The 57,671-nt window shown below is 57.2% G+C and carries 50 protein-coding genes and 5 pseudogenes (2 of these 55 running past the window's edge); 35 read left to right on the top strand and 20 right to left on the bottom strand.

Annotation, left to right across the window (positions count from 1 at the left end):
* A protein-coding gene (locus tag HX866_RS27000) for an MFS transporter (protein ID WP_177097198.1) crosses the window boundary here: on the top strand, positions 1-233 show its 3' portion. It extends 1,123 nt beyond the left edge of the window; the window shows 233 of its 1,356 coding nt (coding positions 1,124-1,356); the start codon falls outside the window, past its left edge; its stop codon occupies positions 231-233.
* A 28-nt stretch (positions 234-261) separates the two neighbouring features.
* Entirely contained in the window at positions 262-1,620 is a 1,359-nt protein-coding gene (locus tag HX866_RS26995) for a carbohydrate porin (protein WP_177097199.1), read from the top strand.
* Positions 1,621-2,018: 398 nt separating this feature from the next.
* Here the strand turns inward: HX866_RS26995 and HX866_RS26990 are convergent, their stop codons facing one another.
* The 3 genes from HX866_RS26990 to HX866_RS26980 form a co-directional block, all read right to left on the bottom strand.
* Positions 2,019-4,682, bottom strand: a complete 2,664-nt coding sequence (locus HX866_RS26990) for a hypothetical protein (protein ID WP_177140756.1) — start codon at positions 4,680-4,682, stop codon at positions 2,019-2,021.
* Between the two features lie 373 nt (positions 4,683-5,055).
* Entirely contained in the window at positions 5,056-5,442 is a 387-nt protein-coding gene (locus HX866_RS26985; protein WP_177140755.1) for a hypothetical protein, read from the bottom strand.
* A 279-nt stretch (positions 5,443-5,721) separates the two neighbouring features.
* A complete protein-coding gene (locus HX866_RS26980) occupies positions 5,722-6,504 on the bottom strand; it encodes a hypothetical protein (RefSeq protein WP_256345014.1) in 783 nt (260 codons plus the stop codon).
* Between the two features lie 266 nt (positions 6,505-6,770).
* Between HX866_RS26980 and HX866_RS26975 the strand changes: the two genes are divergently transcribed.
* The 3 genes from HX866_RS26975 (at position 6,771) to HX866_RS26965 (ending at position 8,109) form a co-directional block, all read left to right on the top strand.
* Positions 6,771-7,226 carry a GNAT family N-acetyltransferase gene (locus HX866_RS26975; RefSeq protein ID WP_177140754.1) on the top strand — a complete coding sequence of 152 codons (456 nt, stop codon included), beginning with the start codon at positions 6,771-6,773 and terminating at the stop codon, positions 7,224-7,226.
* Between the two features lie 65 nt (positions 7,227-7,291).
* Positions 7,292-7,759 carry a hypothetical protein gene (locus tag HX866_RS26970; protein ID WP_177140753.1) on the top strand — a complete coding sequence of 156 codons (468 nt, stop codon included), beginning with the start codon at positions 7,292-7,294 and terminating at the stop codon, positions 7,757-7,759.
* A gap of 95 nt (positions 7,760-7,854) precedes the next feature.
* Positions 7,855-8,109, top strand: a complete 255-nt coding sequence (locus HX866_RS26965) for a hypothetical protein (RefSeq protein WP_177140752.1) — start codon at positions 7,855-7,857, stop codon at positions 8,107-8,109.
* A 432-nt stretch (positions 8,110-8,541) separates the two neighbouring features.
* Here the strand turns inward: HX866_RS26965 and HX866_RS26960 are convergent, their stop codons facing one another.
* From HX866_RS26960 to HX866_RS26940, 5 genes are all read right to left on the bottom strand, one after another.
* Positions 8,542-9,267: a transporter substrate-binding domain-containing protein gene (locus tag HX866_RS26960; RefSeq protein WP_177140751.1), complete on the bottom strand. Its 726-nt coding sequence runs from the start codon at positions 9,265-9,267 to the stop codon at positions 8,542-8,544.
* Positions 9,268-9,322: 55 nt separating this feature from the next.
* The gene (locus HX866_RS26955; RefSeq protein WP_177140750.1) at positions 9,323-10,648 is read right to left on the bottom strand and encodes an MFS transporter; all 1,326 of its coding nucleotides are present in this window, start codon (positions 10,646-10,648) and stop codon (positions 9,323-9,325) included.
* A 58-nt stretch (positions 10,649-10,706) separates the two neighbouring features.
* A complete protein-coding gene (locus tag HX866_RS26950; protein WP_177140830.1) occupies positions 10,707-11,759 on the bottom strand; it encodes a lactonase family protein in 1,053 nt (350 codons plus the stop codon).
* 272 nt (positions 11,760-12,031) lie between these two features.
* Complete coding sequence (acnA, locus tag HX866_RS26945; RefSeq protein ID WP_177140749.1) at positions 12,032-14,710, bottom strand: aconitate hydratase AcnA; 2,679 nt, start codon at positions 14,708-14,710, stop codon at positions 12,032-12,034.
* Between the two features lie 149 nt (positions 14,711-14,859).
* A complete protein-coding gene (locus tag HX866_RS26940; RefSeq protein ID WP_177140748.1) occupies positions 14,860-15,750 on the bottom strand; it encodes a LysR family transcriptional regulator in 891 nt (296 codons plus the stop codon).
* A gap of 288 nt (positions 15,751-16,038) precedes the next feature.
* Here HX866_RS26940 and HX866_RS26935 point away from each other — a divergent pair.
* Positions 16,039-16,362: pseudogene (locus HX866_RS26935) on the top strand (amino acid permease); the annotation flags it as partial.
* Between the two features lies 1 nt (position 16,363).
* Here the strand turns inward: HX866_RS26935 and HX866_RS34480 are convergent.
* Positions 16,364-16,519, bottom strand: a pseudogene (locus HX866_RS34480) (peptidase S24); the annotation flags it as partial.
* A 103-nt stretch (positions 16,520-16,622) separates the two neighbouring features.
* Here HX866_RS34480 and HX866_RS26930 point away from each other — a divergent pair.
* From HX866_RS26930 to HX866_RS26880, 11 genes and pseudogenes are all read left to right on the top strand, one after another.
* A pseudogene (locus HX866_RS26930) lies at positions 16,623-17,129 on the top strand (SOS response-associated peptidase family protein); the annotation flags it as partial.
* A 29-nt stretch (positions 17,130-17,158) separates the two neighbouring features.
* Positions 17,159-17,293, top strand: a pseudogene (locus tag HX866_RS26925) (IS3 family transposase); the annotation flags it as partial.
* A 101-nt stretch (positions 17,294-17,394) separates the two neighbouring features.
* Entirely contained in the window at positions 17,395-17,916 is a 522-nt protein-coding gene (locus HX866_RS26920; RefSeq protein ID WP_177140747.1) for an HNH endonuclease signature motif containing protein, read from the top strand.
* Between the two features lie 592 nt (positions 17,917-18,508).
* A complete protein-coding gene (locus HX866_RS26915) occupies positions 18,509-19,657 on the top strand; it encodes a hypothetical protein (RefSeq protein ID WP_177140746.1) in 1,149 nt (382 codons plus the stop codon).
* 133 nt (positions 19,658-19,790) lie between these two features.
* Positions 19,791-20,195 carry a hypothetical protein gene (locus HX866_RS26910; RefSeq protein WP_177140745.1) on the top strand — a complete coding sequence of 135 codons (405 nt, stop codon included), beginning with the start codon at positions 19,791-19,793 and terminating at the stop codon, positions 20,193-20,195.
* A 758-nt stretch (positions 20,196-20,953) separates the two neighbouring features.
* Entirely contained in the window at positions 20,954-21,901 is a 948-nt protein-coding gene (locus HX866_RS26905; RefSeq protein WP_177140744.1) for a hypothetical protein, read from the top strand.
* Positions 21,902-22,043: 142 nt separating this feature from the next.
* Positions 22,044-22,793, top strand: coding sequence for an SOS response-associated peptidase family protein (locus tag HX866_RS26900; protein WP_177140743.1), 750 nt, complete (start codon positions 22,044-22,046; stop codon positions 22,791-22,793).
* Positions 22,794-23,761: 968 nt separating this feature from the next.
* Entirely contained in the window at positions 23,762-24,157 is a 396-nt protein-coding gene (locus HX866_RS26895) for a hypothetical protein (protein ID WP_177140742.1), read from the top strand.
* A 367-nt stretch (positions 24,158-24,524) separates the two neighbouring features.
* Complete coding sequence (locus tag HX866_RS26890) at positions 24,525-24,815, top strand: type II toxin-antitoxin system ParD family antitoxin (protein WP_177140741.1); 291 nt, start codon at positions 24,525-24,527, stop codon at positions 24,813-24,815.
* Positions 24,816-24,817: 2 nt separating this feature from the next.
* A complete protein-coding gene (locus HX866_RS26885; RefSeq protein WP_177140740.1) occupies positions 24,818-25,174 on the top strand; it encodes a type II toxin-antitoxin system RelE/ParE family toxin in 357 nt (118 codons plus the stop codon).
* Between the two features lie 618 nt (positions 25,175-25,792).
* Positions 25,793-25,993: a DNA-binding protein gene (locus tag HX866_RS26880; protein WP_177140739.1), complete on the top strand. Its 201-nt coding sequence runs from the start codon at positions 25,793-25,795 to the stop codon at positions 25,991-25,993.
* Positions 25,994-26,153: 160 nt separating this feature from the next.
* On the opposite strand, the gene HX866_RS26875 is transcribed toward HX866_RS26880, so the two are convergent.
* Together HX866_RS26875 and HX866_RS26870 are read right to left on the bottom strand one after the other, a co-directional pair.
* Positions 26,154-26,585, bottom strand: coding sequence for a hypothetical protein (locus HX866_RS26875; protein WP_177140738.1), 432 nt, complete (start codon positions 26,583-26,585; stop codon positions 26,154-26,156).
* 228 nt (positions 26,586-26,813) lie between these two features.
* On the bottom strand, positions 26,814-27,212 hold the full coding sequence (locus HX866_RS26870) for a GFA family protein (protein WP_177140737.1): 399 nt from the start codon (positions 27,210-27,212) through the stop codon (positions 26,814-26,816).
* Positions 27,213-27,813: 601 nt separating this feature from the next.
* Here HX866_RS26870 and HX866_RS26865 point away from each other — a divergent pair.
* From HX866_RS26865 to HX866_RS26830, 8 genes are all read left to right on the top strand, one after another.
* Complete coding sequence (locus tag HX866_RS26865; protein WP_177140736.1) at positions 27,814-28,152, top strand: hypothetical protein; 339 nt, start codon at positions 27,814-27,816, stop codon at positions 28,150-28,152.
* Between the two features lie 93 nt (positions 28,153-28,245).
* Entirely contained in the window at positions 28,246-28,875 is a 630-nt protein-coding gene (locus HX866_RS26860) for a hypothetical protein (protein ID WP_177140735.1), read from the top strand.
* Between the two features lie 246 nt (positions 28,876-29,121).
* Entirely contained in the window at positions 29,122-29,751 is a 630-nt protein-coding gene (locus tag HX866_RS26855; protein WP_256345013.1) for a hypothetical protein, read from the top strand.
* A 739-nt stretch (positions 29,752-30,490) separates the two neighbouring features.
* On the top strand, positions 30,491-30,880 hold the full coding sequence (locus HX866_RS26850) for a hypothetical protein (RefSeq protein ID WP_177140734.1): 390 nt from the start codon (positions 30,491-30,493) through the stop codon (positions 30,878-30,880).
* 109 nt (positions 30,881-30,989) lie between these two features.
* Positions 30,990-31,661, top strand: coding sequence for a DUF6966 domain-containing protein (locus tag HX866_RS34475; protein ID WP_256345012.1), 672 nt, complete (start codon positions 30,990-30,992; stop codon positions 31,659-31,661).
* A 221-nt stretch (positions 31,662-31,882) separates the two neighbouring features.
* Positions 31,883-32,509 (top strand): DUF1353 domain-containing protein, encoded by a 627-nt coding sequence (locus tag HX866_RS26840; protein WP_177105143.1) that lies wholly within the window; start codon positions 31,883-31,885, stop codon positions 32,507-32,509.
* 379 nt (positions 32,510-32,888) lie between these two features.
* Complete coding sequence (locus tag HX866_RS26835) at positions 32,889-33,752, top strand: DNA/RNA non-specific endonuclease (protein ID WP_177140733.1); 864 nt, start codon at positions 32,889-32,891, stop codon at positions 33,750-33,752.
* A gap of 214 nt (positions 33,753-33,966) precedes the next feature.
* Entirely contained in the window at positions 33,967-34,842 is an 876-nt protein-coding gene (locus HX866_RS26830; RefSeq protein WP_177140732.1) for a tetratricopeptide repeat protein, read from the top strand.
* 118 nt (positions 34,843-34,960) lie between these two features.
* Here HX866_RS26830 and HX866_RS26825 read toward each other — a convergent pair whose 3' ends face one another.
* Genes HX866_RS26825 through HX866_RS26815 form a run of 3 tightly spaced genes read right to left on the bottom strand, consistent with a single transcriptional unit; the run spans position 34,961 to position 36,688 of the window.
* The gene (locus HX866_RS26825; RefSeq protein WP_177097209.1) at positions 34,961-35,365 is read right to left on the bottom strand and encodes a single-stranded DNA-binding protein; all 405 of its coding nucleotides are present in this window, start codon (positions 35,363-35,365) and stop codon (positions 34,961-34,963) included.
* A 2-nt stretch (positions 35,366-35,367) separates the two neighbouring features.
* Complete coding sequence (locus HX866_RS26820; RefSeq protein ID WP_177140731.1) at positions 35,368-35,940, bottom strand: DUF3158 family protein; 573 nt, start codon at positions 35,938-35,940, stop codon at positions 35,368-35,370.
* A gap of 4 nt (positions 35,941-35,944) precedes the next feature.
* Positions 35,945-36,688: a PFL_4669 family integrating conjugative element protein gene (locus tag HX866_RS26815; protein WP_177140730.1), complete on the bottom strand. Its 744-nt coding sequence runs from the start codon at positions 36,686-36,688 to the stop codon at positions 35,945-35,947.
* A gap of 346 nt (positions 36,689-37,034) precedes the next feature.
* Between HX866_RS26815 and HX866_RS26810 the strand changes: the two are divergent.
* From HX866_RS26810 to HX866_RS26800, 3 genes and pseudogenes are all read left to right on the top strand, one after another.
* A pseudogene (locus HX866_RS26810) lies at positions 37,035-37,851 on the top strand (alpha/beta fold hydrolase).
* A complete protein-coding gene (locus HX866_RS26805) occupies positions 37,841-39,022 on the top strand; it encodes a PAS domain-containing sensor histidine kinase (protein ID WP_177140729.1) in 1,182 nt (393 codons plus the stop codon). Before HX866_RS26810 ends, HX866_RS26805 begins: the two are co-directional and overlap by 11 nt.
* Before the next feature lie 91 nt (positions 39,023-39,113).
* The gene (locus tag HX866_RS26800; RefSeq protein ID WP_177102594.1) at positions 39,114-40,556 is read left to right on the top strand and encodes a DHA2 family efflux MFS transporter permease subunit; all 1,443 of its coding nucleotides are present in this window, start codon (positions 39,114-39,116) and stop codon (positions 40,554-40,556) included.
* Here HX866_RS26800 and HX866_RS26795 read toward each other — a convergent pair.
* Both HX866_RS26795 and HX866_RS26790 read right to left on the bottom strand, forming a co-directional pair.
* On the bottom strand, positions 40,553-42,634 hold the full coding sequence (locus tag HX866_RS26795; protein ID WP_177140728.1) for a putative bifunctional diguanylate cyclase/phosphodiesterase: 2,082 nt from the start codon (positions 42,632-42,634) through the stop codon (positions 40,553-40,555). The two genes, HX866_RS26800 and HX866_RS26795, sit on opposite strands and share 4 nt — an antisense overlap.
* A 277-nt stretch (positions 42,635-42,911) precedes the next feature.
* The gene (locus HX866_RS26790; RefSeq protein WP_177140727.1) at positions 42,912-43,796 is read right to left on the bottom strand and encodes a LysR family transcriptional regulator; all 885 of its coding nucleotides are present in this window, start codon (positions 43,794-43,796) and stop codon (positions 42,912-42,914) included.
* 103 nt (positions 43,797-43,899) lie between these two features.
* On the opposite strand from HX866_RS26790, the gene HX866_RS26785 reads away from it, so the two are divergent.
* Both HX866_RS26785 and HX866_RS26780 read left to right on the top strand, forming a co-directional pair.
* Positions 43,900-44,397, top strand: coding sequence for a GlcG/HbpS family heme-binding protein (locus HX866_RS26785; protein ID WP_177140726.1), 498 nt, complete (start codon positions 43,900-43,902; stop codon positions 44,395-44,397).
* Entirely contained in the window at positions 44,394-45,932 is a 1,539-nt protein-coding gene (locus HX866_RS26780; protein WP_177140725.1) for an MFS transporter, read from the top strand. Before HX866_RS26785 ends, HX866_RS26780 begins: the two co-directional genes overlap by 4 nt.
* 81 nt (positions 45,933-46,013) lie before the next feature.
* Here HX866_RS26780 and HX866_RS26775 read toward each other — a convergent pair whose 3' ends face one another.
* Positions 46,014-46,439, bottom strand: coding sequence for a MerR family transcriptional regulator (locus HX866_RS26775; RefSeq protein ID WP_177097219.1), 426 nt, complete (start codon positions 46,437-46,439; stop codon positions 46,014-46,016).
* A 78-nt stretch (positions 46,440-46,517) separates the two neighbouring features.
* On the opposite strand from HX866_RS26775, the gene HX866_RS26770 reads away from it, so the two are divergent.
* Positions 46,518-47,756: an NADH:flavin oxidoreductase/NADH oxidase family protein gene (locus tag HX866_RS26770; RefSeq protein WP_177140724.1), complete on the top strand. Its 1,239-nt coding sequence runs from the start codon at positions 46,518-46,520 to the stop codon at positions 47,754-47,756.
* Here the strand turns inward: HX866_RS26770 and HX866_RS26765 are convergent.
* Both HX866_RS26765 and HX866_RS26760 read right to left on the bottom strand, forming a co-directional pair.
* Complete coding sequence (locus HX866_RS26765) at positions 47,753-50,149, bottom strand: P-loop NTPase fold protein (protein ID WP_177140723.1); 2,397 nt, start codon at positions 50,147-50,149, stop codon at positions 47,753-47,755. The two genes, HX866_RS26770 and HX866_RS26765, sit on opposite strands and share 4 nt — an antisense overlap.
* Before the next feature lie 81 nt (positions 50,150-50,230).
* Positions 50,231-51,877: a phospholipase D-like domain-containing protein gene (locus tag HX866_RS26760; protein ID WP_177097222.1), complete on the bottom strand. Its 1,647-nt coding sequence runs from the start codon at positions 51,875-51,877 to the stop codon at positions 50,231-50,233.
* A 199-nt stretch (positions 51,878-52,076) separates the two neighbouring features.
* Between HX866_RS26760 and HX866_RS26755 the strand changes: the two genes are divergently transcribed.
* Entirely contained in the window at positions 52,077-52,769 is a 693-nt protein-coding gene (locus HX866_RS26755) for a YoaK family protein (RefSeq protein WP_177097223.1), read from the top strand.
* A 14-nt stretch (positions 52,770-52,783) separates the two neighbouring features.
* Here HX866_RS26755 and HX866_RS26750 read toward each other — a convergent pair whose 3' ends face one another.
* Complete coding sequence (locus tag HX866_RS26750) at positions 52,784-53,659, bottom strand: patatin-like phospholipase family protein (RefSeq protein WP_177097225.1); 876 nt, start codon at positions 53,657-53,659, stop codon at positions 52,784-52,786.
* Between the two features lie 149 nt (positions 53,660-53,808).
* On the opposite strand from HX866_RS26750, the gene HX866_RS26745 reads away from it, so the two are divergent.
* From HX866_RS26745 to HX866_RS26735, 3 genes are all read left to right on the top strand, one after another.
* On the top strand, positions 53,809-54,414 hold the full coding sequence (locus HX866_RS26745; RefSeq protein WP_177140722.1) for a glutathione S-transferase family protein: 606 nt from the start codon (positions 53,809-53,811) through the stop codon (positions 54,412-54,414).
* A 154-nt stretch (positions 54,415-54,568) separates the two neighbouring features.
* Positions 54,569-56,326, top strand: a complete 1,758-nt coding sequence (locus tag HX866_RS26740; protein ID WP_177140721.1) for a flavin monoamine oxidase family protein — start codon at positions 54,569-54,571, stop codon at positions 56,324-56,326.
* Positions 56,313-57,671, top strand: the 5' portion of a protein-coding gene (locus tag HX866_RS26735; RefSeq protein WP_177140720.1) for an alpha-keto acid decarboxylase family protein. It continues 321 nt past the right edge of the window; 1,359 of the gene's 1,680 nt are visible here — the first part of the coding sequence; the start codon lies at positions 56,313-56,315; the stop codon falls past the right edge of the window. Before HX866_RS26740 ends, HX866_RS26735 begins: the two co-directional genes overlap by 14 nt.

The following is a 57,671-nucleotide window of genomic DNA, read 5'->3' as shown; positions in this document are numbered from 1 at the left end:
GCGGCGTGATCGGCGCCATTCTGCTGGCCTGGGGCAATTACGTACCCAACACCGCCATCCAGAGCGCCAACACGTTGCAGTGGCTGCAAGTAGGGTTTATCTGGGTGCCAGTGCTGACCTATGTCGGCATCTTCGCCAGCCTGATGATGTATCGCTTCGAACGCGGTTACAGCCAGGAGGGTTCCGCACCCGCCGTCCCGGTGCCTGAAGCGCAAGTAGAACTGTCGCGCTAAGCGTCCCCTCCACTCACGAGAATCCAGCATGAATCAATTGCACGCTCGTCTGGGCGGGGCGCTTTGCGCCTTTTTTTCAACCGCCGTTCCGGTCACCTGCTTCGCCGATGCGTTGCAAACTCCCTGGCCGGGCATGGTCCAGGCCGCGCCGGGACTGCTAGGTGACATGGGCGGTCTGCGAAGCAGTCTCGCAGCACAAGGCTTCACCTTCCAGACCGGTTACATGAATGAGGCTGCGAGCAACCTCAGCGGCGGCGCCGATAGTCACAATCATTATCTGTCCTACGGTGATGAGTTTCACCTGATGTTCCAGCAGGATTTTCAGCGCGTGGGGATTGCCGATGGCGCCATTGAGGGGCTGCTGGTGCAACGTAACGGCAATGACGACCTGACCCTCGCCCGCGTGGTCGATCCGCGCCTAGATCGCGTTTCGGAAAAGGCCCAGGAGGGACTCGGCCCGGGCAGTATACTGCGTCTGGGCTGGCTAACCTGGCGCCAGTCTTTTCTTGATCGTCGACTGCTGTGGCGGGTTGGCCTGCTAAACAAAGTCCAAGACTTCAGCCAGACCAACGAATGTGATTTCCAGCTGCTGCAACTCTGTGGCGGCCAGGCAGCGAGCGCTACCTGGCCGAACTGGAACGTGCACCTTTGGGGGACCTCGCTGCAATACCGGCTGACCGATGAGCTGACGATCAAGACTGCCGTGTACAAGGGCAATACCTCGCACATGAGCAGCAACGACGGCGGCTTCAGCACCGCCAGTGGAGGCGGTTACACCGTACCGTTGGAGCTGGCCTGGCAAACCGAAATTACCGGGCGCAAAGGGCAATATGAACTCGGCGCGGCCTGGACCAGCATGCCTGTGGCCGAGCGTTATTGGGGTGAAAACGGCGGCGCGGGCTGGAACGACCCGAACGGCTATCGCCAGCGCGGGCACAGTACCTATGCCTACTTTGGTTTGCAGCAGGATTTGACCGTTCGCCGACAACACACTGATCCAGGGATCTCATGGTTCATGTCCGGTGCTTATGCCGACCCCAGCGCATTCGACCTTGAGGCGAAAGTGAGCACCGGCCTGCGCATTCAAGGCCCTTTTGCAGAGCGGCGTCAGGACAAACTTGGGATCGGCTTCACCTGGCTCAAAGGCAGCCCTGACTGGGCTCGCTCGAACCGCGAACAGAACACCGCACTGCAGGCAGAGGATTTCGACAATCCGTTGCATCTCCCGGTCAACAGCTATGAGGTGGATTCGGAGGTCTTCTACCGTTTTAACCTAGCGCCATGGCTGTACGTGCAGCCCGGTATTCAATACTGGCATCAGCCTGGCGGTGTATCGCAGACTGACGATGTAGTAATTGCCGAGTTACGAACGGGAATACTATTTTAACGCACAATCAAAACCGAGTGCTTTAATTTCAACTCAGGTAATCTAGAGCTTAAACTGATCGTCGCCTTTACGTAGCCCAAGAAATCCAGTGCGAGTCGTTGACGTTTTCGTCGACGAACTCGACCTGAGTAAACTTGGCTCCGATAACACGATAAAAAATCTCCTATTGCAACATTTGGTTTTTTCGGTAACGACAACCAGAAAGTCATCTACTTCGCCCTGTGCTCGGCTTCACCTAAATTTTCCGGATTGGGAAGCGTCGGCGGTACCGATTCGAGTAGGTATGCGGTAGTTCCGTACATACGGATCTGTGTGGGGTGTAGCACGTTACTACCATCCCTACCGTGCCCCAAAGGAGGGATCGCCCAGTTTCCCCTGCTGTCGACGCTGGCAGAAAGTCAATGACAAGGCAGACCGACCACGGTCAGGAATTGGCAGGCCGCTTTTGGATTTTTGCTGCTTTGGGCTTCGCTGGCGAGGGTCGACCAGGGCTCGACACTCGGCGGCGTGCTTTCAACATGAAGGGCGGTAATGAGTGGCCGCCAATCTTCCCGTGGTAACCAATCGGCCAGATCGAGTATGACTTCATCTGACTCGCGCTTCTCAAGCGCGGCCTTGAGCTGCGCCGGTTTTTTGAATAACCAGGCTATTCGCCGACGCTTTTCCGGGACTGACAGGGTGGCGTGGCTGACCGCATCGATTGCGGCGAGTGTCCATTTCGGAGGAACAGGGGTTTGACCCCAACGGTGCAGCCTAGTCAAGTCAAATGATTGCACCGCGCCGAGGTAGTCATCGCGTTGGGCAGTGAAGGTGTCATAGATAAACTCGTCCACATCGTGTGGCGCGTCCCAGGTTGTGGAATGACCCTCTCTAGAGTTATCCGCAGCGTCCAGGCATGCATTCAAATCGCCTTGCAGGTCGCATTGCGCTTGCAGGGCCTGAGCGACCGGGGCATAGGCAGAGACCTCTTCGAGATAATAAGGAGCGCTTTTAGTCCAGGCCAGAAGATGAGGTGCAAGCCCACCACTACAACGATCACCCGACTCTGCATATGCCAGATAATACCGCCTCCCATCCTGAGTATCTCGCAGGCCCAATAGCCCGGCGCTAGCACCTCCTGCAAAGCGGACCGCCTCAATGGCACCATGACGCTCAAGCCGCGACTCCGTTACTTCAGGCCTATCGCCGCAGGGGTTCATACGCTCGTACCCCCACATAAAATCGTCGTTATCTACCGAACCCACCATGTTCCAAAAACCAGACACGACCATCGCGCAGTTATCGGACTCAGGTACGTCGAGCAACTGCACCGTCTCGAAATGCAGTTGTCTGGAATAATCACCCTCTTCATCAGGAGCCAGAAGTGACTTTAACAAGCCGTCGCTCGGCAAGAAATTGCACTTCACAGGCTCGAAGACAAACCGTGCAGCACTCGCCACGTCGGCAACCGGCGCTACAACACCCAACGCAAGCAGCTGGGCGTAAACCTTAGGGGCAGTGTTTAGCGCGCAAGCCTTGGGGAAAGAAAGCGGATGAACAACTGCACCCAATTGGATCAGCGCGGTTAGGTTGGTGATCTGATCAGCCTGGGGCGAATCTGAAACACTGGTACAGGTGAAGGGCTTGCGGCCAAACGGACGCATGAGCTTTTCAATAACGCTATCGGCGAGACCTGGTAGTTGCGCGGTCATCAGCGGCCAACTTTGCTGCAGGTCAGCAACCGGACGCCCGAGCCAGTCGCTGATTTCGTCGGGTTGATGGGAGTGCTCCCCCCCCTCAATGGCCAAGGTGTTTTCAACACGATAACCGTGCCTGAACAACTCCGGCCATAGCGATATCGGAACCGCGTAAAGCAGCCGCGGCACGTGCTGGCCGTCGAGCCGTAATGCGCTGCGCTGCAACAGGGCTGCCCCGATCATCTGCCGTTGTTCGATGGTCCTTACACCCTGCAAACCCGCGTGGGCTGCATCCGCAGACTTTGCCGTCAGTGTCTCATCCGGCACCAGGGCCAGAGCCCAGGAGAACGCCTCGAAAGAATCCGCTGCGGCGATTGCCAACCAACTATAAAGATTATTCGAATCAGCCAACCAAGGACTCAGGACCGTCGCCGGCAGGTGCTCAGCCAATGCCTTGCGCGCAGCGAAGGGCAAAGGCGCAGGGTCGATTCCACTCGAGGTTCTCGGCCTGGCCACCATCCACGGCAGCAGCACCTTAGCCAGCTCCTCTGGTTGGTCCGGGCGACGCAAGTCCGAGGCAAACAGGGCCTTCACGTCATCGGCAGAAGCCAGCGTCTGAAGCAAATAGCCGAATATCGGGGAGAGCATTTGCGTGTCGAGCTTTTTCCAGGCGACAAGGTCGACTGTTTTAAAAGAACCACGAGCGGACTGATCCTCGGAGGGATGAACACCCTGGCAATCGCCATACCTGTCCAGCTCGCCGGGCGCGGGTAACTGCCGGCTGTCCACCTCCAGCGCTTGCTGGACGGCACCTCGCTCCAGCTCGTACTTGAGCATGCAAGCACCCAGCTTGCCAGTCGGGGCCGCGAAGTGGCGAGCCAACAGTTCATCGAGCGAGGTGGGGTTCTGAACCAGATAGCGGTCAGTCAGTTGTTGAGCCGACAACCGTTGATACACCGGCAGCGCCAGCAGCGCATCAACGATGCTCCAATGGCCCATGTAGATAGCCAGGCCAAGAGCGTCTGGTTCGTGTAAAAAACCAGCGACCGTCGCCAATGGATCAGCACCTTGGCTTATCAACCACATGGCCACGTCTTTCATATTGGCGCGCACGGCATGCTGCAAAAGTGTGCCGTGGAATGCGACCTTTTGCATGTCGGGGTTCTGATTCGACAGGTATTCAATCAGGCCGGTTTCATCGGTGGCCTTAAAATCTTCCGGGGCGAAAACCTCCCATCTACCCTCGCCTTCCGGCTGGGCTTGCGGCATCGAAAGTAATGCACTGAAAGCATCGCTTGTGCCCTGGCTATCGTCTTCGTCGGCATAGGCCAGAACGCTACACAGCACCACCACAGCAAACAGAGCACGACTAAATAAACGAGACATGACAATCCTTGTCTTGGGTAACCAAAGGCTGCGTCAGATAAGCGCCCGGAGTGGAGCAACTGGAGGATGACTCGCGAAGACTCCCTGCCTTGTAGGGCGGGGAGTGTCGCATGAGGGCCATTTACTGCGCCATCATTGCCCTAATCATCGGAGATCAAACGCTATGGCCGGGCTTCGCCGACCGGAATGATCAGATGGCTCTGCCAGAGTAAGGCACTGGTAGCGCCAAAGCCCTGCCGGTTTTCACATGAGGCAAAGCAAGAACACCCGGTCCAACCGGCAAAACGAATAAGCCGGTTGATCAACATCAGTGACCTGGTTCAGCCCCTCATCGATGGATTGTCAGTGCATCATCCGCCTGAAATTTGAAAGGCTAACCTTGAAGACCGCGCAGTATCTCCACGACCCTGGGTCGTGTGTACTGCTCACTGGGTCGACTGGTTTCAGGGTCGTCAATTCGTCCCCACTCACCTTGATCGAACGCCTGATAAAGCGAAAGCGCGGGCTGCGGAAACTCGCCTGTCATGCCCAAATCAAAGATCGCGTTGGCGATTCCGTTCATGATGCTGCTGCAGGTCTCAAAAGCCAAGGTACCCGACAAAAACCCTTCCGCGACCTCAACCGAGAGCCTGCTCAACAGTACCGACGAACCGACGCCCAGCGTCAGGCAAGCCGCCTCTACATCAGCCAGTACCAGCCCATTCTGCTCGGCCTCAGCCAGAAACACATGAAGATCGTTATTCTGTGGCTCCCTGATCACGTTCACCCTCCTCCATAACCAATCGCACACTGAGATCAGTGCCATCAACCGTCATTTTCGTGAACAGACGCACGTCGTCTGGGGAGTACAGTCGATCGACCACTACCCCATTACCGTACTGTACAACCGAGTGGGACTGACGGCCCTATAGACCCCAGGCTGTAGTTCGAAAAATTGCCCAGTCAAACGCCACGTCTGATGCGCGTTCCGGGTATTCAGCTTTCATGTCCGCAAGGCATTTTTGCATGAGCCTCGAATCACCGGGCAAACCGCTGAGCTTTATTCCACGTAGCGCAGCCAAAGGTATGTGCGACCGACGATGGCCTGGATGACGGCTAAAGCCACTGATTGCCGGTTCTCATGACAGGTGTTGTAGAGCGCGCAGAAATCTGCTGCCACCGCATTAACTGTAACTAGATCTGGAGGCGCTGTACGCAGAAAGCCAAGATAAGACGCGCCCACACCCATCAATTCATAACCATGCGCGAGGAGAAAATGGCGTGCAACGGCAAAGTTTTGCGCGGGGCCCAGATCACTCGTGAAATATCCATTGGGAAACGCGGCGAGCGCCTGATAGGAATGCTCGACCGGTACCAGGAGGGCCGAGAGCGGCTGATCGAGCAGTGAAACAGGGTTTTCCTGATAACTCACCCACTCTTGCAGCCCATGTTCATCAAGGGTCAGGCCATGAGCGCAGGCCTCTTCGAACGTAGCCGTTGCAACCATTTCCGTGAAATTGCGAAAGCAGAGGGCGAACTCGGCCTTCGTCGTTGGATAACCAATGTACTCACCGTGTTCGAAGCATTCTGGAGGTAATCCAGCGATGTCGAGCGCCGTGGCATCGTCCAGCCCCAAACTATTGCGTGCATGCCCCGAGGTGTAGCGTGCCTGGGACAAGTCATCAAGCGAGAGGAGCGGCCTGAAACCAGGGTGGTTGGCGGCGATCGTTCGATACGCCTCGACTAAATCACCCATGCTGGAGACCTCGCTCAAGCTGTACTCATCGCATGTTCCTTCGGCCGGGTTTCCAGGCATACGGTTGCCGCAAAATCGGATATCCATCGAGTGGTCACCTGCTCCACGTTGGTTCTGAGGCGAGCGAATGAGTTTCGCTGCATACACTGTGCGACTAGAGCCCTCCCCAAAAAAGCGCCTAGGACGAGAAGTTACCCAGTATCACCAGAGGCTAGGTAGGGACGACCTGCACCAGGACCACCGCACAGACTAGCGGCGCCACGGCTTGGGCCAGGAGCACGGGTCACGCGGTCAATCCCAAGTGAACACCAAGCTGGACTAGGCTGTGACAGTCAAGGATAAAGGTTCCCAACATGGAATGTCAGGTTCGCCCAGCAACAAGCGAGGATGCAGCAGCGATCAGCCGTGTGGTGATCGCTGCTTTGCAAAAGTCGAACTCACACGATTACTCACCTGACGTGATCACTCAGGTTGAGAAGAGCTTTACTCCAGAAAAAGTCAGCGCACTGCTCGGTAAGCGCAAGGTGTTCGTCGCTTGGCTAAGCGAAGATATTGCCGGTACTGCAAGCCTTGAGGGTGATGTAGTCAGAAGCGTTTTCGTTGATCCAGCGTACCAAGGTCGTGGTATTGGTAGGCAGTTGATGGAGGTCATTCAGGCTACGGCAGCCAGCTCAGGTATTGGTGCTTTGCGGGTGCCGTCATCAATTACAGCGCAGAGCTTCTACGCAACGTTGGGTTATCAGAAAATCCGTGATGAGTTTCATGGGTCTGAACGCACGGTTGTTATGGAAAAACAGCTTGGAGGCTAGCTGCTCTCGACAATAGACTCACGGCCTATTGTTCAAACTCAATTGGCCATGGAGGCACCTCGCAGGTGACTGTTGATCCCAAACCTGATGACGTTCTCAGGCTCGAACACCTTCTATACGGTTACAACTACAGCGTTTGGCTCAATGTGTATGGTCCTCTCGACGCCGCTCTATCGCTGGAGGAGGCATTGAGGTCCTCGGTGTCCCTGTCCAGTATGGTGGGTGGCTCAAGACCCGTAGGCGTCAGCGAGGTGCGCGAGCACGTCCTTGAGTCGCTGTTTTACCCCGGTGATGCAGGCTCAGGTCCTGAGGACTTGGCAGGTAAACGGACAGAGATCACAGCCCTAGCTGAAAAGCTTTTGCAGAGTGCACAAGTCGACAAGGCTGACGCGGTAAGTGCTTTCTGGTTTGCAAAGGGTCACCCAGCCTATCCGGTGTTCTGGGCGTTCGCCTACGACGTTCATGCGCTGGGCAAGCGCTGGATTCTTCTGGGTAGCAGTAGTGATTATCCGCATCCAACGTCGGTGGACTGAGCCAGCTTTGGACCTAGGTGGCGTGAAAACGCATGCACGGCGGCTGTCATGGACCGCTACCGAATAAAAGGACTTCTACAGCCTGAATGCCCGCCATGAGTAAATTGAAAACACTGATCGCTGAAGCTCGAGCCAGCCAACCCATTCATGAACGTATCTCGGCTGCCAACTGGGCACTGATCGCACAGCAATGCGGTCAGGCAGAGATTGCAGAGATCCAGGAGCGGATCGCTCATCTAAAAGTTGAACTGACCTCGGTAGAGGTATGGGACGGTGACACTCAGGATGACATCAACCTGGCTATTTATGCATTTACTCAGCTTCTAAAATCAGCGTCGAGCCATGGGTGAGTACCCGGCAGCCTATCAACATCTTGGCCCCCACCCAAACGAGCGCCGCCAGTGATATCGGCACCGGACGGCCTCAGGCTCGGTTGCTGGAAACCCTCCAGAGCAGGCCCCGCCGCGTGGTGATACTCTGGCTTATCATCTCCCGGCGCATGGCCGACTGCGCCCTTAGCAACAGACAGCAATCGGTCCAAGCTGTGTGAAAACCCTGATCAGTAACTGAAGCGCGCGTTTCTAACCAAAATCTGGAAATGCTCGGCTGATAAGCCGAGTCGGATTTTACGTAGAATCACGGTTTTCGGCCTCGTTTTGGCCATGTTCTGCGACCGAAAACGTTTTCACACAGCCTGGACCCGTTGCAGCCACTCAGCTCTGTGTGAATGTTCGATCTTTCACCCCGCACGGCAATCGTACTGGATGCTGAAAAATCGATTATCACGCCGCCACAGTTACGTCCGCCTGCCCACTTTGCGCGAGCGCCTTATGGACAAATCCTTCGGCTTTTTTGCGGCCAATGAAATCGCTTACATAAGCGGCAGCAGCCGAACAATGTCGGGGAACGGCCATCGCTTGGCGGATCGAAGTAAAATCGCCCTCCAACACTCTAAAACGAGCATCCGCAGCCGCCACTTTATCCAATGGTTGGCGCACTCCAGCTGCCGCATCCAGTCCTTGGGCGACGTAGAGGTCCACGGCGCCCGCTGAGGTTTCTGCCCTCTCAAGTTGTGCATGCTTCAGTGTTCGTGTCAGAAACAGGTCATAAGCTGCGCCTTTGCCAACGGCCAGGCGCAGCCCCTCCTGATCGAGGTCTTCGACGTTGACGTACGGCGAGTCAGACGCCACCAAGTAGGTCCCCTCAATGATCACATAGGGAGCGCTGAAGGCAATTTGCTCCTCACGTACAGGCTCGATTGCCAGGAACGCCAGACTCCAGACTCCCTGTTCCAATGCGGCAAATACCTTACCGGCGGCCTCGAAAGTCACCATCTCCAGCCGCACGCCCAGCTCTTCGGCCAAGGCCTTTGCCAAGGCCACAGACACGCCTTGGGGGGAGCCGTCAGCGCCCTTCTGCGCCAGTACCGGATTGCCGAAGTTGATCGCGGCACGCAGCACGCCTTGTGGGGCAAGCTCATTGAGGACAGCGCTGTAGATGGAACTCATTGACGACTCCAGGTGGTAAACAAAAGCTGATTGAGCGTTAGCTTACTGAAGATCTTCAGTGCGCTTCACGGCCGACACCCGAAAGCTGTTCAGGTGTTTCCTTATTGGTGACACGCATAAGGACAGCCATCAAGAATCCTGCCAATAGCAGAGCACTGAGGAACAGCAATCCATTGGCGGCGCTTTGACTGTTGCCCTTGACCATACCGATCAGCGAGGGACCGACAAAGCCGCCGAGATTGCCGATTGAGTTGATCACAGCAATCGAAACAGCGGCCGTAGAGCGGCTCAGGAACAATGTTGGCAACGCCCAGAACGGTGATTTGAAGCTGTACAGGCCGGACAATGCCAGGCAAATCATCGTCATTGCCAAGTAAGGGTTCTGCAATGTACCGGCACCGAGCAGACCCAGGGCCGCCACCAGCAATGGAATCGCTGAGTGCAGCTTGCGTTCATTGCGTCGATCAGAGCTACGCGACCAGAGAATCATGGCGGCGGTAGCAATGATGTACGGCAGCATGGCAATCAAACCGATCTGCGTATGGGTCAGGGATTCGGAGAAGCTTTTGATGATCTGTGGCATCCAGTAACCGATGCCCAGACTGCCGCACTGATAAACGAAGTAGATAAATGCCAGATACAGGACCTTGGGGTTGGTCATGGTCTTGACCACACTCAAGTTCTTGACGTTTTTGCGGCTCAGGCGGTCGCGCTCAAGCTCGGCCATCAACCAGTCTTTTTCCTCAGGTTTGAGCCATTTGGCCTGCTCAGGTTTATCCGTCAGGAAGAAGAAGCAGGCAACGCCCAGGAATACCGCAGGAATGCCTTCCAGAAACAGCATCCAGCGCCAGCCACTCCAGTTGAGCCAGCTGATGTTGTCCATGATCCAGGTGCTCATCGGCGCACCGATGATGTAGCTCGCTGGAATGGCGGCCGTGAAGAGTGCCACCGTCGTCGCCAACTCCTTGGAGCGAAACCAAAAGGTCAGGTAGACGATGATGCCTGGAAAGAACCCGGCTTCGGCCACACCTAAAAAGAACCGCAGCACGTACAACTGATTGGCGGTTTGAGCGAAGGCGGTCAACGCCGCGATGACACCCCAGGTCACCAGGATCCGCGCAATCCATACCCTTGCGCCAAACTTGTTGAGCATGACGTTGCTCGGCACTTCAAACAGAAAATAGCCAATGAAAAAGATGCCGGAGATAAACCCGAATGCTTCGCTGGACAGCGCCAGTTCTTTGTTCATCTGCAAGGCGGCGTAGCCGATATTGGCGCGGTCCAGATAGGACACGATGTACAACAGGAAAACGAACGGGATGATGCGTAGCGTGACTTTACGGACAATCGCGGTTTCATCGAGCGTATTATTTTTGTTCATGTGAACCTCACTTCAGGCCAGACATGGCTGGCCCTCGTGTACGTAAATCGGCGTTAGTTCAGGCCGAAAAAATCATGCAAACCGGGCTGCCTGTGGAAACCGAAAAACCGGTTTTTCTCAAACTGCCTTTTTTCGGATCAACTGCCATCGAGATGATCGTGTCGCTGTCCTCATTGAGCGCGAACAGGAATTTCTCGTTCGGCGTCAGGGTGAAGAAGCGTGGAGTCTTGCCATCTGTAGGCATGAACTCGACTGCCGCCAACATCCCGGTGCCTTGGTCGATGGAAAATGCCGCGACGCTGTCATAGCCACGATTGGAGGCATAGAGAAAACGCCCGCTGCGGTCCACTTCAATTTCAGAGGCGCGGCTATTGCCAGTAAAGGTCGCGGGCAACGACGGCAACACCTGTATAGGACTCAGTGATCCGTTTTGCGCGTTGAAGCGGTAAGTGGTTACGGTCGAATCCAGTTCGTTGACCACGTACGCAAATGGTGCACGAGGATGCAGCGCCAGGTGCCGTGGGCCTGCTCCCTCACGGGTGGTCACAAATGGCTGATCAGCCGGGAAAAGCTTGCCATTGTCGAAACGGAAGCTGAACACCCTGTCCAGGCCCTTATCGGGGACCAACACAAAGTTGCCGGTATGATCGAATGGGTTGAAGTGAGGCTTGGAAAACGGCTGTTCAACGCGGTGTGGCCCTATCGGACCTTCGAGCTTGAGCAACTGATTCATACTGCCCAGCGAGCCGTCTTCAGCGACATTCAGCACCGCCAGCGACCCACCGATGTGATTGGAGACCACCAGGAATCGCTCGCTTGGATCAAGCGCAAGGTGTACCGGATTTTTGCCTTCACAGCTCTGCTGATTGATGAAGGTCAGCTTGCCAGTGGACGTGTCGATGCTGAAAGCGCTGACGTCAGTCTTGTCCCCATGCACGGTATATAGCCGATCACAGGCTTTGTTGAGCGCCAGGAAAGATGGATTCACCAGATCCTTGACCACTTGAACCTGGGTCAACGTGCCCTTTTCCTGATCGACTTGGTAAACAGTGATGCCGTCGCCTCGGGCATTGCGCTCACGTGTGGTCCTAGACCCGACATAGGCGTACATAGGGGTGGTTCTCCGCGTAACAGCTGTTTTTTTGTTCAGAGGATCGGCAGCCAGAGCAATGCCTGACGGCAATAGTGCGCCCAGAATCGAGGCGCCAGCGACAGCGCCGATCTGCTTGAGAAGTGTCCGACGTGTCGCACCGACAGGCAGCAATCCATCAGCTTGAATTCCAGCGTCGAGGGGGCCTGCGTCTTTGTCATCGCCTTGCATAGCGGCGTCCTTATTATTGTTATTCGCAAATGCTTGGCCCGCGACCGAGCCAAACGGTCAAATCAGTGTTTGGTGCGCTGCACAACCTTTCGGATCACAAAAGGCAGGACACCGCCGTTGGCTAAATAACGAATCTCTTGCAATGAGTCGACGCGCACACCCAGAGACGCAGTTTGTTGTTCGCCGTTGCTGCGGTGGATCACCAGCGTCACGGGGTTGTCGCCGACCGTGAGATCATCGAGGCCGAGGAAATCGAAGCGCTCGTCACCGTTGAGCGCCAGATCAGTCACCTTCTGACCTGCCTGAAATTGCAGGGGGATAACCCCCATACCGATCAGGTTGCTGCGGTGAATGCGCTCGATGCTTTGCGCAACGACAGCTTTTACGCCGAGCAGCGCCTGTGCTTTGGCAGCCCAGTCACGACTGGAGCCGGCGCCATAGTTGATTCCCGCGAACACCACCATGGGTGTCTGGTGCTGCGCGTAACTCTTGGCGGCTTCATACAATGGCAGGCACTTGGTATGGTCGGTATTCCAGGCCCAAGCCCCAAGACCCGGCTGGGTGTCACCCAGCAGCAGGTTCTTCACCGACTTGTTGGTGAACGCACCGCGCAGCATCACTTCGTGGTTGCTACGGCGCGTCGAGTACTGATTGAGGTCTTGGGGATCCTCGCCTCGCTCCAATAACCATTGCCCCGCCAAACTGTTGGCAGGAATCGCGCCTGCGGGGGAGATATGGTCAGTGGTGACGTTGTCCCCCAACACCATCAAGGCGCGCGCGCCGCTGATAGCGAGGCTGTCTTTGGGATCAGCCTTAATATCAGCCAGATATTGTGGTCGACGCAGATACGTTGATTCAGGGCTCCACGGGAATTGCACACTGCCCTCAGCAGAAAGCGCCTGCCAGTGCCTTGTGCCATCCCACACCGTCTCAAGCCGTTGCTTGAAGAACTCAGGCTTGACCACCTCAAGTACTTGGCTGGCGATATCGGCATCGCTTGGCATCAGGTCGGCCAGAAACACGGGCCGTCCGGTCTGGTCGTGGCCAAGCGGCGCTGTTTCAAGATCGATGTCGATGGTGCCGGCGATGGCATAGGCCACACACAGCGCCGGAGACGCCAGATAACCCGCAGGCACTTTGGGGTTGACCCTGCCTTCGAAATTGCGGTTTCCAGACAACACCACTACACCTTTCAAGCCCTGATCGGCGAACACCTCAACATGCTCTTCGAGCTTGCCGGAGTTACCAATACAGGTCATGCAGCCGAAACCCGCGAGGTCGAAACCCAATGCAGAAAAGTCCTCAAGCAACCGTGCTTGCGCCAGATAATCCGCCACCACTTGGGAGCCAGGCGACAGCGATGTCTTCACCCAGGGTTTACGATTGAGACCCAGCTTGCGTGCATTTCGCGCCAACAAACCTGCCTGGATCATCTGCGACGGATTAGCGGTGTTGGTGCAACTGGTGATCGCCGACATCACGACGGCGCCATGGGTGATGGACTCATTGAACGAGGGTTCGAAAAAGTCCTGCTTAGCGGGGCCAGCAATTAACCCCTCACCGCCCAGTACTTCATTGCGAAAAGACGCGCCTGCGTTTGACAGTTTCTGGCGCTGATGCGGCTGATGGGGTCCGGCAACGCTGGGCTCAATGCTGGCGAGGTCCAGGTCGATCAGCTCGTCGAATACCGGTTCGGGCGACTCATTACGGCGCCACAACGGCTGAGCGCTCATGTAGCTGATGACCTTTTGGCGCAGTTCTGCGGGTCGCCCGCTCAATTCCAGATAGGCCAGGGTTTCATCGTCGAACGGAAAGAACACCACCGTCGCGCCGTATTCCGGTGCCATGTTGGAAACGGTGCCACGAGCCGCCCAGCTAAGGGTCGAAAGGCCTGGTCCGGTGAACTCGACAAACTTGCCCACTACCGACCGCTTGCGCAGTATTTCAGCAACGTGCAGCGACAGGTCGGTTGCCGTAACACCGGGGCGCATGACGTTGGTCACCCGAATGCCGACGACCTTGGGAAAGCTGATCGGCACCGGCTCGCCGACCATCGCCGCCTGACCTTCGAGACCGCCTACCCCCCAACCGAGCACACCGATGGCATTGATCATAGGGGTGTGGCTGTCGGTGGCGACCATGTCGTCTGGATGCAGCAACCGCTGACCATCCTGTGTACTACTTTCCCAGACCACCTGAGCCAGGGCTTCCATGTTCATCTGATGGATGATGCCGGTGCCGGGCGGAATCACACCAAAGTTGTCGAGGCTCTTCTGAGCCCATTTGATAAAACGATAACGTTCGCTGTTGCGACGAAAGTCGATCTCCAGATTCTGCTCGACAGCATTGGCTTCGGCGTAGCGCTCGACGATGACCGAATGGTCAATGGTCAGCACTGCCGGGATGAGCGGATTCATGGCTTGAGGATCGCCACCCAATTCGGCAACCACATCACGCATCCCGGCAAAATCGGCCAACGCCGGCAGACAGGTCGTGTCGTGGAACATCAGTCGATTGGGCTGGAAAGGCACTTCGCAATCGGGACCATCACCCGTTGCACGAGCAAGGACTGATGGCAGCGCCTCAGGCGAGCAGCGGGCGACGTTTTCCAGAAGGATTCGAATCGAGTAAGGAAGCTTTGCGACTTGCGCGGGGTTGAGCATCTTGTGCAAGTCGACAAAGACGAAGGACTGATTGTCGATCAGCAGATGATTGAGGAGGTCGCAGGCAGTCTCGGTCATGCTGGTATCGCTCGGCTTTTTATAATGGTCGCGGGATTCGGGGGCTAGCCGATCAATACCGCTGATGAGCCGATACTAGGAGCAGTGCGGGAAGATGAAAATTGATCATTTACCACGTCAGCGTTCTCCAATGGAGAACGCTCGTAACGTTAGGCGGATGAGAATTGCAGGTGATCAATGAGGGTTTTGAGTGTGGGGGACGCCGCATCGTATTTTTTGCACACCAGCATCAGCGAACGGTGCGCCCATGCCTCGTCCAGCGTTACCGCTTTGAGCTTATGGCTGCGCAAATATTGGTTGATCACGCTCCTCGGCAGTATCGCGACACCGAGTCCGGCAGAAACCATCCGGCACATACAATCGAAACTGCTGATACGAATTCTCAGTTTCAACGCCATACCCAGCGCCTCAGCTTGGGTGGTCAACAGCATGTGCATGGAGCTTTCCAGGTGCGGCCCCACAAACTCATGCTCCAGTACTTCGCTAAAGCGGATCGACTTACGTGCCGCCAGCGGATGTCCAGCAGGCACTACCAATGTCAGCTCATCCTTGCGGTAGGCAACCGTATCCAACCCCTGGCTCGGTGTCTGCGCAGCAATAATCCCCAAGTCTGCCCGGCCATCAGCCACGGCTCGAATCACGGCAGACCCTACGCGCTCTTCGATATCGAACTTGATCTGCGGATACAACGCCACGAATCGAGCAACGTCGTCAGGCAGAAACTGCGACAACGCCGAGGTGATCGCATGAATCCGGACATGGCCTTTGATACCGCTGGCGTAATCACCCAATTCGTTATCCAGCTGCTCCAGTGTCTGCTTCAACTGTCTGGCATAGAACAGCATCGATTGACCCGCTGGTGTCAGATCCACGCCTCTGGCGTTACGAATCAGCAAAGGCGATCCGACTTGAGCCTCTAGCTCCGTCATACGCTTGCTAATCGCAGAGACAGCCAAATGTTTGATGCGCGCAGCACGCGTCAAATTACGTTCCTGCGCCACCGTGATGAAGAGATCGAGGCTCGTGAGATCGTATCGCAACGCAATGACTCCAGTGTCGAAGACGCGAGTGAAACATGGGATGGCCAGGCGTCTCCAGCTAAATGCGACATTGCCAATGTCGCACTTAGACGAAAGCAGGGCGCACGCAAACAAAAACCTCCAACAGTCGCCAGTTAATGTGCCGGAGCATTTTAGTGGTATGTGTGTGTCGTGACTGGTCAACGAGAGTGCTTGAGCAGCTGCCTTGAGGAAGGGAGCGAGAAACAACGATGTTCGCCTAACGTCCAGTCGGCGCATCCAATACTCCATCATAGGAGAAGAAAAATAATGATCAGCCTGGACCCCGAAACCTCCACCAGCCAGTTGGCGCAAGGTTTCAAACCCCGCCACGTTATGATGCTTTCCATCGCAGGAGTCATCGGAGCAGGTTTATTCGTCGGTTCTGGTCACGCCATCGCCGCTGCTGGCCCTGCTGCCATTCTGGCGTACCTCTTTTCCGGCCTTCTGGTCGTGTTGGTCATGAGAATGCTCGGGGAAATGGCTGTCGCCAATCCAGATACCGGTTCATTCTCAACCTATGCCGACCAAGCTATTGGTCAATGGGCGGGGTTCACCATTGGCTGGTTGTACTGGTGGTTCTGGGTGTTGGTTACACATAGGGCGCTCGGATATTCAGGAGCTCATCCAATGAGATCTGTTGCTCGATATGGTCGGCGGCCGGCGACGGAAAGCCCGCCGGCACCTTGAAGGCGCAGAGAGGCAGCGCAATGCCGCCTCCTGCGAGAGGGCCTCGAATGGCAAAGCTCATGACGTACGACTTTCGATATGGCTGTACAAGCATACAGTTAGCGTTGTCGGTCGCTTGCGGTCAATTCAGTTGTAGGAGACTACGACAGGCGGAGGGCGTCAGCATGTGCGGACGATTTGCGCAGTACCAGGGCATGGCGGACTACTTGCGTGAGCTGAAAGCCGAGCAGGACGTCATCAGCGGCTATGACAATGAGCCGATCGCCCGCTACAACATCGCCCCCACCACCCGTGTCTTGATTCTCCACAGCGTCGAGGAGGGCCTGCGCATTGATCCTATCCATTGGGGTTGGGCGTCCTTCTGGGCCAAGGGCAAACGCCCTGACCCGATCAATGCCCGGGTCGAGACGGTGACCACCGGGAAGCTCTTCAAACAGCTCTGGCCGAATGGGCGTGCCCTGGTCGTGGCCGACGGTTGGTACGAGTGGGTGAAAGACCCTGGCGATCCGAAGAAGAAATAGCCGTATTTCATTCGGCTGAAAAGCCAGGCCCCGATGTTCTTCGCAGCCCTTGCCCAGGTTCACCCTGGGCTTGAACATCACGAGGGCGATGGCTTCGTCATCATCACCGCGGCCAGTGACCAAGGCATGGTCGATATCCATGACCGGCGGGGAAACTGTTGGGATTCTCAGTTCACTATGCTCAAGAACGTCAGCGGGATATCAGCCATTTTTTGATGCACCGGTACGACTGGGTTCGACCGCACCAATTTAACGGAGGGCTGCCACCGGCTCAGGCCGAGAAAAAACTTAACATCGTGTCCGGGATCAGTTGATCCACTACACTATGCTCGCTCAGCATAAGCCCCAAAATAAGCGTTTCTGCCCCAGTAACCAAAGAGTCAGATTCTACGCATACCAATCAGAGGAACATGCCATGTCGAGAGAGCACATTCCTGTCCAAGTACAACGAGCAGTTTTAGTGGAGGCGGGTCATCGATGCGCAATCCCGACGTGTCGATCAACCACTACAGAAATCGCCCATATCGTTCCATGGGCCGAAACACAAGATAACTCATTCGAAAACCTGATCGCATTGTGCCCAAATTGTCATACTCGATTTGATCAGAAAAAAGACATCGACCGCCTTTCTGTTCGGAAGTACAAACAAAATTTAGCCATCCTTAACAACCGTTATGGCGATTGTGAGCGACGCCTTTTTGCGATTTTAGCGAAAAGCGGGGAGCGCGTTTTTGTACTGGGACCAGGCGGCGACGTACTCGTGGCTAATGCGGTTCAAGACGGCCTCTTTGAGGACAAGCAGGTTAAGGGCATGTCCTTCGACATAAGCACCTCTGAAGGTTTTTCCAAACGGTTCCCCATGACCTTTACGTACTGGGTCACAGATGCCGGAATGACCTTCATAAAGCACTATATGGAAGGCTCCGACCTTAATTAAACTATCTTTAGCACACACCGACTACACTTAAATACCTGAATGGCGTCTGGTGCCATCAAATATCCCTGACCATAAAACCAAGACAAACTGCACAAGCCAAATTAGCTACAAGGAATGTAAAATTGCATAAAGACACAATCCAAGACACAGTAATTAATGCAGAGCACGAGATAGACTCCGAGTTCTTAAACTCCCCACTAATGAAACTTGATTACAATCAAGCAATCTGGACCTTGCTTTCGGCAATGGAAGACCGGCATCTAAAAATCACTACTGTTCATCCCTTGCCGGAAAAACAACTGCACGCCTATATTGACACACTGGTAAATGCTATCGCGCACCCGGTCCGAGCGCTCTTCCGTAACAGATCCAACTCCAACTCCAAGCTAGCCAAACATTTAATAAATGATCACTACCAGTGGTCGCAAAACTGGATTGACTCCTCAATAACCTATAACACATTCAATTTGATTTTTCCGCTCTGGCATAGAAAAAAATAAACATAACCATAACCATAACAGACAAGTACCTCAACACCGGCAATCTTGAAATCGAGAGCGAGAAATATGGGTACGAAGCATATAATCGAATCGTGCGAAAAGATGGAACCCAAGAAGAAACATTCTTTGACGTCGAAGCTGTTATTGAGCAAATCATACAAAATACCTCTATAAAAGGAGAGGCATTCACACTAAATTTCAACCCAAAACTAGTAGCCTTGCTAGTAAAAACACACAGTAAAAATTTACGTGGAAGACACGTTTTACCTTCGAGCTGGGTTGTAGGTGAAATCAGCTTCAATGATTTCAAAGTCATATTCACAACAATACAAGCAATGCTCTACGGATGGTTCATTGCTAGAGTTAATGTTGCGGGAAGAGGATTGCTTGGGATGGGCTACTCATCAGCGCTGTGGATTATTGACTCTGAAGAGTTGATAGCCAGGCTATCAAGATACACACATCTCGACAAAAAAATAATAGCTACCATTCTGGGATATTTAACATTCGCAAACCACAACATCAGAGATCCAGACATAGCCATTCAACCCCTATTAGAGATAAACAGCAAAGAGCTAGCATTATCTCCGCTGCTCTGGCTAAATACCAATGCTGAAAGAAATTTCTGCACCCTTCTAAATAAAATACCAACCGAACGCGAAACCTATTTAAACCTCACGCTAAACAAAGAAGCAATACTTTATGAAGAATTAAAGGACGTACTAGAGCACCTCGGATACGAAGTCACACACGGCACCCTAAGCTCGACTGACATTGATATAGCCATCATAGACCGCAAAAACAAAATCTGCGTCTGCATTGAGCTAAAATGGTTTATTGAGCCCGCCGAGATAAGAGAAATAATAGAAAAATCATTAGAGCTTGAGAAAGGCGTCAAACAGTCAACCATCATACTTTCACTGCTCAGAACTGGCGACAAACAACTAACTCACGACCTACTAAAAATAAACAACACGTATCGCACAGCGTCTTTTGTAGGCGCACGAAATTGGATCGGCCATAGCGATGTCCAAAGCAAAGAGATCCCAATAATTAAAATATGGCACTTCATAAAAAAGCTTATTGAATTAGGGAGCCTAAACGAGACTTTGAACTGGCTAGAATCAAAGAGCTATTTGCCAAAAAACGGAAAAGATTATTGGGTCATCCCAGTTAACCTAGACACCGGCTCCTGGAAAAGCAGATGGTATGGAATAGCTGATTGGCCACCAATAAAATGACCTGAGACTGTAATTATTACTACTCTGCTAGGGTTTATCAAATGACAGAACCGACAGAGCAAACGTGCTCAATCGTTTGCGGGCACCTAAGGGCATTGGCATCCTGTAATCAACGCAGGTACGAAGGATCGTGATGGACATTGAACGCCTACTCAGAAAAAGGCAGTTGAACGTACAGGAACAAAACGCCGTCAGCGCCTATAGGCTCATGCGCACGGCAAAAGCTTGGCTGGACGCCGGCGTTCCTGCTGCCCTGGCACATTATGGCGAAACCCAAGGCGTTAACTGGTCAGAAACCATTGTCCTCAAACTCGATATCGATTTCCCCGGAATGCCGCGTTTGTTTGGCCTACTGCTCACCCAGGCAGATCGCTTCATAGCTTTCGAACTCGATACTGACAGTGCTCACCAGCAGGTTAGCTCGGTGGATCGCTGGGAGGATGTCTCTGCCCACCAAGACGACTCAGCCAGCAACCGTGGCACAGGAAAGGGCTTTGCTACGATAGCGAGGCAAGTGAAGCGCGAACTGCTTGTCTGACCTAGGAGCAACAATCAGTTGCCTAACAGAGAGCGATGCGATCGTCAGGCTCAGTGATATGAATTCACAAAATTTCAGCAACGAGCCTTACCCTATGCTGACAGAGTATGGACGCAATGCGTTTCGTGACCTTGGACTCCCCTTCAACGTCAGCCTCAAAAAACATTTGGCCAAGACTGAAGAGTCCTTATTCTAGATTTCCCCTGGAGGCAGTCATGAGGCTATTTCGATTACTGAGAGAAGTATTGACCGCCAAACTCTTGACCTTCGCACCACCGACGATTTTTTCGACATTAGTGGTCGTCAGAAAAATTTACCTGTTCACTCCACATGATTTGGAGAACCCCAATAAAGTACGAAATCCAATTAATCACGCTTATTACAAACCGACTCGCGAGCGAATCGCACCGACGTTTGATACTACTTTTCATTCATCGCCCCCATCAGATCATTTTACAATACGCCCTACATGATCAAACTCCAAAACCAGATACGTGATTTAACTGACGCCTGGGCCACATGACTTTTGAGACAACAAATCTAAGGTAGCTAAAGAACCCGAAGGCAATATATAATCGCAACAACAAAGAATACATCCTACCGCCCCCACTCTTTCTTACTGCCGGAGTTTCTTGCTCAGTCGAGCGAAATAAAGAACCAATCAAAAATCCCCACATGATATCAAATATTCAAACATCGACTAAGCCACAACCCAAAAAAAACTTAACCTTCCGCCCACCTAACGAGCATATTTAACGATGATGAATTACGAACACGGACCTGCCGCCTACACCAAGTCCAGAGTCAAAAGGGTAACAACACACAACCAACACATGACCACTCAGATACGCGCACTGAATGGGGTGTTCACAAACGACTCAGTTGCTCAGGATCTTACTATATACATTATTGATGCTGTAGAGCGATGCCAACGTGAAATCGACGCACCTGAAGCCTCAACGCTTGCACTCATTTCAAATCTACGCTTTGTATTCGAAACCTGCATCACCGCTCGCCTGTTAAACCTAGAGTCTTCGTATAAATTTAAAATTCGTTTTTCTATTTATAAACATCAACTCGACAAATCCCGCAGCTTAGGACTTCAGGCAAACGCAGAAATCCAGCGTTTAAACAAGCTCAAACAGGCTGAAGACCAGATAGATGAGAAGTATAACTTAAGAGAACACAGCATCACAAACAGGCAAAAAATTGACACGCTCTATGAAGATTTAAACAATGAAATCTCAATTTTTCTCGACTCGGCCGAAAGCATGGGCGCCGACTTCCTTTGCCATAAAATCAAACAGTATATCCAGTCTCATGAAGCACGCGAAGCAGAAATAAAAAAAGAATGGGAATTAATAAAAAAAGAAATCCTTCAAGACCCCGAGGCGTTATCTTTTTTTGATTTCAAAGGACAAATAAGCAAAGTCGACAAAGAGCTCACAGATAAACGTACATGGAAGGAAAAAGCAATTGCAGTAGGGCTGGGAGAAATTCATGACTTTCTCTATGACTACACTAGCTCAATTATGCATAGCACTTCGTACTCACTCATGATTCCGAACGAGCTAGAGGCAGGTGAACGATTCATGATTGAAGGCCTCTCAGCTCGTTTCACTTATAGTATATTGATCGAATTATGCAAGTTTGCGAGAATACCAACCAATGCAACCATAATCGACACCAACCACAATACAAACTAACGCCTTATATTTTTCAGGCGAAACCTCATTGCCGCCTTCTGAACTATCTGAGACTTTTACCAATACACGTCTACAGTTAATTTTGTAAAAATCTCACGGCCAACTCAGTTGAGGGGCATTACGACAGGCGGAGGGCGTCAGCATGTGCGGACGATTTGCGCAGCACCAGGGCATCGCGGACTACCTGCGCGAGCTGGAAGCCGAGCAGGACGTCATCAGCGGCTATGACAACGAGCCGATCGCCCGTTACAACATCGCCCCGACCACCCGTGTTTTGATTCTGCACAGCGTCGAGGAAGGCCTGCGTATTGATCCTGTGCAGTGGGGTTGGGCGCCCTTCTGGGCTAAGGGCAAACGCCCTGATCCGATCAATGCCCGTGTCGAAACGGTCACCACCGGGAAGTTCTTCAAACAGCTCTGGCCCAATGGTCGTGCCCTGGTCGTGGCCGACGGTTGGTACGAGTGGATGAAAGACCCTGGCGATCCGAAGAAGAAACAGCCGTACTTCATTCGGCTGAAAAGCCAGGCCCCAATGTTCTTCGCAGCCCTTGCCCAGGTTCACCCCGGGCTGGAGCCCTACGAAGGTGACGGCTTCGTCATCATCACCGCGGCCAGCGACCAGGGCATGGTCGATATCCATGATCGGCGCCCACTGGTCCTGGCACCAGAACATGCCAGGGAGTGGATCGACCCTGCGCTCTCTGCTGTTCGAGCCGAGGACATCGCGAAAAACCTGTGCCTACCGGTCGATGCGTTCGAGTGGTATCCCGTCAGCACCGCCGTGGGGAACGTCAAAAACCAGGGGGCAGAATTGATTCTTCCACTGGATCACCACGCGATAAACCCGTTAGTGGGCTGTGCGCCAGTGAGTTGTTGCATCGCCAGAACCTGATCGACTGCATCTTTTATAGCTGCCTATACGGCAGTGAGCGAGCAACGAACTCCGCGTCCGCCCCGTCCGCATTTCTGAGCTGCCTGTGCGGCAGTGAACAAGGTGGCCGTTACCTATGCCCCTTTCAGTTATTTCTGAGCTGCCTGTACGGCAGTGAACAATCAGCATCACCTTCATCGAGTCAGGTGACCTTTCTGAGCTGCCTGTACGGCAGTGAACTAGAGCAGTTTCTCGCTAACTCTCTGTCTGTGAAGAAAAAAGAGCCACAATTCTCATTTTACCCCTCTTTTTACGCAGTTCTGTAACCCCTTGATTTCCTTAGGGGCTGCTACTCACCGAAAAAAGAGGGTCAGAAGCATTGAGTCATTCCCTGCGTACTTGGGGATGTAGCCTTGCGGACAAGATGCAGGACGAAGGCCGAGTTCTGACCGGTTCCGCGTCAACGCAGGAGGCTTTATTCGATCACGGACCAAGGGCAACGCGCCCTGCCCATCTGCCCGCCTGGCGTGCCACACCGTACGTGCTGGTCATACAGAACGAGCCTATACCGAAGGGCCACGCCGCATTGGTGCTCTTGCGCAGGGTCGGTACACAGAAATGAATCACGTGGGCACCAGCAAGTCTCCTATACCAATTGTGAAGCCGTATTACGGCCTTCTACCGCGCTCTGCCTCAACGCCAACGACCAGAAAAATCTTGTAGTAGTTGGGGTTTTGACAGTGCCCAGCAGCATTATTCATTGTGTGGGGGTGTACCGCTGACGTTGTCAGCCATATGCCAAGTAGCTGGGATCCGGAAAGCTACGATGCGCCATTGCGTATTGGTCCACTCCTCAGGTCGCCACGCTTCCGGTAGCGCGACCGGTCGACATCAGTCGATGGAAGCACCTCTGCTGCTCACTGTTTCATCCCCTACGGGCCTTGCCCGTAGGGGCCAGGCCCTCCCTGATAACCGGAGGTCTGTGAAAGATGGAAATGAATGTGTACCACGCGTTGCTTGCCGCGAAATACTCGAAAGAAGACGCCGCCTCAATCGTTGAAGCACTGGAGAGGAAAACGTATTCGACCTACCCCTTCGAGCCGGGTCGACTGCTTGCGACTCGTGGCGTCGATGAGCTTGAGAAAAACGGCCAACTCGTCGTATTACCGTGCCTGCTGCGGCACCTGGTCTGTGACTGGGGCGAGCTGGAGGATCGGGACAAAGAGGCCAACTTTCAGGCGATGCGAGAGGGCACTCATCTGCTCTCGACTTACAACATCGAGGCTGGAGACGAGACGAAGCTCTGTATCTACACCGCCGCAGACAGGAGCTTCACGCTCTTTCTGCTGCCCCATGAGAAGTGGGTCATACCCGCCCCAGCCTAACTGAGGCTCATGAACTGCCTGCTCACCTTCCCAGGTGAGTAGGCGGTTGCCCTGCCGAATGTTGTCGAACCAACGTGTTTGGCATCCAACAGTCTCTGCCTCACTGACCTTGGGCGCCTTCAGCCGCGCCTGACCACGGCTTCGGCCTCACTTCCACCCAAAGGGATCCTTGCCCTATAGGGCGAGATCCGTCCCGCCCCTGACACATCGTCAGGCAGATCCATTTCCCACGTTTCTCTCATTCAGTTTGGCAAACCCTACAAAGAGGCCACCCGACATGAAACACAGACTTGAACTATGCGCCAATCAACACGATGGCATAATATGCCAATATCCGAATCAACATCACTTGCACCCGGAGCGCATCATGGCTACCCGAAATGTCGTTCTCACTGATCACCTGGATAAGGTCATCAATGATCTCGTTATCTCTGGCCGCTACCAAAACGCCAGCGAAGTCATGCGCGAAGGGCTTCGCCTGTTGGAGCAACGCGAAGCAGAAGAGTCAGCCAAGCTTGAGGTTCTACGTCAGGCCACCTCAGTCGGACTCATGGACCTTGAGCAAGGCCGCTTCATCGACGTTGAAAGTGACCAGCTCGAACAACTTTTCGCTGACATCGGTGAAAAGGCGGCCGCATCAGTGACCGAGAAGCGTTGAACATGGCGAAGTACCGTATTGCTCATACGGCCCTAGTCGATGTTGAGGACGTTCTGAGGTACTCCCAGGCACAGTTTGGAACAAGCGCCAGGATCAGGTATCAGACTCTGATACGTACCGCGATCGAAGACCTTGCAGCCACACCGGACAGGGTCGGTAGCAGCCCCCGTGACGAAATCTCACCCGGTCTGAGAAGTTTCCATCTGATCTATGTACGTAAGCGCGCTGCAAGCTCCAGCGGCATTGTCCAAAGGCCTCGCCACGTCGTTTTCTATCGACGGGTCGACGACAGCATCATTGAGGTTGTCCGGATTCTGCATGACGCAATGGAAGCCAGATCACACCTGACTCAGCAATAGACGAGCCTCATCCTCGGCAACCCAATCTGGGTCCTGCCCCTAGGGCGGTCATACTTTTAGAACCGTCTCTTCGATTCAGGACGCCTTCACAGGCGTCCTTTTTTGATTCTGGCTCGACCTCTTTGACCCTTCGACACAGAGATCGATGGATCTCAGGTGCGAAGTATCAGGCTACGCGCTGACCTATTTTCCACACAAGAAAAGCTTGTAGCCGTTGGGGTTTTGACAACGCCCTACGACGTTATTCATTGTGTGGCGGTGTACCGTAGACGTTGTCAGCCACATGCCTCTGTAACTGGGATCCGGAAAGCTACGATGTGCTATGCGCATGGGTCCACTCCCAGGTCGCCACGCTTCATGGGTGCTCTGAACCCTACGCACATAACCTCTCTGTACGCGGTAAAGATCGCCAATTGTTCCGGTTAAACCAGGTGCAAGACCACCCCGTCAGCACCGACCAGGCCATGAGCATTGCGTTTAAAGTGAGGGTCAGACTGGCAGTGACTCTGAAAAAGCCATTGCACGCCCAAAAAAGGCCAATCCGCCTGTTTACACGTAAGGTTGCCTTCTGATCTATTCACTGACATTGAACAAACAGAAACCAACTTGGACAGTTCCATGGACACGCTCAGGTCGCCGAGTGAAGCTAAAAACTGGCTTCGCGCTCAAGGTATCAGCATTTCAGAGTTCGCTCGCCAGCATGACCTCGACTCTGCCACTACGTATCAGGTGTTGTCCGGCGCTAAAAAAGGGTATCGCGGCAAGGCCCATAAAGCCGCAGTCGCATTGGGCATCAAGGCCAATCCTGACCAGCTGTAGCCCGGTGGTCGCCGGCTCCACCCTAACTACGGTTTACCACTGATCCAGTGAGCCTCTGATGACGATTGCCCGGTAACCGCTCGCTTACTCAGTCACCGCTATCTCCAGAGTTTCACCGGGCGCTTACCCACAATTCACGTCGATGGGGCAATAGGTGTACCTAGACCAACTGTCCCCACACTTGAACGAGCCCGACAAAATGGGCCATCCCCAAACCTATGCAGATGGCCGAGCTGATCAGGATGAATCGGGTGGTTCTGCCAGTATTTTTCAAGATAAAAAATCCTGCGAACCCCCGTAGCAGGTAGATGAACGTTATAGCGCTGAGCACTGGGCGCAGCAGGGGTAACGGTCTAATCACCGACGCACCGGACAAGGCGTAGAGAGCCCAGACCGTGAGGATCAGCGCGATTGCCATCGTGATTATGGCGGGAAAGGCTCTTCCCGCCTCCGCTGCGCGAATAAAGCGTTTTCCTGCGCCGGCAAACCGGTATCCGGCAGGACCCAAAATGACAACGCCTATATGTAGAGCGGCAGCCATGGCACTGCAGGCTGCCCCTATGACCAGTGCTTGATTGTATTCGTCGACCACGTTTTATGCTTCCTTCAGTACCCGAGACAGAGACACCTCGGAACGGACCCGCATCGCCACTTCAGAGAGGGCAGAACCCGACGACGTCTATTTATTGCTCTTGCGGCGCAGCAGGACAAACAAACCCATCAGTTACATCCCTAGCACGACCATTACCACGCTCTTTCCTCCAATACCTAGGCCAGGGTAGAGGATGCCACACGCCTCTTCCCATCCGTTTGGGTCTGCTTATTTTTTGTCTAACGGGTGGTGACGTCCGTCACTCACCGGCACCATGCCCAAGGCGGCAGGGTCGACACCGTCCAAGCAGCCAATATTGTAGGCACACTGTGACGGATCGATTCGCCTGATGTGATGGGTGTAGACCCCACAGACGGAGCAGAAATAGTGGCAAGCCTGTTGGGTATTGAAGCGATAACTCTTCAGCACATCAGCCCCTTTCAGGATCCTCAGGCCCGTGAGGGGGACGGTGCCCATAACGGCACCTCTCCTCTTGCAGAGTGAGCAGTTGCATCGTTTCGGATCAACCACGCCATTCGGTAATTCCAGTTCGAGCACCACCGATCCACAATGGCAGGAAGCGTTGTGAACCGGTTTGATCTCTGTCTCACCAATACGCTTGATCATCGGTTTCATCCTTGTACGGTGCGGTTGATTGCGCAGTACCCGCAGATTATCGAAGCGCCAGGCTGGATGCACTCTGATTGACCAGGGTCTCAGCTTTGCAGGACAGACTGGATGATTTCACCGGACGGGCAGACCGTTTCGTCCCTACTGTTCCACGATAGGAGCGTCATGCAAAAGCCGCCCATCACGAAGGACTACACAGAGACCGCGCACCTGCATACGCATCGCCCAGCAAAGGCCTATCCGCGAAACAGCAAAATTCCCACGCTATCAGCGGAACCGAACTTGTAGTCCTGGCCCCTGCTCTAGTCGCTGCACCAACAACCTGAAAAAGCTTGTAGCAGTTCGGGTTTTGACATCTCCCTGTGGCGTTATTCATTGTGTGGGGGCATACCGCTGACGCTGTCAGCACCATGTCCATTTAGCTTGGATCCGAGAGGCTACGATGCGCCATTGCGCATGATCCACTCCCCAGGTCGCAACGCTTCCAGTAGCGCGACCGATCGACTGCTGTCGATGGAAGCTCTGCTGTTGCTTCACTGTTTCCCCCATACGGGCCTCGCCCGTATGGGCCAGGCCCTCCTTTAATTTTGGAGGTCCCATGAAAATGGAAACGGTTTTATACAACGCGTTGGTCGCATCCAACGTTCCAGAAATACACGCTACTGCCGTCATTGAGGCAATGGAGAAAGAGATGACCTCAACCCTTGCTAGTAAAACCGATGTCACCACCCTCCGTACCGAGCTGAAAGCAGACATTGCGGTGCTTCGTGCTGAATTGAAGATCGACATCTCCGATCTTCAGAAAAGCATCGTGAAGCTTGATGCCAAGGTAGACACCTTGGGCAAAAACCTGACGATACGTCTCTTGTTGATCATAGGTGCCTCAGCCGGCGCATCCTCCGGTTTGGTCACTTCCGGACTCAAATACCTGGCGTAAAACCCTCCGTTGTACCCACCTGTGCGGGGAAATCCTTCCCCCGCCGGGCGAAGTGTTTCTCCGCGTTCTGCTTTGTGAACCAGGAGAATCACCATGAAAGATGCACTGAGTTTTCTGCGTCAATACCTGCCGATCGTTCGCGATCCGTACAGCCGCCACTCGTTTATGCGTCTGCACACGTACCACAAGCAGTTCACCATCGTCTGCACAGGCATGATGAGCTCGCCGGAAACCAAACCCAGTGTCGGTTGCCACGAGACGGCAGACGAATACGTCGTGGGTTACCGAGGCCTGATCGAGGACGCCATCAGGCTCTGTGCATCACGCTTCTACGACCTGCATGCCTACCCGCACCTGAAGGCGACGAATGCGTTTGAACCGCGCACCCTTGAGATCTACTACACCCGGGACCTGGCCTATCAGCGAGGTTCAACCCTCTGGAGTACCGAGGGTCTTGAACGGGTGTTGTCCGGCTCGGTCACCGAATCGGGGATCGCCTGGCAGCGTCCCGGCACCACGGTCAATGACATTTCTGCTCTGGAGAAATGGATAGAGACCTTTCACGGCCAAGTCAGCGAGCACATCCGTGCAGGTGACTATGACCTGGAGCACTTTGCTCGTCGTGAAGCGAAAGCGTTGAAAGGCTTTTTCGTTTCCTTGAAATGGCGAGCCCACGTACGCAAGGCACTCATCGATACGGGTGCTCTCTTTTCCACGCGCTGACGCACAACGCTTGGCGATACCTCAGTCGCGGGTGACCAGGCGCTTTTCGGCCTGAATCACCGCGGCGCCTCACTGCACACACGCTCACCTGCACCGTGCTTTTTGCGGGTGTTTTTGCGGAGCATTGGACGGTTTGAAAGAGCCGCTCTGACGAACACCGACGTTCCATCAACCCACGCGGGGAAATCCTTCCCCGCTGGGCGAAGTGTTTCTCCGCGTACCCTTTCATGTCTCTGGAGAATCACCATGGGAAAACCACTGAATGTGTTGTGTCTACCGTTTCCGTTCATTCGCAACCCCTATACCCCCGGCTCGTTTCTGCGCCTGGACGCGTTCCAGCGTCAATTCACGGTGATTTGCACAGGCGTGATGCGCTTGCCAGAAGAATCGCCGCAGTTTGGTTGCTACACGATCACCGCGGCCTACGAGGTCGGGCACGGTGGTCTCATCGAGGAAGCCATTGCGCTCTGTACCTCACGGTTCGGTGAGCTGCATCGGTACCCGAAACTGAGTGAGGCCGCTTCATTCGACCCACGCACAGTTGAGGTCTACTACACCCGGCCCGAGGCCTCTCAACAAGGCACTTCGGTCTGTGACTGTGGTGACGTTCAACGGGTGCTCTCGGGGGTTGTCACCGCCTCAGAGATCGTTTGGCGACGTCCCTGCCGTACCGCCGATGAAGCGCTTTTACTCAAAGTGCAGATCGAGGCCTTGCTCGAACACGCCGACGAAAGCCTGCGCTCGGACGCCTTCGACTCGGCGAGGTTGGCCCGTCGAAAAGCCAGGGAGCTGAAAGGCTTTTTGGTTTCACCCAGGTGGCGAGCGTTGGCGTTAAAGGCGCTCAACGCGACAGGCGTCACCTGCTGCACGCACTGATGCTCACTATGAGCTGAAGCACCCATAACCGTCACCGGGAAATCACCTCCCGGTCGGGCAGGTGGTTTCTCTGAATGGGAGAACCCTCATGTCCCCACAACCGAACCCAGATCGCGCCGATGCGCTGAGGTACCCAGTGGTCTTCACGCCACGGCTCTGGGACACAGCGGTACACAACAACCCACATCCCAGTGGCTCGACCTTCGAAAGTCGGTTACTGGATCTGTTGCACGCCGTGTGCAAAGCGCATCAACCACAACCCGGCGCTCAACGGGTTGATTTCGAGCTCCACCCGCGACTACACACCGGGCGTAGCACGAAACAGCCCTCTCTGGCGTTGACACTCGAACGGGTAGAAACAGACCCGCAGACGCCGTATCTGCTGATCTCTCTCAGGGAAAAACAGGTTGATTCCTGACCCTGTGATAAACCCTCACCCAAGCCCGACGCTGTCGGGCTTTTTTATGCCTGAGGCAAGTGCTCATGACGACGATGCCCCGGTGGCAACAGCACCTTTTTGCCCCTCAGCTTCTTCACCTGAGATGAGCCACAGGTAGCCAGGTGTGGCGCTCATCCCCCTTCAAAGAGGCCAGCAAAACGCCTGCTGAACATCGATGTCTATTCGCCATTTTCATGACTGCGTGATATAGCAGAACAAAGTTTAGCGTGACATGGAACCTGGCTTCGCTCTGCGAGCCTGCTCACTCGAAGCGGCAATGAAATGCCGGAAGGATCAACAATGAATAACTTTGCTCGCTCACTCACCCTCACAATCACCAACACCAGTGGCGTCGATATGATTGTGAATTATGGAACACTGACAGGTGGCACTTGGGAAGCCGCACCGATCCCCGGAACCCTTATCTCGCCGACTGACCAGCAAAGTTACGTAAACGGTGCCTCTAACACGTTCACCTCTCTGGGCGGCACGCTGTTGCTGACACCTGCGAACGGCGGCATGATCAGCCCGAACTGGAACTGGCCCGCCGGTAGCCTCCCCTCTGGCAGTGCAATGAGCGCGAACACTGTAGGTTTTACTGTCAGCAGCCAACTCATTGGCATGCAGACCAATAATGTCACCCTGCAGGTGATCATCAGCAACGCTGTTACCGTAAAAAATATGGTCTAAACAGGTCTGCAGCCTTGGGCGCGCGCACGTGATAATAGCCTTCTGACGAAGCACTCTCGGCGATGCGTCGCCCTACTCATACCGTATTCACGTTGGACGATGCCAAGGAATGGGACCCAAAACAGAAGAGTTGATCGGCGTTCTTGATCAACTGGCGACCCTGCTGGAAAGCGATGGTGCCGTTCGCTGGAGCGTATGGATGCGCAAGGCCAGAGCACGATTGCTGGACTCGGACTACTCAGGTATTGAGTACCTTTTGTCGGCCTATGGCGGCATGGGCTCACTCAACGACCTCGTGCTTGGCCAAAGCCGTGTCGATGGCCTCTTTGCCTGGAGGCCTGGCTACGTTGAGCTGAACGAAACATTCAGTGAGCTACGTGAGCACGCCGCACAACTGGCGCGCACCATTAGGCACTCAGACTGGGATCGAGACAGGAAGGAAGCTGCCCTCACGCCTTCTGCTACGACACACGCGGAAGGTGAGCCTCAACAACACTTGCTGAACCACGGCATTGAAGCCTGCCCTCGTTGCGGATCAACCCTCCACGTTCGACAGAAATCCATGCTGATCAGCGCGGCCAGCCCCAAGAAGCGCTTTGCCGGGGAAGAAAGAACCGGTTATCGACGCATGGATCAACTGGCCGTTGATGAATGCAGGCTAGATCTACTGAGAAAGCCCCCACTGCAACAACTCATCGACGGCTTTTACTGCAACCACTACGGCGTCGGGTTTGTCGCAAGCGGACTGCTTCAAGCAGCTAGCGAGACTTCGCAAACGTAACGCTGCCCAATGGCCGCTACAGAGTTGACCCCTGCATTGCCTCCAGCACTGCGATCTAACGATCTTCAACATGGGTGCTGAAAGTCTCACACCCTCCAAGAACGCAGCTACGCTGGAGCAATCCACACGTTGATGGTGATTGATCAGCCCTGTCAAACACGAATGCCTTACAAGGCCTGTGGAGAGAGATCGCGAACTCAATCAGACAGGAGTCACCGCTCATGCTTTTACGTGACCTAAAACACGTCAGCCTCTTGCTCCTCACCCTGTTCATCGGCTCCTGTGCAACGACTAATCCGCCCAATGTGGCACGCTTGGCTGATGACGTGTTCATCGTCGCCACGCCGCTTCGCTACGCCATCACGACTACGTCTTACACCGTCGAAGTGCCACGCGGATTCATTACGGATCTTGCGAGTATTCCTCGCTCACTCTGGTGGTGGGAATCTAAAACAGACCGTTCAATGGCTCCCGCCATCATTCATGATTTTCTGTATTGGGATCAGGGATGCTCGAAGGACGAGGCCGATGCGGTCCTCTCACTGGCCATGGACGATAACGGTGTCTCCCCCACCAAGAGGGCACTCATTTACGCCGGCGTAAGAACCCCCATTGGTGAGAAGGCCTACAAGGATAATGCCTTGGCTAAAGCCGCTGGGGAGAGCCGTTACCTGACCTCGCGGTACACCGATGTGTTGCTGCTTCGCTCCACGGTACCCGATGACAACTTGGAGTCGATTTTAAAACGTGCCAAATCGGAAAAGGGGATATCGCCTTTGCGCACGAACTACAGAAAGCAGACGCAGCAAGCCTGCAAGGCCGCCTTGAGGATCCTGAGCAGCACATAAGCCGCACACCTATTCCTCATTAGAGGGCTGAGCACTGAAATGGCAGCCCCTCGTGCAGGGGCGTATTGACCGCAACAGGCTCAAACCCCACAACCATCACTGATATCAGAGTCTGCGTAGACGGGGACCGAGAATCCCCCGGCAATGGTGTATTAACGCCGTCTTCACAAAAGCACGTCGGACCGCTGTCGAAAGGTAATCACTCGTATCACTTATTCGGACTCATGCGAGACAGACAGGTCTTTCGAGCGGTAGAGAATCGTCCTCAAATCCCCTATCCTGACGCCCGCCGAAGCGCTGAAAAGCCTTCCTGGCACCAACCGGCGCCTGATCATTTCTTGATAGCGCCGATGAAAAAACCCGTACAGGACCAGTAGTCATGCTGCCGAACAGGACGTTCAAATACCTCTTTCTTCTCTCCGTTGCACTCACCTCCTCCTGCTCCACGATTGAGCCTCAAACCTCCACAACCCCCACAGCTCCCGCAGCCCCCAACGTTCAGGCCATACAGCCTGAGAGAGCCGCTGGAATCGATAACTGCTCGGTGGGATGTCCGGTGGGAGGTAGCGACGTAACGCTGGTCAGAACGGCTTACACGCTCAACAACGATGCCACCACCAAGTTCGCGAAGTGGGTTGCCTACCGGATCACCAAAGACACGCCGGCCTCCAATCGTCCTCGTAACTGGAAGAAGGACCCGGACATTGCGGCTGGCGATACGCTGGATCCGCCTGACTACAACGGCGCCAACGAGGCGCTGAAGACGGACCGAGGGCATCAGACCAACCTCGCGTCCATGGGCGGCGTGCCTGACTGGGAGGCGCTCAACTACCTCTCCAACATCACGCCTCAAAAAGCAGAGCTCAACCAGGGAGCCTGGGCTCGCCTTGAGGACCAGGAGCGTAACCTGGTGAGCCGTCCAGGGATCAATGCCGTGTATGTGGCCACAGGCCCGTTGTACGAGCGGTACATTGGCACCCTCCCCGGCACCACCAAAAAGCACACGATCCCGAGCGGTTACTGGAAGATCATTTTCACCAACACGACCCCCACCCTCACCACGTTCTCGGCCTTCATCATGGACCAGGACACGCCCCGTGCTGCCAACTTCTGCACCTACCAGGTGACGGTCGAGCAGATCGAGCAGAGAACAGGGCTCAAGCTCTGGTCACAGCTACCGCCAGAAACCCAAGGCCCTCTCAAGTCGACAGTTGGGCAGTTAGCCAAGCAGATCGGCTGCTAAAGGTCGGCGTACAGCGCACGCTCATCACCGCCCAACCTGTGCGGTGATGAGCGGCAGGCCCTCTGCCAAACGGTGTCGCTCATTCGGGCTCACCAGTGACGTTACACCCCTCACTCAAATCAGTACGCCCAGGGCGAGCTTAAGCACTCAGCCCCGGCGTGCAGTGACCAGCAGGTGTCGTTTGATATCTGGGCAAATTCAACGGATCGAATTCATGAACAAAGCTGTTTTCCTACTGATGCTCAGCGCCCTGATTGCAGGGTGCAAAAGCACCACCCCCAACGCTCAGGACGACAGTGTCGCAGGCCTGCGTTGCTGGCACTACCGGGACCAGAACCCCATCACCCAGGAGCAGGTCGAGTACATTCAGGCACGCAGCGAGAACGGTGACCCCCTGTGCAAGGGGATGCTCGGCAGTCTGTATGAGCGTGGCCATGGCGTACCGCAAGACATACCGAAGGCTAAAGCCCTCTATCAGTCCTTGGCCGAAGTGAACGCCTCGGCCTATTACCAACTCGGTCGCATGGAGGAAGAAGGTATCGGTGAGCCCACCAACTACGTGAAGGCCAGGCAGTTTTATCAGCTTGCTGCCGCCGAGCCCGGAAATGAAAACAACGCGACTCATTTGGCCAAGCTCATGGAAGAAGGAAAAGGTGGCCCCCAGGATCTTGAAGGCGCACTGGCGCTTTACGTGAACGCGATCAGGTACAGCGAGGATAAGGCTTGGAAGAGTGTTCAACGACTACGTGCCCAAGGTCTGGTGCTGACTGCTGAGCAGGAAAGGCACTACAACGAGATCTGGGTCAGCGGCGTACAAAACCAACTGGGCAGAAAAATATGGGAGTTAGAGCAAACCTTGTCGAAGCAGAGCAAGACAAGCGCTGCGAACAAACCCACCCAGCTCCAATTGGCATACATCCCAGGCTCTGTTGTGCCCCAGATATCGCTGTTGGAAAGCTCGGGCGACAGCACGGTCGACCAAGCTGTGCTGCAAGCCATGAGCGACTACCGATTTCCTGACGAGCCAATACAGCACCCAGGCGAGAAGACTTGGAAAGTCACTGCCACCGTCAACCCGAGCTCAAAGTGACAGGCTCCGGCGTTCGTCGCTTCCAGATCACTGCACTGGGCCAATTTCTGCCGACCCGGCATTTGAGTGGAGAGAGCAGCCCTACCAGGAACCACTGCCCTCCGGCTCAGAGCCCTCTTCACGCCTGCTGATCATCCGCCTCAACCACAGGCCGCTCCTGCGCAGCCATCACCACGAGCTCAACACGGTGCGGTAAAATTCCCACGCGAGTGGCCTGGACTTTCATTGTTCGGCACTCGACGCCTTTATCGTCCAGCCACTTGTCCATGAGGATTCGCCCCACGATCAGCACCCGCATCCCCTTGCGATAGAGTTCTGCGTAACGTTCAGCGTCCTTGTGCCACATATCAACGCCAGCCCAGTACCCGCCTCGATCTTCATACTCACCGTCGCCCCTGGGAACCGGATTGTCGAAGTACACATTCAATCGAAGCAGCCGGCGCGGCGCGTTGTTGCCATTGGGGAACTCCTTGAATTCAGGCTGGGTGCCGATGTTCCCTTCGCCCCAAAAGTTGGTCGCCATGATCAGTTCTCCTCCCTGTGATGACGGATATGTTGCTCCATTCGCTGGCGATAAACCTGATCAGCCACCTCCACCTTGCCCGCGCACAGATATGCCTGGCGACTGATGCTGTGGGCCAGGCTGATCTGCATATTGATTACGATCCGCTGGAGCTCCAGCGCATAGAGATCGGGAAGCAGGTTGATCGAGGTACGCATGTCGCCGATCAACTCCGCCCATAGGTCCACCCCCATCTTGGACCGATCCACCCGGCACCAACGCAAAAACACGGTACCTGCCCCCGTGGACTGCCGGGTCAACCGAATGGGCAGCAAGGTGAACGGATACTGCTCGGCTTGGGCCAGTACACCCTCAATGGCCAACTCGATCAAACTGCCGGTCAGTTCACTGCATGCCTCCCCGAATTGCAGCAGCTCCCCCTTACCCTTAAAAGGCTTTAAAAGCCCTTTGAAGAAGGCAGCGTGTTTCACTGCGCAGAAGGCTGTGTGTTGCAGTGGTCGGAAGGCATCGTGTTTAGCCTCAACTCCCGGCAATGTCGGCTGCTCATCAGCAAAACCACTTCTGGAAAAAGTCATCGCGTCAGCCTCCCAGGTACTCACGCACGATCCGTTCTTCAGCCGTGACCTCAGCCTCCTCAAGCAGCCCCTTATCACTCATCCGGCGCCGAATAATCGGAGGCGCAAATTCAGAACGGCACGTTCCCTCCAGCACCTCGGACGGCAGCTCTCCAAAGCGCTCCCGGGCCTCACGGGCCAACGCATTGTTGGTGATGAAGTCTTCACGGGTGACGCCAGAGAACTTGAACTGCTGAGCAAGGCCGCACAGGCTTCGCAGCACATGCCCAACGGCATCAATCCAATGCGCCATATCCCGGCGGCCGATCAAGGCCGTGCGATGAGCCAGCAGCAACCGGCGCACGATGTTGTCGTAGTCGATCAGCAGGTACACGGCCATAAAACTCAACGGTGTATTGATCGACAGCGGCAGTGTCAGCGGATGAACATTGAGGTTGTCGCCCACATAGATCGCCTTGGGCAGGCGGCTCATCAGTTGCTCCAATTGATCTTCGATCAGCGTCAACGCATCTTTCGAGTGCTCCAACTTTTCCTGGACACGGATCATCCAGAAGTCAGCGTAAGGATCATCTTGTTCGGCCCCCCGCTTGATTTTGCTCATCACATGGACAAAACCGCTGAGGCCGATGATGCCGTTCTTTTCTTCACTGGCCGATCGGCCTTGCCAGATACGCACAGCATGATGGGTGTGGAGCGTAAGCTCCATGGAACTGCGCAAAGGACCGAGATCGAGTTGAGGATTGGACATAGAAGGCTCCTGATACGTGGATATCGAGGCTTCAGTGTCATCAGAAAAAAACAGGATGTCAGTCAACAAACTGGTTTACCCACGACCGGTTTTATTGCCCGAAGGTCAAGAAAGAAAACGGAGGATACGCCCGGACGAACAGAGGCCCCTCGCTGGATGAAATAAGGGGCTCTATCTCGGTGCCTTACAGAGCCGTGCGTGGAGCGTGTAACCGACTCCACCTCTCGAGCCGAACATCAATTCCGGACAAGCGCTGCCATCGGCCGCAGTACGTGACCAGATGCCGATGACTCTCTACACTCCGACTGACACAAAAATCCCATTTGGATCGCTCGAGAAGAAAACCATGGACGTTCAGCATCGCAACAACATAAAGCAGGTAGGAGAAGGTCCCACGACGTTGATCTTCTCCCACGGCTTCGGCTGCGATCAGACCATGTGGAACTACCTGTACCCACACTTCACCGGGCGTTTCCGGGTGGTGTTGTATGACCTGGTCGGGGCCGGCCGCTCGGATCTCGGGGCCTACGACAAGCAGAAATACGATTCGCTGGCAGGCTACGCCCAGGACCTGGGGGAAATCATCAAGCAGTACGCCAGTGGCCCGGTCATCCTGGTCAGCCACTCCGTCAGCGCCATGATCGGCGTCCTGGCCGATCGCCAGGCCCCCGGCCGGATCGCCGCCCACGTGATGATCGGCCCCTCCCCCTGCTACATCGATGACGACGGTTACCTGGGCGGGTTCAAGCGCGAGGACATCCACTCGCTGCTCGACACCCTCGACAGCAATTACCTCGGCTGGTCGAGCACCATGGCCCCCGGTCATCATGGGCGCGCCAGGGCAACCGGCGCTGAGCGAAGAACTCACCAACAGTTTCTGCCGCACCGAACCCGAGATTGCCAGGCAGTTCGCCCGGGTGACGTTCATGTCGGACAACCGCAAGGACGTCAGCGGCCTGGGCACGCCGACCCTGATCCTGCAATCCAGCGACGACCTCATCGCCCCGGTCGGCGTGGGCGAGTACCTGCATGCCGCCTTGCCCGACAGCACGCTGTGCCTGGTGCCCAACGTCGGCCACTGCCCGCACATGAGTGCACCAAGTGCCTGTTCCGAAGCCATGGACCGCTTCCTGTCGCCCTGGGCCGCTCCCCATGTCGACTGAAGAGCCGCCGCTGCCCGATCTGCTGACGCTGTTCGAAGGTGCACCCTGCGGTCTGGTGGTGACTCGCGAGGACGGCACCATCCTGCGCGCCAACCAGACCTTCAGCCACTGGCTCGGCTTCAGCCAGGCACAACTGTGCGGCCGGCGCTTCCAGGATCTGTTGACCATGGGCGGGCGGATCTTTCATCAGACGCACTGGGCGCCCCTGATGAAAATGCAGGGCTCCGTCGCCGAAGTGAAACTCGATCTGCAGCATCACGACCGACACACCGTCACCATGCTGCTCAATGGCGTCAGGCGCGAGCAGGCCGACGGGGCCTTTTATGAACTGGCGCTGTTCGGCACCACCGACCGCGACAAGTACGAACGTGAACTGCTCAACGCGCGCAAAACCGCCGAAGACCTGCTGCGCCAGAAGAGCGCCGCCGAAGCGGCATTAAAGGAAGCCCAGGCGCAACTGAGCCTGGACTTTGAGACGGCCCAGCGGCGGGCATTGTTCGCCGAACAGATGGTCGCCATCGTCAGCCATGACCTGAAAAACCCGCTGACCGCGATCACCATGGCTTCGGACTTTCTCGCCCGAGGCGAGCGCACGGCCCGGGAAACCCGGATGCTCGACCATATCAGCCAGTCAGCGGAACGCGCCCGGCGCATGATTGCCGACCTGCTGGACTTCGCCCTGGCCAGGGTCGGCAAGGGCCTGGCCATCTCCCCCGCGCCACTGGACCTGCACAACGTCACCCGCCTGAGTGTCGACGAACTGCGGGTGACCTTCCCCACCGCGAAACTGCTGCACCGGGCCATCGGCACCGGCAGCGCTCGCCTCGATGCGGACCGGATTCAACAGATCATCGGCAACCTGGTTGCCAACAGCGTTGCCTACGGCGATCTCCAGCAACCGATCAGCATCACCTCGTGCCTGGAAGACAACATGGCCAGCCTCTGCGTACACAACGCCGGCCCCGCCATCCCGGATGACCTGAAGGCCGTGTTGTTCGAACCGATGACCCGCGGCACCGAGGGCGACAGCGACATGCGCAGCGTCGGGCTGGGGCTGTTTATCGTTCGAGAAATCGCCAAGGCCCACGGTGGCGAGGTGAGGGTCAGTTCGGATGCGCAGAACGGCACGACCTTCGATATCCGCTTTCCGATCATCCCTGCGGCGCCCTGATCCCTTCACAACCTTCCTACACTCTGTCTATTGAGCGGTCTTTGGCCGGCGGCCTAAACTCGCCGGCCCTCACACGAGAGATCCCCCCCTCATGACAGCACCTGCCTGCGCCGCAGCCGGCTCGGACCACCGTTGGCTCGCCTTGATCGTCCTCTGCCTCGGGGAACTGATGATTGTGCTCGACACCACCATCGTCAATGTCGCGCTGCCGTCGATCCAGACCGACCTGCACTTCACGCAAACGGCCCTCGCCTGGGTGGTGAACGCCTACATGCTGACCTTCGGCGGCTTTCTGCTGCTGGGCGGGCGCCTGGGCGATCTCTACGGACACCGCCGCCTGTTCCTGCTCGGCATCGCCTGCTTCACCCTGGCCTCGCTGGCCTGCGGCGTGGCCTACAGCCAGGACCTGCTGATCTGGGCCCGGGCCTTCCAGGGGGTGGCGGCCGCCGTGGTCAGCGCCGTGGCCCTGTCGCTGATCATGGACCTGTTCACCGAACCGGCCGACCGGGCCAAGGCCATGGGCGTCTACGGTTTTGTCTGCGCCGGCGGCGGCAGCCTGGGAGCCCTGCTGGGCGGCGCCCTGACCGGTTCCTTGAGCTGGCACTGGATCTTCCTGGTCAACCTGCCGATTGGCGTGATGGTGATCGCGCTGTCCCTGCGCCTGCTTTCCGAGAGCCTCAACCAGCACCCGTCCCGCGACCTGGACGTGGCCGGCGCGCTGACAGTCACGGCCTCGCTGATGCTGGCGGTCTACGCCATCGTCAACGGCAATGAAATGGGTTGGACCTCGCTGCGCACTGTCGCGCAACTGCTGATTGCCGTCGGCTTGCTGCTGGCCTTCCTGGTCATCGAGACCCGCGTGAAAACCCCGCTGATGCCGCTGCGCCTGTTCCGCCTGCGCAACCTGGCAATCGCCAATATTATCGGCGTGCTCTGGGCCGCCGCGATGTTTGCCTGGTTCTTCCTCTCGGCGCTGTACATGCAGTTGGTGCTGGGCTACACACCGCTGGAAGTGGGGCTCGCGTTCCTGCCCGCCAACGTGATCATGGCGGTCTTCTCCCTGGGGATCTCGGCCCGGCTGGTGATGCGCTTCGGCATTCGCCTGCCTCTGGCCGGCGGGTTGGCCCTGGCCAGCGTCGGGCTGCTGCTGTTTGCCCAGGCGCCGGTGGATGGCCAGTTCCTGCACCACGTGCTGCCGGGAATGGTGCTGCTGGGACTGGGGGCGGGGATTGCCTTCAACCCACTGCTGCTGGCGGCGATGAATGATGTTGCGCCGTCCGAGTCGGGACTGGCGTCCGGGATGGTCAATACCGCCTTCATGATGGGCGGCGCACTCGGGTTGGCGGCGTTGGCCAGCCTGGCGGCGGCACGCACCGAACAGCACCTGGGTATGGGCGTGCCGGCACTCTCAGCCTTGAACGACGGGTATCAGAGCGCCTTTCTGGTGGGCGCGGTGTTTGCCGCGCTGGGCGCAGGCCTGGCCGCGGCGATGACGCGCAGCAAGACGGGTGAAAACCTCGACGCTACCGCTTAGCTGGCGGCCTGCCGTTCCAGCCGACCGATATCGGCCATGAATCTTTCGGCCGGCAAGGGGTGTCCCAGCAAGTAGCCTTGCAGGGAGTCGCACCCCAGGCTGGTGAGAAAGTTCTGCTGCATATCGGTTTCCACGCCTTCGGCGACGATCCGCAACCCCAGTGCCTGCCCCAGGGCGACAATCGCCGAGACGATCGCCGCATCGTCGGAGTCATGCTCCAGGTCGCGGACAAAACCACGATCGATCTTCAGTTCGTTGGCCGGAAGGCGCTTGAGGTACATCAGGCTCGAATAGCCGGTGCCGAAGTCGTCGATGGACAGGTCAACGCCCATGTCCGAGAGTTTTTGCAGCACCGCCATGCTCGCATCGGCATCACTCATGGCGGTGGTTTCGGTGATTTCCAGGGTCAGGCTGTTAGCCGGCAGTTGATGCCGGGCCAAGGCGCCGGCCACGCTGTCGACCAGGCCCCCGTGGCAAAACTGCAAGGCCGAGAGATTCACCGCGATACGCCAGTCCTGGTAACCCTGCTCATACCACAGGCGCATTTGCCGGCACGCCTCGTCCAACACCCAGTCGCCGATGGGGATGATCAGACCGGTCTTTTCCGCCAGGGCGATAAACTTGTCCGGCAGCAGCAGCCCCTCTCCGGGATGCTCCCAACGCAACAGGGCCTCGGCACCGACCGGCGTGCCCTTGAGCGCGTCGAACTTGGGCTGGTAATACAGACGGAACTGCTGATGCTCCAGGGCTTGGCGCAGGTCCTGCAACAACTGCAACTGCTTGAGTGCATTGTTGTTCATCGACGTGTCGAAGAAACTGTAACCGTTCTTGCCGGCGCCCTTGGCGTGATACATCGCCACATCGGCGTTCATCAGCAGTTCTTCGGCAGTCTGGCCATTACCCGGGTACAGCACGATACCGAGGCTCGCGGAAATCAGCAGGTCGTGGCCAGCCACCCGGAACGGCTGGGAGACCAGACTGACCTGACGTGACGCGACTTGCAGCGCATCGTCCGGCTCGGCCAGTTGCACCAGCAGCACGAACTCATCACCGCCAATACGTGCCAGGGTATCCTGGCCGCGCAGGTCTGCACGCAGGCGCAGGGCGACTTCGCGCAGCAACTGATCGCCCATGTGATGACCAAACGCGTCGTTGACCGGCTTGAAACCATCCAGATCGATAAACATCAGCGCAAAGCAACTGCCTTCGGCCGTGGCCTTGTGCATGGCCTGGTCGATCCGGTCCGCCAGCAATACACGGTTCGGCAAGCCGGTCAGGGTGTCATGCAGCGCCAACTGGGTCAGTTCCTGGTTCGCCTGGCTCAGTGAGTCGGCCAACAGGGCGGTGCGGGCTTCGAGTCGGGCATCGAGCAGCGAGGTCAAGAGTGCGATGGACAGCACCGCCAGGCTGGTCACCAGCACCAGGTTGTCCAGGCCCTTGCCGGACAGCCCGCTGCCCACCGCGCCGCAGAAACTGCCCTCGGCGAAATTGGCGGCGGCCATACCGGTGTAGTGCATGCCGACAATCGCCAGGCCCATGATCACCGATGCACCGCTGCGGGCCAGACGCACATGAGGTGTATTACGGCGCAGGCGGAAGGCAATCCACAAGGCCGCCGCCGAGGCGACCACGGCAATCACCAGCGAAGCACTGAACAGGGTCGGGTCGTAATCGATGCCGGGCTGCATCTTCAGCGCCGCCATGCCGCAGTAATGCATGGCGCTGATGCCGGCCCCCATGATCAGTGCACCCAAAGCCAATTGCATCATCGGCAGGCGAGGCTGGCTGACCAACCAGAGGGCAAACCCGCTGGAAAGGATCGCGATCAGCAATGACAGTATCGTCAGCGGCACGTCGTAGGCCAGGGCGATGGGCAGCTTGAATGCCAGCATGCCGATAAAGTGCATGGACCATACGCCCACCCCCATGGCCATGGCACCGCCGGCCATCCACAGGTACACCGCCCGGCCGCGTGCCGTGGCAATACGCCCGGTCAGGTCCAGCGCGGTATAGGAGGCCAGGATCGCCACAAAAAGGGAGATAAAGGCCAGCGTGGAGGAATAGCTACCGATAAGCATGACGAATCTCTGAAACATCGAATCGGGCAAGCCCCGGACTCGGTGAAAAAACGGCGGATTGTACCTGCTTGCCCATGGAACGTACGGCGAAATATTGGCTACTGGCCATTATTCAGGAGGTGCCGCTCGCCGTACAGGCCAGCGCGCCGTGAAGACCGACCAACGGCGTTATTTTCGGTTATACGCAAGCTCGACCCCCCTCGACGTTATTTGACCTGTCGGACGATTAACCGATGATAGCCGATCATCGGTGAGTCGCTCCGTTCTTGAGACGGGCTCAACCCTTCTCTTTGGGAAATTCACGCTTGACCTTCTCGATATAACGCGCCACCGCCGGCGCTTTTTCGAAGCGCCGATGGATCAGCGACAACCAGGAACTCGCCTCGCAGCCGTGGATAGGCCGATACACCACATTCGGCAGGTTCACATGGCCGATCACCGACTCGGGCACCACCGCCACGCCCTGCCCCAGGGACACCCCCGCGATCACCGCTACCAGTCCGCCGGGCTGTGGCCCCAGTTTCGGCGCATAACCGCCCTGGGCGGCGACTTGCAAGGTGCCACTGATCTGCTCCGGGGGGATAAAGGTTTCGTTCTGCAGCTGTTCGGCACTGATCTGTTTAAGGCGACACAACCAGGCATCGTCCGCCACCGCCAGGACAAATCCCTCGGCGTTCAGGCGCACCGCCTCCACGCCCTCGGGCAAGGAGATCGGCGAACGCACATAACCGATATCGAAACGCCCCTCGGCGATCAGTCCCGGCAACGCTGCCATCGGGCTCTCGCGCACACTGAGGCTGACCTCGGGAAACTCGCGACTGAAAGCCTTGACCTGGCGTTGCAACACCCCGGAATAGACCGCCGACGCCACATAACCCAGTTCGATATGCCCCACTTCACCGCGTCCGGCCCGCTGCGCATTGCGCTGGGCGAACTCGAACTGGCGCACCGTCGCTTCGGCTTCCGGCAGCAACGCCGCACCGGCTTCCGTGAGCGAGACCTCGCGTTGCCCGCGCCAAAACAAGCGGGTGCCAAGGGCGCTCTCCATGTCCTGGATCTGTCGACTCAGGGTCGGCGGTGCAATATCCAGTTGCTCGGCTGCGCGGGTGAAATTGCGTTGCCGGGCCACCGCCAGGAAATAGCGGAAATGACGAATCTCCATACGGGTATTAGCTCAAAGGTAATGAAGTGCCAAGACTCAGCTAACAAAACTCTACACGGCCCACGATAAGCTGCTTCTACCGCCACAGTAGAGAGCTTGTAGCATGTACGTCAAACCCATTATCCCTTTGCTTTGTGCCTGTCTGAGCCTGTCCTGGGTGGCAGCGGCGGATGCAGCACCTGCTATTGCCCACAAGGCAATCCTTGATCTTGAACTGGCCCGCACGCTGGTCAAGGCCGCCGAGCAGACGGCCACCGCGAAAGGCTGGCCCTGTGCAATTGTGGTGGTCGATGACGGTGGCTGGCCGATCCTCAGCGAACGCATGAACGCCGCGCCCGTGGTCGCCGGCATTCAACTGGCCGAAGGCAAGGCCCGGACCTCGGCGTTGTTCAAACGGCCCTCGGGGGATCTGGAAAACGCCGTCAACGGTGGCCGTCAGGCCGCCCTCAGCGCCGGCCTGGTGATGATGAAGGGTGCCCAGCCGATTCGTCTCGAAGGCCAGGTGATCGGCGCCATCGGCATCAGCGCCGACACCCCGGCCCATGACGATGAAATTGCCCTGGCCGCCCTCACCGCCTTGTCGTCGCAGGCCCAGCCATGAGCCGGGTCAGCCCACGCTTGACGCTGCTGACCGCGTCCGGCGTCTGCTCGCTGATCGTCCTCGACACCAATATCGTCGCCGTCACCCTGCCGAGCATCGCCCGCGACCTGGGGGCCAACTTTGCCGATATCGAATGGGTCGTCAGTGCCTACATGCTGGCCTTCGCCGCCCTGCTGCTGCCCGCCGGCAGCATTGCCGACCGCTTCGGCCGGCGCAAAACCCTGCTCTGGGGCCTGACCCTGTTCATCCTCGCCTCATTGGGTTGCGGTGCGGCCCCCGACAGCCTGTTCCTCGATATCGCCCGCGCCATCAAGGGTGTCGGCGCCGCACTGCTGCTGACCTCAGCCCTCGCCTCCATCGGCCATGTCTTTCACGATGAGGTCGAGCGGGCCAAGGCCTGGGCCTTCTGGGGCGCCTGCATGGGCGTGGCCATGACCGCCGCGCCGACCCTCGGCGGGCTGATTACCCAGTACCTGGGTTGGCGCTGGATTTTCTACCTCAACCTGCCGGTGGGTCTGCTGTTGATGGCGATGGTCCGCCACGCCGTGCCGGAATCCCGCGACAGCCAGGCAGCGCGCCTGGATCCATGGGGCAGCCTGGCCTTCAGCGGCGCACTGCTGTGCCTGATCTGGGGCTTGATCGAAGCCAACCGCATCGGCTGGAACAGCCCGCTGACCTACGCCCGGTTGCTGGGTGGTGCGGCGCTGCTGGGCCTGTTCGTGTTCGTCGAACGGGTACAGCAAAGGCCGATGGTCGACTTGCAACTGTTCCGTCACCCACGGTTTATCGGCGCCCTGCTGGGTATGTTCGCCTATGCCGGCTGCGCCCAGGTGATGATGACCCTACTGCCGTTCTATCTGCAGAACGGGCTGGGGTTTTCCGCCGTGGCTTCGGGCCTGGGCATGCTGCCCTTTGCCCTGGCGATGTTGATCTGCCCACGCATCGGCATTCGACTGGCGCCGCGCTTCACTCCGGCGACGATGATGGCAAGCGGCTTGACCCTGGTCGGTTGCGGCAACCTGCTCAGTGCCTGGGCGGTCGGCAGTGGCAGCTACCTGCCGTTCGCCCTGGCGATTACCGTGACCGGTGCCGGCGCCGGACTGCTCAACGGCGATACCCAGAAGAACATCATGGCCTGCGTGCCACGGGAACGGGCCGGCATGGCCTCGGGGATGAGCACCACCATGCGCTTCAGCGCGATCATGCTGACCATCGGCGTCTTTGGCGCCCTGCTGGCCAGCCACACCGAGCAATTGCTCCAGGCCGGCCTCGCCGCACACGCCGCCCCCTGGCTTGATCAGGCACGTGCCATTGCTTCACGGGTCGTCGCCGGAGACATGCCGGCGGCCATGGCAAACCTGCCGGAGTCCGCACGCCAAGTGGTCCAGCCTTTGGCCCGCGCAGCTTTCGTCGGCGGCTTTGGCACAGTGCTCTGGGTCGCGGGGTTGCTTGGGTTGTCGGGAGCGCTGGTGGTCGGCAGTCTGATGCGTCATCCGCTGCCCGCCACTCCATCCCACTCATTGGCCATGGAGTAAATCCGCACGGGGCTCGTCGTACGGGCAGTGACGTTATTCAACTGCCCGAAGAGAGCCCCGGCAGAGAGAAGCGAGACGACCCTACAGCGTAAGGCGGGGTTGCGGCGGCTGGAGCGAGGCCAAGACCCGTTCGGTATTTTCCGTGCAACTGGCCCCTTCGGGCCGGTTGCGGATGCTGTTGACGATCCCCAGCAACTGCAATTTGCTATGGGACAGGCGCGCCTGCATGGCTTCGATCTGATCGATCTTGCGTTCCAGGCTGTCGACCATGGCTTCATGATCCAAGGTTCCCATCTCGGTACCCGGCACCAACGCCCGCAGTTCCTCAAGACTGAAACCCGCTTGCTGCGCGCACTGGATGATCGACAACGTCTGCAACACCTCAGCCGGGTACTCACGGTAACCGTTGGCCTGACGCTGTACCTTACGAATCAGCCCCTGGGCTTCATAGAACCTGATCTTCGAAGCTGCCAGACCACTGCGCAGGGCCAGTTCACCGATCTTCATAAGAGGCCTCGAATGGACGCTTGACATTAAAGTTAGGTTTAAGCTTAGCCTGAACTCCCCACTGCTCCGGAGTCAAGCATGTCACCCTTTCAAGCACTGCTTCTGCCCAACGGCGTACAGATCCCGAATCGCATCGCCAAGGCCGCCATGGAAGAAAACATGGCGGACCTGGATAACGCCCCCTCCGCTCAGTTGATGGAACTCTACCGTGCCTGGGCCGACGGCGAGCCGGGGTTGCTGCTGACGGGCAACGTGATGATCGACCGGCGCGCGATGACCGGCCCCGGCGGTGTGGTACTGGAAGATGAAGGACACCTGGAAAAGTTTCGCCGGTGGGCCGCCATCGGCCGGGCCAAGGGTGCGCAGTTCTGGATGCAGATCAACCATCCCGGGCGCCAGACCATGGCCAATCTCGGCCAGACCGCCTGGGCACCGTCCGCGGTGGCGCTGGACCTGGGTGGGTTCTCGAAGATGTTTGCCGCGCCACGGCCCATGGGTGAGGGCGATATCGAGGAAGTGATCAGGCGCTTCGCCAATAGTGCCCGTCTCGCCGAACAGGCCGGTTTCAGTGGTGTGCAGATCCATGCGGCCCACGGTTACCTGATCAGCCAGTTTCTTTCGCCGCTGAGCAACCAGCGCAGCGACCGTTGGGGCGGCTCGCTGGAAAACCGCGCACGCCTGTTGCTGTCGGCGGTCAAGGCAATCCGGGCGGTGGTTTCGCCGGGCTTTTGTGTGGCGGTCAAACTCAACTCGGCGGACTTCCAGCGTGGCGGCTTCGACGCCGATGATGCCCGTCAGGTAATCGAATGGCTCAACGACTTGCCGGTGGACCTGGTCGAACTTTCGGGCGGCAGTTATGAGGCTCCGGCCATGCAGGGCGAAGCACGGGACGGTCGCACCCTGGCGCGGGAGGCCTATTTCATGGACATGGCCGGTGAACTGGCGAAGGTGGCGAATATGCCGGTGATGGTCACCGGCGGCATTCGACGCCTGCCCATCGTCGAGCAAGTGCTGGACAGCGGCATCGCCATGGCCGGTATCGGCACGGCGCTGGCCGTGGAACCCCACCTGCCCCGGCTCTGGCGCGAAGGTCGCGACAGCCACCCGCAATTGCCACCGATCCATTGGAAGAAAAAGCCGCTGGCCTCCTTGGCGAGCATGGCGGTGGTCAAGTTCCAACTCAAGCGCCTGAGCAAGGGCCAGCGCCCTCACCCCGAGGTCTCGGCGGTATGGGCGCTGGTGCTGGACAGACTGTTTATCGGGCGACGGACAAAGCAGTACCGCGCGGCGATGAGTCGACTCTCGACGAACGCCTAGCCGACAAATGAGTATCGACGGGCAATTGAGGCGTAATCCTGCAGCATAGAGACACCAGAGCCAGAGGACGAGTCAGTGCTTGCAACGTAGTCTTCGCGCTGATAGATGCTGAAAATACGTGCCCCCCTCTGAGTCTCTGGCGCCTCATCGTCATCACGAATCAATAGGGCGACGAATTCGTTCAGATGCAAATCCTTATCCAACGTCTCCAACAGATTCGCAGACCTTTCAAACAACTTCGGCGCTGCCGTTGCAAGGGCCAACTGCACCATCAGAGCCTTATACCCTCGCGCCTCAAGATCCAGTAACTCCCTGGCGCGAAGACTGACCTTGATCAGGCGATAGGTATTCAGGAAGCGCAACGTGCGTCTGGGCGAGCCTCCAATACAGGGAGCAAGTTCCTTTAGAAGCCGCTCTTCCTGATCACTGATTGAAAGTGTATTGATAGATACTTCACTACGGGGGATCGGTACATGGTCAGGCTCCGACAACGGATTGAGACGACGCAGCCGGTCAACCAGAAAAGCAACGCTGACCTGATCGTCCATAGGCCTCATCCAGTACGGTATCTGGAAAATTTTCTCCAAGTAGTCGTTGGCAGATGCCATGCCCGTCCCACCTTCATCAGTTGCCTCGATCAGTCCGGAGTAATGTTTGACCAGTGCCTTTCGCACCCAGCGAACATCCACGGCCACCATGACGACAAAAATAGGAAAGGTCAGTAGCAGATGCACCGCCTGCAAGACATCAACGACCTTCTCTGGCGGACAACGATCCAGATCGTCGATGTAGATGACAATACGCTTGAATGCCTTCGGCTCTGTCGTTGCCCCATCCTTTTGCTTTCCAGCCCCTCGGTTCAAGGAGCCACTCAGTTCTTGTATTTCCTCTGATGACAACATTTCTTCGTGTGTTTGCAAAAAATGCCGCATGCGCTTGCTGAAAGCATCGTGTTCCTGCTCGGCCGCCCCATCGAAGTGTTGATCAGCCGAGACACGAGCCGAGAGCTCTTCGAAATCCTTGCGCACCGTCGCAATCAGTCCCAGATGTCGGGCGTAGTCGCCATCAACTACCCGGGCACGCACGAAATTCTTCAAGCGGCTGGCACCGGTCCCTTGCGAGTAATTATGTGACGCCTCGGCCAGACGCTCGCTGGTTGCCTTGACCAGTGCTTGAGCTTCCTCAAGATTCGCACTGGCTAGGGACAAATTTTCCTGTTGATCCTTGAGATCTTCGGCTTGGGAGATCAAAGAGTCATCGACCAGCTTATCGATCGAAGCTTTGGCAGACTCCAATCGACCCAGAATTTTTCTGGTTTTTGCCAGGTACTTACCCACGACGCTAGTCAATGCCGCCATACCCAAGCTGACAGAGAGAACCGCCTGATGCAGGCCGCCGAACACGGGTAGCCACTGGCTAAGTAACGCCTGTAACAACGAAGCGGCGACAGGTGCCAGCAACACCGTAAGGATCACGAACAAAACGGCAGGCCAGCGCTGGAGCTGAAGCTTCAGCCCGACAATCAGCAACCTGCCCCGCCTGGCCTCATTGGAAAGTGAAGCACTGACATGCTGGAAGCTTTTAACCTCGTCAAGCAGATCGGGTATGCCGACTTCTTGTGCAGCCGCTTTCAATGCGTCCCTGCTTTTCTTCAAGGAGGGGGACGCCTTTTCGTCAGTCAGTATCGATTTCAATGCCTTCCAGTAAACACCAGGGCTCCCGACCAATGATTCACGGGCCACCTTGAATTTATCCTCTGCCGCCAACAAGTCCCTCGTTGCATTACGCTGATCGCTACGACGAGCGACAAGCTCTCTGGCAGCCTCCAGCGTCAGCGAACGAGCAGTGACCAGCGTTTCCAGCAGGCTCTCGGGGTTGGCAGGATTATTTTCGCCATACCAGCGATCCAGCTCAGTAAACAGGTGGGAGACCAAGCTAGCCCAAAGGTTCGTCTCCGCGTAGTGCCAGGCGTTGAAACGAATCTGCACGATATCGGTGTGAAATTCTGCTGCCCCGGCCTCTGGAGCTCCTTTGTCATCTTTAGACGTCAGACGCTCGATGTGCTCATGAACCAACCTCATGAAAAATGACTTACCACTGCCCCAATCACCGAACAGACCAACGGCCAAGGGTGGTGTAAACGCCTTGGCAACGGCCATTCGAGCAAAGGCTTTAGCCTCGTCTGCAACCCCTAGACGGTCATCCAATCCGGCGGCCCATGGATCGTCGCTGTGGGTAGTCACGAAGTGGATGGAATCAACGTTTGCTGAAAGCAACTCATCCGAAGCGGCGACACTTATAGAGACTTCGCCGCTCAACTGACCATAGTCAGTCGGTGGAATCGTCAACATCTCTGGAGACAGCTCCGTTCCTAGGCCGTCATTAGTATTCATAGCCGTCGAATCCTTTCTCAGTAATGACGAACACTCTGCCACACATACTAACTCCAGCCCGGAATACACGTCACCTCACGATCACCTTCCGGCAAAGCGCAACCGCGACAACGTCTTCAAATCGCCATCCTGGTAATACCCATCGCTCCAGCTGTTGTCCGGCGACAACGGCTGGACCTGCTTGAGTTCCAACTTCTTCGCGTAATAGCGAAACCGGTAGTGCTCATAGAAACGCAGGATCTCCAGACCATAACGATCCGCCAGATCGACGTCGCCACGGATCACCAGGTAGTTTTCATCATTGCCGTCACTGGCCCCGACACTGAGGTTGTGACTGCCGCTGATAATCGTCGGTGAATCGGTGGTGAAATCAGTGACAACCGCCTTGGTGTGCACCAGCAAATTGCCCTTCTGGCCCTTGAGCCCTTCCTTGATCCAGCCTTCCAGGCCGGTATTGAGCAAGGCCGTGGCCACAAAATCGTCGGTGCGGTCGGCGTGAATACCGGAGATGCTGCTGGCGGTATTCTGCAGGCCGAAACGCAGCACATCGTCATGGGGCTTGCCGAGCAAGGCGTCGAGGATTTCCTGGGGCAAGGCGAAGGCCGTGGCGAACAACACGTCCTTTTGCGCCGCCGTGATGATCTGCACGAACTCCTTCAGATCGCCCTGTCCGGTGCGCGGGGAAAATCCGGCGAACAGCGGCTGGGCAGGGTTCATCGGATTGTTCTGGGTGATCCACTTGCGTGTCCCCGCCACATCCGTCGGGGCGGCCCAGATTTCCTCGAAGACCTGGGTGTACTGGGTGGCCAGACGGACATCATCCAGTACATGCACCACGTTGGCCTGACGGTACACGCCATTGGCGGTAAAGTTGGTGCTGCCGCAGAGCACCGCTTCAGGCCGGTACTCACCGCTGGCATCACGCTGGCTGAGCACGATGAACTTGTCATGGAAGATATTGCTGGTGACCCGCCCGCGCTTGCTCTCGGCCGGAATCGGCGTCAGGTTCTGCTCGTTCAGGGTGGTGTCTTCGTCACCGACCTTGGCGTGGTAGAGCACGCGAATCCGCACACCGCGTTGCTGCGCCGCATTCACCGCATCGACAATCGCCTTCAACTGATACTCGTAGATGGCGATATCCAGGCCCCACTGCACATCCGTCGCACGGGCAATAAACCCCAGCAGTTCTTCCAGCAGGCCGTTTTCCAGCCACAGGCGCGCGGCATCCGGCCAGGCTTCGATAGGCAGGTTCTTCTGGGTACTGATCAGTTTGTCCAGGTCCGGGAACTTGCGTTCAAATCCCTGGCTGGCCGCCACCGCACGGTTGAAGATCACCCGCTGGCCCTTGGGCAGGCCATTGTCGGTGGTCACCGTTACCGCCAGTGACTCACCGAGTTGCGGCGCATCGGGCGTGCCATAGGCCAGGTAGACCCGATAGTTGCTGGTGCTGCCGGGCTCGACGTTGTAGTCGGCCCAACGGAATTTCTGCAGCGGCGCCAGGTTGCTCGGGGTGGCGTGGTACTGGGGGAAGGTGTGCTCCTTGCCGGGGAACGTCAGGCTATTGAACAGGAACTGCCAGGGACCGCTGCCCTCCTGGCGCTCGATGGCAAAACCCAGCAGGCCGGCTCGCCGTGACTCGGCCAGGTCGATGGCCAACAACACGCCGCTGGTCCCGGCGTAGGCCTTGACCCGAAAGTCGTCCTGGGGATTGGTCTGAAGTACGCGCATGCATCACATCCTTGGAAAATCTGCTGAGGTGCACGAGGGTAGCGATTTTTTATGACCCAAGGCGATTCAAACGCCGGCTTTCAGCATGAAATTTTCCACCCCGGGTTTCTGCCGCCCTGCCTTGCTCAACCACAAGCGGCGGGTTACCGTCTGGCCCCATAGCCGGCGCCCCCGACGCCCGAACCAGAAAGGACATGCCATGGAATCTCCCTTGCACCCCAGCGTAGGGCCGGCCCTCAGCTTCAACGGCGGCTTCGTCGACACCCTGGGTTTTCTGGCCTTGCAGGGCCTGTTCACCGCCCATGTCACCGGCAACTTCGTGACCCTGGGGGTGAGCATTGTCCATGGCACCTCCGGCGCGCTGCCCAAGCTGATCGCCCTGCCGGTGTTCGTGCTGGTGGTGGGGCTGACGCACCTGGCCGCGGTAGCGATTCATAGCCGGGGACTCGCACCGTTGCGCCTGCTGCTGATCACCCACACCCTGATATTGGCGGCCTTTGCTTTCCTGGCGATTCTCTGGGGCCCCTTTACCGACGGCGATAGCGCGACGGCACTGATCACCGGCATGACCGGGGTCACCGCCATGGCGATTCAGAACGCGATTTCCCGCCAACATATGAAAGGCACGCCGCCGACCACCCTGATGACGGGCAACGTCACCCAGTTCGCCGTCGATGTGTTTGCCCTGTGGAGCGAGCGCGATCCCGAGCAACAAAGCGTGATCAAGCAACGCCTGAAACCGATCTGCACGACGCTGCTGGCCTTTGCCTCAGGCTGCGTCGGTGCCGCCCTGCTCTATCTGGCCTGGGGGTTATGGGCGCTGATCCTGCCGGTGGTGGTCGCCGTGGGCGTGTGCCTGGGTGTTTATCGCAGCGACCGGCCCAAGCCGTAACCAGCGTCAGTTCCTCAGTGTCCGGGCACCGAGGAGTGAGTGTGGGCCTGCAATGAATCGGGCACGCCGGTACGCACCAGCCCGCCCTCCTCGATCCAGGCGCAGGTTTGCTCATAGGCGCGCTGCAACAACGCGTCGGTCTGGCTGAAGTCAAAGACCGAGATCCCCAAGGGACACAAGGGCGCGACCACGTGAATCCCCGCCCGGTGCGCGTAGAGTTCGATATCGCGCACCAGTTGCCGCATGCTCATCAGGTTCAAGGTGTGCAGCGCCAGGGCCACCAGGCCGGCAGGCGGTTGTGGGCAAGCGCAACCGAACCCCGTCGGCACCACGATGATGCGGTTGGCCCCCAGGTCGACCGCGCTGGCAATCGGTGTATTACTCGCCACGCCACCATCGACCAACAGCTTGTCGCCGATCTTCACGAAAGGAAATACCAGCGGGATCGCCGCGCTGGCCAGTAACGCCTGTTGCGCACTGCCGCTGGACAACCGCTCTTCGGCCCCGGTCAGCAGATTAGTGGTGACGATATGCAGTGGCAGGACCGTGTCTTCGATCCGCGCCACGGGCAACGCGCGCTTGACCAGACGCTCCAGCGCCGTGGCCTGCAACAGAAAGCCGCGCCGATTGATCAACGCCCTCAGGGTGTCGAGCAACGACAGGGGAAACACATCGCCCTTGCGCAAACCACGCCAGAAGTCCGCCAGTTCCTCCACACCCTCCGCGGTGGGACGTGCGGCGAAATAGGCACCGTTGATGGCACCGACCGAGGCGCCTATCACCAGGTCGAAGCTCACCCCCGCTTCCACCAGGGCCTTGAGCATGCCCACCTGGACCGCGCCGAGGCTACCGCCTCCAGCCAGTACGAGGGCCGTTTTGACAGCGTGCATGGCGGAGCCTCGCGCGTACTCGATGACGGTCTCACAGGAGCATAGCTGGCGACTTGAAACTCAACGCAATAGCCAACTAGTATTCCGTCAAAGCTCGATAGTCCCTGGGGCTGCCAAGATTTCTTCACCGCATCAAAAGGACAGGATCAATGAAGCTTATCGGTATGCTGGACTCTCCCTACGTGCGCCGGGTCGCCATCACTCTCAAACACCTGGGCATCGCCTTCGAGCACCAGTCGATTTCGGTGTTTCGTGACTTCGAGCGCTTTGCGCAAATCAACCCGGTGGTCAAGGCACCGACCCTGGTCTGCGACGGCGGTGAAGTGTTGATGGATTCCGGGCTGATCCTCGAATACCTGACGCTGATCGCCGGCCCCGGCCCGACCTATGCCAACCAGGCCGAACAGGTGCGCGGGCTGCGACTGATCGGGCTGGCCCTGGCGGCCTGCGAGAAGTCGGTGCAGATCGTCTATGAGAAAAACCTGCGTCCAGCGGAAAAACAGCACGGCCCCTGGCTGGAACGGGTCGGAGGCCAGTTGGCAGCCGCCTACCGGCAAATCGAGAACGAACTGGCGCGCCAGCCGTTGCCTGAAGACGGCACGATTCGCCAGGAAGGCATCAGCCTGGCGGTGGCCTGGAGCTTCAGCAAGATGATGCTTCCCGAACAATGCCTGGCGGCAGACTTTCCGCACCTCGAACACTTCACGGCCTATGCCGAGGGCCTGGAGATTTTCCTCAGCGCCCCGGCCACCTGATCCCCACGTTTTCCTGTGCCCTTTCATCCTGTCGGCGACCCATGAGTTGGCCGTCGACGGGATACCGTGATGGCTAACTGGCATTTCGGCAGAACTCGACAATACTTGGTCGCGATCGGAATCCTCAGTCACTCTCCTCGAAATGGAGTTCGCCATGAAGTCGCAAGAACTGGAACTTGACGTGGCCGTGGTCGGCGGTGGCGTCTCAGGCTGCTACAGCGCCTGGCGTCTGCAACAGGTCCATGGCGATACACAGAACATTGCCTTGTTCGAATACGGCGACCGGATCGGCGGACGGCTGTTCAGTATCACCTTGCCGGGCCTGCCCAATGTGGTCGCCGAAGTCGGCGGCATGCGTTATATCCCGGGCCCCGACGGCCATGTGGTGGTGGACAGCCTGGTCAAGCACCTCAAGCTGCCCAGCCAGGATTTCCCCATGGGCGCGCCCAAGCCGGTCTATTCGAAGAACAACCTGTTCTACCTGCGCGGCAAGCGCTTCCGTTATCGCGACTTCGTCGAAGCCCCGGAAAAAATCCCCTATGACCTGGCCTGGTCCGAACGCGGCTTCTGCCCCGAGGACCTGCAGGTCAAGGTGATGAACTACGTGTACCCCGGGTTCGACAAGCTCAGCCTGTGCCAGCAGATGCAGGTCACGGTGTTCGGCAAGGAAATCTGGCGGTACGGCTTCTGGGATTTGCTCTACCGGGTGATGAGCAACGAGGGTTACCAGTTCATGAAGGACGCCGGCGGCTATGACGCCAACGTCGCCAACGCCAGCGCCGTGACCCAACTGCCGGCCACCGAATACAAGGACACCACCGAGTTCCTGACCCTGACCAAGGGCTTCCAGAGCCTGCCCCTGACCCTGGCGGCGAAGTTCGCCAAGCTGCCGGGCAAACTGCCGGGCAAGCAGCGGGTGCAGATGAACCAGCGGCTGACCGCCATCAGCTACGCCAAGGACACCGACTTTCCTTACCGCCTGCACTTCCAGGCCACCACCACGGTGGACGGCAGCACCCGCGACAGTGGCAGCCCGTCCGTGGTCAAGGCGAAGAAAATCATCCTGGCCATGCCCCGCCGTTCCCTGGAACTGATCGACTCGCCGTTTTTCAGCGATCCCTGGCTCAAGGACAATCTCGGCTCGGTGCTGGTGCAATCGGCCTTCAAGCTGTTCCTCGCCTATGAACAACCCTGGTGGCGCGCCCTCGGGCTGGTGGCCGGGCGCTCGGTCACCGACCTGCCAGTGCGACAGATCTACTACATGGGCACCGAATGCGAGCAGAAAGGCGGCGAACCGACGCTCAACTCATTGCTGATGGCTTCCTACAACGACATCGGCACCGTGCCGTTCTGGAAAGGCCTGGAGGGCGGCGCGCCGTTCGTTGGCCACACGCCCATCAACCTCGCCGGCCTGCTCAAGAGCGAGCCGGTGGTGCCCAGGAGCCAATTCACCGTCAGTGATGAAATGGTCAGGGTGGCGCAGATGCAGGTCACCCAGGTCCATGACCAGGTCGAACTGCCGCGTCCCTACTCGGCGGTTTATCACGCCTGGGACGCCGATCCGTATGGCGGCGGCTGGCATGAATGGAAAGCCAATTACCGGCTCGACCAGATCATCTGCCGCATGCGTCACCCCGTGGAAAATCAGCAGATCCATATCGTCGGCGAGGCCTATTCCTATGGCCAGGGCTGGGTCGAGGGCGCGCTGACCGTGGCCGAATCGACACTCCAGGACTTTTTCGGGCTCAAGCGTCCGACCTGGATATCCAAGCACTATGCCCTGCTGCCGGTGCCGACACCCGACGGTTGCGCCCTGCATCCGGGCCAACGCCCGGCCTGCAAGGACTGCGCGGACACCCTGAATGAAGTGACTGAATTTGCCTATAAGGGGATCGACCATGGCAATACGTAGAGACTTTACTGTCGCTGACTACCTGCTGGCGCGGCTCGTTCAACTGGGTGTCCACAAGGTGTTCCAGGTCCCCGGCGACTATGTGTCGGGGTTCATGAACGCCCTGGAGAAATCCAGCGATATCCAGCCAGTCGGCGAAGTCAATGAAATGAGCGCCGCCTATGCCGCCGATGGCTACGCCCGCTACACCGGAATCGGCGCCGTGTCGCTGCAATACGGGGTCGGCACCTTCAGCGCGGTGAATGCCATTGCCGGCGCCTATGTCGAACGCAACGCGGTGGTGGTCATCAGCGCCAGCCCATCGGCGAAAAACCGCCATATCATCTGGTCCGAGGATGTCCTGTTCCATCACTCCACCGGCGACCTGGACGTCGGACGCAAGGTCTTCGAAAACATCACCGTGGCCTGCGAACTGCTGGACGACAGCCGCACCGCGCCGGCACTGATCGACCGGGCGCTGGTGGCCGCTATCAGCCAGCGCCGGCCGATCTACCTGGAAGCCTGGAAGAACGTCTGGGGCGAGCCCTGCGAAGAACCGCTAGGCGAACTCTCCGCCGTACCGGCGGCCTGTGATCTGCCGTCACTGGACGCTGCGGTCGAGACCTCGGTGCAGCGCCTGCGTGAAGCGAAAAAACCCTTGATCATGCTCGGCATCGAGATCGCCCGTTTCGGCCTGCAAAAACAGGCGCTGCACCTGATCGAAGCCAGCGGCCTGTCGTTCACCACGTCACTGGAAGCCAAGACCGTCCTCGACGAGAATCACCCGCAGTTCATCGGCACCTATGCCGGCACGGCCTCACGGCTGTGGACCCAGGAGCTGGTGGACCAGACCGACTGCATCCTGGCCATCGGGGTGATCTTCACCGACGACTACCTGCAACTGCTGGAGAAGGATTTCGGCCAGATCATCCTGGTCAACACCCAGTTGGCCCGCACCGGCCTGCAGTATTACCCCCATGTTCCCCTGCCCCAGTACCTGACCGCCCTGACCAGCGCACTCGGCCTGGACAAGGATTTCCCACTGCCCTTGCGGCCACGGGAACCACTCTCACCGCTGCTGCACGCCGCCAGCAGCGATACACCCCTGGGTTACGAGCTGTTCCTCGACACCCTCGCCGATTTCGCTCGGGAACAACGCCTGTGGGACAACAGCGCGCTGATCCTCGGTGAAAGTTCGGCGCTGTATGCTGCCAGCAATATCATGGGCATGCCCGAAAACAGCTTTGTCGCCGATGCCATCTGGGGTTCCCTCGGGCATGAGACCGGTTGCGCCCTGGGGGTGGCCATGGGTGGTCAGCGTCGGCCGCTGGTGGTCGCCGGCGACGGCGGGTTCATGATGATGTGC

The sequence above is a fragment of the Pseudomonas gingeri genome (genome assembly GCF_013386165.1).
GTDB lineage: Bacteria > Pseudomonadota > Gammaproteobacteria > Pseudomonadales > Pseudomonadaceae > Aquipseudomonas > Aquipseudomonas gingeri_C.
Note: the sequence above shows the minus strand (reverse complement) of the source record. Positions and strands in the feature narration are given on the sequence as shown.

Excerpts from the sequence above, each read along its gene's own strand:
- HX866_RS26895 (WP_177140742.1), top strand. The coding sequence starts at position 23,762 with ATGGAAATGAATGTGTACCACGCGTTGCTTGCCGCGAAATACTCGAAA.
- HX866_RS26850 (WP_177140734.1), top strand. The coding sequence starts at position 30,491 with ATGAATAACTTTGCTCGCTCACTCACCCTCACAATCACCAACACCAGT.
- HX866_RS26740 (WP_177140721.1), top strand. The coding sequence starts at position 54,569 with ATGAAGTCGCAAGAACTGGAACTTGACGTGGCCGTGGTCGGCGGTGGC.
- HX866_RS26870 (WP_177140737.1), bottom strand. The coding sequence starts at position 27,212 with ATGATCAAGCGTATTGGTGAGACAGAGATCAAACCGGTTCACAACGCT.
- HX866_RS26885 (WP_177140740.1), top strand. The coding sequence starts at position 24,818 with ATGGCGAAGTACCGTATTGCTCATACGGCCCTAGTCGATGTTGAGGAC.
- HX866_RS26745 (WP_177140722.1), top strand. The coding sequence starts at position 53,809 with ATGAAGCTTATCGGTATGCTGGACTCTCCCTACGTGCGCCGGGTCGCC.
- HX866_RS26775 (WP_177097219.1), bottom strand. The coding sequence starts at position 46,439 with ATGAAGATCGGTGAACTGGCCCTGCGCAGTGGTCTGGCAGCTTCGAAG.
- HX866_RS26865 (WP_177140736.1), top strand. The coding sequence starts at position 27,814 with ATGAAAATGGAAACGGTTTTATACAACGCGTTGGTCGCATCCAACGTT.
- HX866_RS26805 (WP_177140729.1), top strand. The coding sequence starts at position 37,841 with ATGTCGACTGAAGAGCCGCCGCTGCCCGATCTGCTGACGCTGTTCGAA.
- HX866_RS26765 (WP_177140723.1), bottom strand. The coding sequence starts at position 50,149 with ATGAATACTAATGACGGCCTAGGAACGGAGCTGTCTCCAGAGATGTTG.
- HX866_RS26790 (WP_177140727.1), bottom strand. The coding sequence starts at position 43,796 with ATGGAGATTCGTCATTTCCGCTATTTCCTGGCGGTGGCCCGGCAACGC.
- HX866_RS26980 (WP_256345014.1), bottom strand. The coding sequence starts at position 6,504 with ATGGATATCCGATTTTGCGGCAACCGTATGCCTGGAAACCCGGCCGAA.
- HX866_RS26835 (WP_177140733.1), top strand. The coding sequence starts at position 32,889 with ATGCTGCCGAACAGGACGTTCAAATACCTCTTTCTTCTCTCCGTTGCA.
- HX866_RS26750 (WP_177097225.1), bottom strand. The coding sequence starts at position 53,659 with ATGCACGCTGTCAAAACGGCCCTCGTACTGGCTGGAGGCGGTAGCCTC.
- HX866_RS26905 (WP_177140744.1), top strand. The coding sequence starts at position 20,954 with ATGATGAATTACGAACACGGACCTGCCGCCTACACCAAGTCCAGAGTC.
- HX866_RS26840 (WP_177105143.1), top strand. The coding sequence starts at position 31,883 with ATGCTTTTACGTGACCTAAAACACGTCAGCCTCTTGCTCCTCACCCTG.
- HX866_RS26920 (WP_177140747.1), top strand. The coding sequence starts at position 17,395 with ATGTCGAGAGAGCACATTCCTGTCCAAGTACAACGAGCAGTTTTAGTG.
- HX866_RS26795 (WP_177140728.1), bottom strand. The coding sequence starts at position 42,634 with ATGCTTATCGGTAGCTATTCCTCCACGCTGGCCTTTATCTCCCTTTTT.
- HX866_RS26860 (WP_177140735.1), top strand. The coding sequence starts at position 28,246 with ATGAAAGATGCACTGAGTTTTCTGCGTCAATACCTGCCGATCGTTCGC.
- HX866_RS26755 (WP_177097223.1), top strand. The coding sequence starts at position 52,077 with ATGGAATCTCCCTTGCACCCCAGCGTAGGGCCGGCCCTCAGCTTCAAC.
- HX866_RS26815 (WP_177140730.1), bottom strand. The coding sequence starts at position 36,688 with ATGTCCAATCCTCAACTCGATCTCGGTCCTTTGCGCAGTTCCATGGAG.
- HX866_RS26825 (WP_177097209.1), bottom strand. The coding sequence starts at position 35,365 with ATGGCGACCAACTTTTGGGGCGAAGGGAACATCGGCACCCAGCCTGAA.
- HX866_RS26880 (WP_177140739.1), top strand. The coding sequence starts at position 25,793 with ATGGACACGCTCAGGTCGCCGAGTGAAGCTAAAAACTGGCTTCGCGCT.
- HX866_RS26950 (WP_177140830.1), bottom strand. The coding sequence starts at position 11,759 with ATGTACGCCTATGTCGGGTCTAGGACCACACGTGAGCGCAATGCCCGA.
- HX866_RS26760 (WP_177097222.1), bottom strand. The coding sequence starts at position 51,877 with ATGCGCGTACTTCAGACCAATCCCCAGGACGACTTTCGGGTCAAGGCC.
- HX866_RS34475 (WP_256345012.1), top strand. The coding sequence starts at position 30,990 with ATGGGACCCAAAACAGAAGAGTTGATCGGCGTTCTTGATCAACTGGCG.
- HX866_RS26785 (WP_177140726.1), top strand. The coding sequence starts at position 43,900 with ATGTACGTCAAACCCATTATCCCTTTGCTTTGTGCCTGTCTGAGCCTG.
- HX866_RS26990 (WP_177140756.1), bottom strand. The coding sequence starts at position 4,682 with ATGTCTCGTTTATTTAGTCGTGCTCTGTTTGCTGTGGTGGTGCTGTGT.
- HX866_RS26965 (WP_177140752.1), top strand. The coding sequence starts at position 7,855 with ATGAGTAAATTGAAAACACTGATCGCTGAAGCTCGAGCCAGCCAACCC.
- HX866_RS26975 (WP_177140754.1), top strand. The coding sequence starts at position 6,771 with ATGGAATGTCAGGTTCGCCCAGCAACAAGCGAGGATGCAGCAGCGATC.
- HX866_RS26900 (WP_177140743.1), top strand. The coding sequence starts at position 22,044 with ATGTGCGGACGATTTGCGCAGCACCAGGGCATCGCGGACTACCTGCGC.
- HX866_RS26770 (WP_177140724.1), top strand. The coding sequence starts at position 46,518 with ATGTCACCCTTTCAAGCACTGCTTCTGCCCAACGGCGTACAGATCCCG.
- HX866_RS26830 (WP_177140732.1), top strand. The coding sequence starts at position 33,967 with ATGAACAAAGCTGTTTTCCTACTGATGCTCAGCGCCCTGATTGCAGGG.
- HX866_RS26890 (WP_177140741.1), top strand. The coding sequence starts at position 24,525 with ATGGCTACCCGAAATGTCGTTCTCACTGATCACCTGGATAAGGTCATC.
- HX866_RS26855 (WP_256345013.1), top strand. The coding sequence starts at position 29,122 with ATGGGAAAACCACTGAATGTGTTGTGTCTACCGTTTCCGTTCATTCGC.
- HX866_RS26780 (WP_177140725.1), top strand. The coding sequence starts at position 44,394 with ATGAGCCGGGTCAGCCCACGCTTGACGCTGCTGACCGCGTCCGGCGTC.
- HX866_RS26910 (WP_177140745.1), top strand. The coding sequence starts at position 19,791 with ATGGACATTGAACGCCTACTCAGAAAAAGGCAGTTGAACGTACAGGAA.
- HX866_RS26955 (WP_177140750.1), bottom strand. The coding sequence starts at position 10,648 with ATGAACAAAAATAATACGCTCGATGAAACCGCGATTGTCCGTAAAGTC.
- HX866_RS26820 (WP_177140731.1), bottom strand. The coding sequence starts at position 35,940 with ATGACTTTTTCCAGAAGTGGTTTTGCTGATGAGCAGCCGACATTGCCG.
- HX866_RS26995 (WP_177097199.1), top strand. The coding sequence starts at position 262 with ATGAATCAATTGCACGCTCGTCTGGGCGGGGCGCTTTGCGCCTTTTTT.
- HX866_RS26800 (WP_177102594.1), top strand. The coding sequence starts at position 39,114 with ATGACAGCACCTGCCTGCGCCGCAGCCGGCTCGGACCACCGTTGGCTC.
- acnA (WP_177140749.1), bottom strand. The coding sequence starts at position 14,710 with ATGACCGAGACTGCCTGCGACCTCCTCAATCATCTGCTGATCGACAAT.
- HX866_RS26960 (WP_177140751.1), bottom strand. The coding sequence starts at position 9,267 with ATGAGTTCCATCTACAGCGCTGTCCTCAATGAGCTTGCCCCACAAGGC.